This window comes from Flavobacterium akiainvivens (genome assembly GCF_001278115.1).
Lineage (GTDB): Bacteria > Bacteroidota > Bacteroidia > Flavobacteriales > Flavobacteriaceae > Flavobacterium > Flavobacterium akiainvivens.
Genome location: NZ_LIYD01000005.1, coordinates 1,521,922 through 1,579,592, shown reverse-complemented (window position 1 = coordinate 1,579,592; position 57,671 = coordinate 1,521,922). Strand labels below are relative to the sequence as shown.

Here is a 57,671-nt window from a genome sequence, read left to right as displayed (position 1 = left end):
ACCCATAAGCCTTAACTATGCCGATTTACAGTTTTTACCTGAAGGGGGGCAGTACATTGTGGGCCAGCCCGCCAATGTGTTTTTTATTGCGAAGAACGAGTTTGGCAAACCGCTCGATGTTTCGGGCTACATACAGGATGCCCAGGGCAATAAGGTAGCTGATTTTATGAGCTTTTACGATGGTATGGGCAAGGTGGCCTTTACCCCGCAGGCCGGCAAAAGTTATGAGGCGGTGCTCACGGCCCCCTTCGCCGGAAGGCAAAAATATGCACTGCCTGCACCATTAAAAAGCGGCTATAGCCTCATGGTAGAAAACAAGGACAAGGCTGTTGAAATTAGCTTTACCGCACCGGGCAAAAGCAGTTGCGGGCTGCTCATCCGCAACCAGGATAAGGTGCACGGTTCTTTTACCGTAGACCTTAATCGTACACCAAAATATATTCTCCCCACCACAAAATATCCTATAGGCGCATATGCCGTATCTATGGTGGTAGACGGACAGATAGTGGCCGAGCGCCTGGTATTCCTCAATTATCAGGACGGGCTCAACATTACCCTCCAAACCGATAAGCCCGAATACAAACCGCGCGAAAAAGTACAGGCCACGATTATAACAAAAGATATTGACGGCAACCCTGTGCCATCGGCTCTAAGCATATCTGTAGTAGATGAAAAGCTGTTGAGCTATATTGACGACAAGCAGCACAACCTGCTTACCTGGATGTATTTTGGGCAGGAGCTAAAAGGTACCGTGCACGAGCCCCGCTTTTATTTTGATGCCAAAGAACCGCTTGAAAAACGCATGCAGGCGCTCGACCTGCTGCTCAATACCCATGGGTGGAGGCGCTACACACAACAGGATGTTAACGGTTTTACAGGCTCAGCACCGGTAGTAAGCCCCGAAAGATCGGGCGATGTGGAAGGCTTTGTACAAACCCTTACGGGCAAACCGGCATCGTTAAAAGTATACCTGCTTACTGAAGACGGTAAGGTGTATGAAACAAAGGCCAACAACAAGGGGTATTTTAAATTTCCGCGTATGAATTTTGGCAACATTGCCTGGCTTGTTGCCGAAAGCCGCCGCAACCGCCAACACAAGATAATTAACTCCATATCAAATTATAACAATGTGGTGGCCCTGAAAGATTCCCTTAAGGTAACGGGTATAGAATACAACACCCCGGCCATGCCTGCCAAACAGGGCATTGTTACTACTACCGAAGCCAAACAGGAAGTGCAGGGCGAAAAGATATCGCTGGGCGAAGACAGCAACCGGCTTGAAGAGGTTGTGGTGGTAGGCTATGGCACGGTTAGCCGTAACCTTTCTAATGCTACGGTAACCACGGTGCGCGTAGAGGGCGTACCGTTGCAAAACCTGGCAGGGAGGGTAGCGGGTGTAGATGTGCAAACCGGCACCGGCCAACCGGGCGCCAATGCTGCAATAAGTATAAGGGGTGCAAGGTCTGTTTACAGCGGCGACCCGCTGTTTGTTGTAGATGGTATCCCTATGGTTAATAACGAAAACAGGTCGGTGCTTAATACAGTTTCACCCCACATGATACAAAGCATCACCGTACTTAAAGATGCCAATGCCACTGCGGTTTATGGTTCGCGCGGGGCTAACGGGGTTATACTTATTACCACTAAAAACGGCACCGATGCACACGGCATTTACCTGGGCAAAACCAACCATTATACCTACGAGCAGGTGCACCAAAACGGCGGCCGCAAATTAAACACCGCCGCCGCATTTTACACCCCGGTGTATACAACCACCCTGACTGATGAAAAAACCGACTTCAGGAACTGCCTCTACTGGAACGGTACGGTGCAAACCAATGCACAGGGCACGGCACACTTTGAGTTTTATAATTCAGATGATACGGGCACGTTCAGCATCCTTGCAGAAGGCACTTCATACAAAGGCGATTTGGGCATGGGCAAGCTGAGCTACACGGTTAAAGCCCCCCTGCAAACCGATGTAAAGCTGCCGTTATACTCCACCCAGAAAGACGTTATCAACCTGCCGCTGTGGGTTAAAAACAACACCGGTGAAACCATTACCGTTACGGCAGAACTACAGCCCACACCGTATTTTACCGTAAACACCCCAACCCATGATGTAAAGCTTGCCGCCAACGAGGCCAAAACGGTATACTTCGCCGTAAAGGCCATAAAAACAGGCAGTAAAGTGCCGGTACACATAACTGTTAAGGCAAACGGCTTTACCACATCCATTAAAAAGCAGATGGACATAAACGCCAAGGGCTTCCCGGTAAGCGTAAGTTTTTCAGGCATGAGGTCGGCAACGGGCAGCTTTAACCTGGCTAATGTAGTACCCAACACCATTGAATCTGAACTGCGCTGCATTGTTAACCCCTTTACCGAGCTTACCAAAAACCTTGAGGCCATGCTGCGCGAACCTTATGGCTGTTTTGAGCAGGTGTCGTCCAGCAATTATCCTAACATTATGGCACTGCAATTACTGGCTGCAAAAGGCGGCATGGATGATGCCTTTAAGCAAAAAGCGCTCGGCTTTCTGCAAAACGGCTATAACAAGCTTAAAAACTACGAGAGCAAAGGCGGCGGTTTTGAGTGGTATGGTGGCAACCCCGGCCACGAGGCACTCACGGCTTATGGTTTGCTTCAGTTTCATGAAATGAAAGATTTTGTAAACGTTGATGCCGAAATGGTTAAGCGTGCCACCAAATGGCTGTACAGCCGTAAAAACGGCAATGGCGGTTTCAGGCAGCACTCGGGCAGGTATGGTTTCAGCGGCATCCCGGCAGCGGTAAACAACGCTTATATTGTATATGTGCTTTCTGAAATTGGTGCGAAAGACTTCCGGAAAGAATATGACGCCACACTTAATGAGGCACTTAAAAGCCGCGATGTATACCGCATGGCGCTAATGGCAAACGCTGCCTTTAACCTGGGCGATATACCGTCATACAAAAAACTGCTGCAATATATTAAGGAAGGCACAGAGGGTAAAAAACCTGATGAAATTAAAATTGAGGAAACAGTGGTGCACAGCTATGGCACTTCTAAAACGGTAGAATGGCAGGCGCTTTATGCACTGGCGCTTATGAAAGAGCAAACCACCAGCCGCGAATTAATGGGCGCTATTGACCACATACAGTCGGCTAAAAACGCTTATGGGTTTGGTTCAACACAGGCTACGGCGCTTGCGCTAAAGGTTATAACTACATACTCTAAAATGGCACAGTACGGCCCCGGTAAGGCAGATCTGACAGCATCAGTAAATGGCGTTACCCTTACTAATACGTATGATAACGGCGGTAATATAGCCATAAACACGGCACCCGCCCTAAAAGAGGGTAGTAACGAATTTGCCATACACTTTACCAATACAGCGGCGCCTTACCTGCTGTACATTAACTACCAGAGCATAAAGCCCGAAAATTCGCCACATTGCCAGATGGAGCTTAAAACAAGCCTTACGCAAACTAAAATTAAGGTTAGCGAAACCACACGCATACAGGCACAGGTAACCAACCGTACTAACGAGGTGGTATTTAACCCCATAGTGCGCATAGGCCTGCCGGGCGGTACATCGCCCGAGCCGTGGCAGCTAAAGGAGCTGGTAGAGAAAGAAGTGGTAGATTATTATGAAATTTTCGGCAGTGAACTGGTATTATATTTCAGGGCTATAGATGCTAAAGAAACCCGCAAAATAAACATCGACCTCAAGGCGCAGATACCCGGGCAGTATACCGGTGTAGCCTCATCGGCCTACCTGTATTATAACAACGAACACAAAAACTGGAACAACGGGCTTACCGTGGAGATTGTTGATTGATGATTTAAGATTGATGATTGTTTTTAGGATTTTGTGATTTGTGATTTGTTTTTTGGAATTTTTTTAAAAAAATATTAGAAGAAAGCAAAAGTAAGCAAAACGGTTAAGACCGTTCATATACAGTGGTTTATAAAACGTGGGGAAGAATTTGGAAGTAGGTGTCCGACAGGTTTTGGGCTTAAAATGACAAGGTTAGGTTACTAAATCGTTACTGAATAGAACCAACCGAATGATAATATAACAGTTTACATTTCAGTTATTTGCGCCACTTTTCATATTCCCTTGTAACTCAATAAAAGTTAATTTTAAACGTTAAACAATTGAGTTATGGAACAAGAGAAAAGATCCACGTTCAAGCTGCTTTTCTACCTGAAGAAAAATGAACCTAAGAAGAACGGGAATGTCCCTGTTATGGGGCGTATCACTATTGACGGAACACCAAAATCCTTTAGTACCAAACTGGACATCAACCCCAACAATTGGGACTTAAAGCATGGAAGGGTTTTGGGTAAAAGTGCCCAGGCGCTGAATACCAATCTTAAATTGGACAATATACGGGTGCGTATCAATAAGATTTACGATGATATGCTCAAAGACGAAGGCTTTGCAACCGCACAAAAAGTAAAGCTATCCTTTTTGGGAGTTGGTGTTATGGATGATGCCATCCTTAAAGTGTTTAAAGACCAGAATGAGGATTTTGAAAGAATGGTCAGTAAAGGCAAACGTTCTCAAAACACCTACTATAAATACAAGACCGTTTACAATCATCTATCCGAATTTATCAGGGAACGCTATCATAGGGAGGATATGGCGTTTCGGGAACTTACCTCAGACTTTATCCGGGAGTTCGATTTCTTTCTGCGCATAGATAAGGAATGTACACATAACACGGTTTGGGTTTATACCATGCCGGTTATTGCTTTGGCGGAACTGGCAATTAAAAAAGGCTTGATTCGACAAAACCCTTTTGAAGATTATGAAATCAGCATGGAGGAAACTGATCGCAGCTATCTTTTAAAAGAGGATGCAGAAAAGTTAATGCTTCTCAAACCGTGCAAATCCAAATACGAACTTGTAAAAGACCTCTTTATTTTCAGTTGCTTTACAGGGCTTTCCTATATTGATATTCAAAAGCTGAAATGGAGCAATATACAGTCCTTCTTTGATGGCCACCAATGGATCATTAGCAGAAGGAAAAAATCAGATGTTGCTTCAAACGTCCGCCTATTGGAAATTCCAAAACGTATTATTGAGAAATACAGGGGCGTTACCCGTAATGAGTATGTTTTTCCGGTTCCTTCCAATGCTACTTGCAATAGCCACGTAAAGAAACTAATAGAGGAAGCGGAAATTATTACAGAACAGAAAGTAACTTTCCATACTGCACGTCACACATTTGCTACCATGTTCCTCACTGAAGGTGTGCCACTTGAAAGCCTTAGCAAAATGATGGGGCATAAAAATATTTCCACCACACAGATTTATGCCAAGATCACAAGTCAGAAAATTAGTAAGGACATGGATTTAGTATCACATAAATTCGCCGGAATGGAAGCTGCATTTATTGAAATGGAAGAAGAGGTTATTGTGTAAAATTATTATTTACTTACAAATCGAAGCAGGATTAAGTCCTGCTTTTTTTATGCCCATACCTAATCCTTAAAGCACATTTATTTCTCCTGCACACACCCTCTACCATAAAAGAGCTTTAACAGGATGTACTGATAAACCATACAAAAAATCTTCCCTTCTGCTGCTCAACTAAATTTTCAGTATCGTTTACGTGGCTTCCCAGGCCACGATACTTTGAAACAATATAAGGTCTTTAAAAAATTCTGTTACAACTGAATGCAGATTTTGTAATCACACGGGGCCGTTTCCTAATGCCTTTTCCACCTGCTTCCACATAGTTTTTATTCAAGAGCCAGTATGCCGCTTTTGTTCCATTTCAAGAGCAAAGGTATGATCGTGTTCTTAACCCAGGAACAAGGTCATGCCCCTTGGGTTTGCCAAAAAATCTCCACCCATGCGGGTCGTATTTGTTTGGCAAAACCTTGTTCCTGCTAAACACTAACCTTTTATGCTCGTGAAACGAAACAAAGCATACTCCGGCTCTTTAGACGAATAAAAAAAATGTCAGTAATGGAAAAATACAGCATTGGAAACGGTAACAGAGTGAAACGAAACTTCAGCACCTCCTCTCATTACCGAATAAATCTAAAAAAAATCAAATCAGAACAAATTTCATAACGCAAAAAAATAGAAAACATGAACATCACAGGAAGACTGACAAGGGATGCGGAAGTACGCACAACGTCACAGGACAAACAAGTAGTAAACTTTTCGATAGCGACCAACGACAGCTACCGTAAAAAACAGGGCGAACGCATAGAGCAAACAACCTACTTCGACTGCTCATACTGGATGAGCCCCAAAGTAGCGAAGATACTCACCAAAGGCACATTGGTAGAGCTGACAGGCAGGGTAAGTGCAAGGGCGTGGACTGGCAATGACGGAGAAGCACACGCAGGGCTGAATTTCCATACCTCAAACATCAAACTGCACGGAGGTGGCAAAAGAGCAGAAACCGTACAAGCTACTGCAAAGGTAGAAAGTAACAAGGTAGTGCCACAGCCAATAGAAGATGACCTACCATTTTGACAACAACTATTCATTCAAATTTCAAACATTTTAAATATCAATATCATGGCACATAATATCAATTTCAACGAGAGAACAGGATGTTATTCATTCTTTAGCGTACAACAAAAAGCATGGCACGCGGTTTGGGGCAAATCGTAGAGCAATACCCCACAAGCGAGGGAGCTATCAAATACGCAGGGTTAGATTATGAAGTCGTAAAATCCCCACTTTTTACCAAAGGTTCGGGCATAATCGAAACTGCAAACGGCATAGAGATAGGCAGTAGTGAACTTGAAGTACCCAACTATTTCGCCAACGTACGCACCGACAACAATGCTGTATTGGGTGTTGTGGGCAAAGACTATCACATTGTACAAAACCGTGAAGCCTTCAATTTCTTCGATGCTATTGTAGGCGGTGGCGAGGGTATTCTGTACGAAACCGCAGGAGCATTAGGCAACGGAGAACGCATATTCATAACCGCAAAACTTCCTGACTATATCCGTGTAGGCAATGGCGATGACGTAACTGAGAAATATATCTTCCTCACGACTTCGCACGATGGTAGCGGAAGCATTACCGCAGCATTTACACCTATCAGGATTGTATGCCAAAATACACTTAACGCTTCGCTTCGCAACATGAGCAATGTTGTACGCATCAAGCACACTTCGGGAGCAAAACAACGTTTGGAAAACGCTCACAAGGTTATGGGCTTGGCGAACACACTAAGCAACCAGTTAGAAAGCATTTTCAATAAGTGGGCGAAGGTAAAAGTAACAGACAGGGAAGTAAGAAAACTAATCCAATTGGCACTTTGCCCGAATAAGGAAACATTTGATTTGCTGAAAAAAGGTGCGGAAGATGAAGTTTCCACCCTGTTCAAAAATACCGTAGAGGATGCCTTTGCATACGCAATGATAAGTGATACACAGCAAATGGACACCACTAAAGGCACATTGTTCGGGGCTTACAACGCTGTTACAGGCTACTATCAGAATGTACGCAATTATAAGAATGATGAGGCCAAGTTGCAAAGTATTGTAATGGGTGGTACTGCACAGTTAAAAACCCAAAAGGCTTTTGAACTATGCACCTCATTTGCAACAGACGGAGCAGAAATTCTAAACCTTAATTAAATAACTAAAGGCTACCGCCTTAAACGGTGGTAGCCTACTAAAAAATATGGTGATGAAATCAAAATCAATAGACGAAGCGAAAAGTATGGCTAAAGATAAAAGCCTTGAAACTGGGCATAAGAATGAAGCCACATACATCATTTATTGCAGTAGAAGCGAGTATTTCTATGTAGATACGGACAGCTTAATACGGCTTTGGGAACGGCTGATAGGCTACTATAAAAATGGAGTTTATACCGCTGAAAAATAACCTCATAATATGATGCCAGTAACAGATTTGAACGGTTGCCCTATTGAGGTAACAAACCTAAGAGAAGCCATAAAAATGGCAAGGCAATATAAAGAATACCGACACGAGGATAAGAGTTTCTCAGAGTTTGACAAACGGCAAAAAGCCTACTGGACGGATATGTACGAGAAACTGACAGCAATCAAAAAAAGATTAGACGACAATTAAAATTTAAGAACGATGAACGCAAATTTTTTCAATCAGATAGCACAGTTGGATTTTACAGGTAATCTGCAACTGACCATAGCAAAAGGCAATGACAGTAACCTTATTGTATCGGTTTTGCTCAATAACGAAGGGTGCAGAGATAACGCCAAAAACCTTATCCCCCCTTTGACCTTTAACGCCACTCCGCAGGAGTTTGACGAGGGATTTTTTGAGCAGATAATCACGCCTGTACAAAAGGCTTCGGGCTTAATGGTGGATATGGAAGCATTTATGAAACAATTGGAGGAAGCCAAAAAAAATTCCGCAATGGAGAAAGAGAAAGCTGATAAGCATAAGAAAGAGCAGGAAGCCAAAGACAAAAAAATCAAAGATGGAATGGCAAAGGCTGACGAACTGGAGAAAGATGGCAAATTCCGTGATGCGTGGATGAAAGTACCCGATATAACGGAGTTCCCCGAAAAAGCGGACGAAATCCGTAAACGCAAATCGGAATTATCGGAGAAGTTTTCAACACCGAGCCTTTTCGGAGCAGAGTAAACCAATTGTTTAACACTTAAAACGAGCATCATGTTATTAGCAACGCAATTAGAAAGGGTATTTATACTCAACGATAAAGGACAACAAATTAAACTGACCGACCCCGAACCAAAATGGAGTGTGGAAGCTGTGATGAATTTCTATGCAAATTCTTATCCGATACTGACCACTGCCAAAGTATCTGCCCCTGTTATCCGTGACGATACAGTACAGTACCGATTTGAGAGTGTAATGGGAACGAAAGGTTAAACCGAAAAGAAAAAACGATGAACTATGCAACGCAACATCATATCGGGTACTATCAAGACCCCACAGCAACCCAAACAGCGGACTTTGCACAAACAGTTGGGCGAGTTCGCAGACTGGATGCAAAGACCAAAGGACGCAAACGAGATACGGAAAGACAAATTGAAAGCCGTACCGATAGCCATGCTACCAATGGTTTTCTAAGATGTTCATTCCTCCCGAAACTGCAAGAAGCGGAAACGGCACAGGCTTGTAAGAAATCTGAAAAAACGGAGAGGGATTTTTACCAGTCCCTTTCCAAACTTGCAGGACATTACGGCATACAACCTATGCAGTCCAGGCAATATGGCTATCCCTATAATATCGCTTTGGCTTTGGATGATGCAGAAGAACAGTTAAGGAAGAAGTTTCGTGATTGGGAAGAAATACGTTTGATACAGGATAGTAAGAAAACTTATTTCGTGAGCGAGGAACGGTACAGTACAGGTGCGACCCTGTATTACATTCCTGTAGTGCCGTTGTACCGACTATCCAAGAATCCCAACCGTAAGCAAGCCGTACAGCTATTGCAGTCCGTGTGTGCCTACCTGTACCATATTGCAGATGTTCCCTATTATCGGCAGGAAAGCAGTTATCTGTATTGGATGTATGAAATGGTAACAGAGTGGATTGTATGCGATGATGAGAACGAGGACACACCAACCTATTTAAACGAGATTAGGCAAGCAGAACAGATAGGCGAACGTATGGAGCAGAAGATTTACAACGGGCAGAATTTGAGCCGATTTAAAAAATGTTTAAATGCCTTTAAAATCAAAGACAGCTTTGACCAAGATTGTTACAAACTGGCAAGCGAAGCCTTTGACCTGTATGGAAAATTCCCGACTGCCACCATAAACCGCAATGCCCTGCCAAACGGAGAAGATATGGAAAATGGTATAGGGATGGACAAATACGTTTCCTTTTGTGCCGATGCAAAGGGCACCTTGTTTCAAACACTATTCGACAGCGTTAACACTGAGTTGCAGGAATACGGACAGATGGAAGAACCGGCCATTGTGAAACGGTTTGATGGTAGTGATATTACCGCCAATACCCTTGAATTTGAAAACCGTGTTTTTGCCTTAATTGAGGAATTGATATACATACTGAATAACTATTAGATACGCCAAGCAATGAAAGATATAACACAAGACTTTGGAACACTTTACCACCCCTTATCGGCCTTGGTTTTCTACCAAAGCAAAGGAAGTAGTAAAACCACCTATGTAGAGCACTTTGATATGGATAAGAACGGTAATCCTATCAATGCCCATCCTTTGACAGAACGAGAAGCCAAAGTATTGGCAAAAGCACTTAATACGGAAAAGGAAAAGAGCAAGGCATTTTTAAAATCTAACGGCATTCTGCCTACCAACGTCCTGCACATTAATCCGAGTGAAAACGGTACGGTACTTTGGTACACCAAAGCACGAAAAGCCAAAATGTACTTTACGGAAAGCCTTGAAATACCAAACGGCACTGCACAAGTACCCGCAATGCTTTGGTATGCAAGCAAGCAGAGTGTAGTTGTTTTTGCCCTTGATAAAGACCGCAGACCTACCGAGAAAACCGCATTGTTTCACGCTCCGTTTTTCAATGTGTATGAGGATGGACACGTATGTATGGGAAATGTAGATGTGAACATCAAAAATTCGGCTTCGGTGGAAGAATTTATACAGGCGTGGCAAAGCTATTTTTTTAACAGCTATTTCAGCCACTTGGTAAACGAACACAACCCCATAAAAGGAAATTGTGTAAGCCTTTGGAAAGACCTTATCAGCACAGGTAAAGCCTTTCCTACAGAAGTACTGAAAAAGACAAACAAGACCATAAAAACGATATTGTAATGAACACAGAAATTTTAAAAGTCCATTTTACTGACAACTATTTGATAAATCCAACCAACCCGATAACGGTAAACGTAATCGGGGCAGGTGGCACAGGCTCAAAAGTAATGACCGCTTTGCTTGAAATGAACCATAGCCTAATCGAGTTAGGACACGCAGGATTATTTGTACGTCTTTGGGATGACGATGTTATTACCCAAGCCAATTTAGGCAGACAGCGTTTCGCTGAATGCGAGGTCGGGTTGTACAAGTCCGTTGCCATTGTTAACCGGATCAATCGTTGGGCAGGTACGAACTGGAAAGCCGAAGCAAGGAAATTTGAAAAAGACAGTAAGGAAAGGTTACCCGAAAACGCATTCGCCAATATTTATATTTCTTGTGTGGACAGCGTAAAAGCAAGGTTTGAGATTGCGGACATATTAAAAGGATTGACGGGCGGCAAAGCCTATTCCAACCGCCCACGCTATTGGCTGGATTTTGGCAACAGCAGGCATACAGGCCAAGCTATACTATCAACAATAGGAACTATACTGCAACCCAAGTCCGAGAAATACGAAACGGTGGCAAGCCTGCCAATGGTTACGGATGAATTTGGCGAGTTGCTCAAACAGTCGGAACTGGAAGATGATACGCCAAGCTGTTCGCTTGCAGAAGCGTTGGAAAAGCAGGATTTGTTTATTAATTCATCTTTGGTGCAGATGGGTTGCTCCCTGTTATGGGGTTTGTTCCGTAACGGACTGACACCATACCGGGGATTTTTTCACAACCTGAAGGATTTTCGTACTCACCCTTTAAAAGTCGCCTGATTAGAAAATCGGGCGGCAAAAAAGACACTCCCGCCCGATGTTCGGGGCAGTCTTTTTTGCATCGAAGCGGTGCAACCCCTTTGTCAAAATGGGATAACAACGCCCCATTCCTTCCGACACATTTTACCAAATAGGTTGCGACATTATTTGTGGGATATTCATTATCCCTTTCGTTGTTTTAGGAAACTTCTTTTCTTATCACATTGGCGACTAAGAAAAGAAGGAAAAGAACGTCATCTTTTATTAATACAGAGTTTTTAATTCTATTAGATTATCTTCTTGTGAAATTACACTAACAAACGGCTGGTATATTGATTTCTCAAACGAATTAACAATCAAATAAATAATGTATATTTGACATTATATGTCAAGTCGAATATTTCAAATACAAAAAATGGATTATAAAAAAACAGTTGGAGAAATATTACGTGCTAAACGAGAGGAGAAAGGACTTCTCTTAAGGCAAGTTGCTGCTTTGCTAGAAATGGATATAGCAATTCTGAGTAAAATTGAACGGGGGCAAAGAAATGTCAATAAGGAACAGGTTTTTAAACTCGCAGATATTTTGGGCATAGAACGTGAAGAATTACTTATTCAATATCTCAGTGAAAAAATTGCAGTTGAATTAAAAGACGAATTGTTAGCGGATAAAACTCTTAGAGTTGCCGAAAAGAAGATAAAGTATATGTCAAAAACTAAATAATAAACCTCGAAATATTTCAAAAATTGAATAGGATTGAATACATCAACAAGATAAATACTTGTGCAGCGAGATTTGTCTACGAAGTGGAAGGGTTTAATGCAATAGGAAATTATCATATTAATATCCATGCGGAGAATTTTTTGGTGCCGTTATTAAATGAGGTTTTCGGGTTAGAGCTTGAAAATCTTAACTCTACAAAAAAGAAAAATTTTCCAGCAATTGATCTGGCCGACTTTAAGAATAGGGTGGCTTTTCAAATTACGTCAACATCTTCTCTTGATAAAATTAGGACTACCCTCGAAACATTCTCAAAATATGACCTACAAAATGAGTTTGATGTCCTCTACTTATATCTTCTTACAGAAAAGAAGCCGCAATACAATGATGCAAAACTGCAAGATGCGATACCAGAGGGTTTTGGATTTGACTCAAGTGACCATATTATAGACAAGGACGTTATTCTTCAGAAAATAAATGCTATAAGCTCAACCCCCAAAATCCAAGCGATTTCTAAATTATACGAGCATGAGTTTTCGGATATACAGATTGAACAGCGCAAGCTTAAGTTTGAAAATGGATACTTGAATAACGAGCCAGAAGATATCTCGCCTAACATGGTCAAAATATCATTTTCGAAGGTCTTGTATAAAGCAGAGTTGTTTATTGATGAAGAAGCTATCCTCGAAAATCTAAACGATTATTTGGAGAGTATTGGAAAAAGGAAAGTGAAAAAATTGAAGCCAAACACACTGGTCAAAAAGGCTTTAAAACAGAATAAAGTATATTTTGAAGACTGGATTTTATATGAAAAATGCATTTATAGTTTTCGGGATTTATCTAAAAACAACGAACCGCTGAGAAAAATTATAGATGCCGGTACAATAACTACTTTGGATTGTAAAGACTTCTACGAACAAGATGAAGCAAGCAACAGGGTATTCAAAAACCTTTTAAGAAAATCTCTTATTCAACTTTGCTATTATAAAGGAATAGAATTCTTTCCCCCAAGAGGAATTTTCAGATTTGCCAATTCAAGACCTCCTAAAGCAAAGCAAATTAGATGGAAGGGAAAAAAAGAGTCTACCAAGACAGTAATATTCGAAATGACAAATAAGAAGGAGGGGCACATAATCTGTTATAGACACTTAGCTTTCAAAGCATCTTTTTTGAATTTTGAAATAGATTGGTATTTGGTCATAAATCCGACATGGAGCTTCACCAATCCGGGCGGATATAGGGAAAGTCGATTTGAATCAGCATATATGGCAGGGATAAAAAGACTTGAGAACAATAATTCTGTTTACAATTACTTTAGATTCTTCGCATACTATTTATCTTATACAGACCTTTTTGTTACTGAATATCCATACCTGCAGTCGTCAAAAAATGAACCACTAAGTTTATCTCCCAGCTTAGATGAGCAAAAATGGATACCAGTTAAAATCGTTGAAGAAACATCTGAGTTTACTCCAACGGAAATAAGCCTTGATAACGAATTAACCAACTCAATTTTTTCTGATCAATGAAATTAAGATATATAGAAGAACCATCATTACAATTTGGCTTAGGACATCATATTTGCCCTAAAAGCGGTATTTACAATTTTAATCCATTTGATATTGATCAAGTTAGACCTGAAAAAATCACCATCGGTGTAGTTGGAAAATCTGATAGTGTTGATGCTGTTTTAGAATGGATAGAATCATGCAAAACTCATATTGATGGTAAACAAAGTAAAACCCCACATCCCGACCTCTTTTTAAACTTTTGTGGTTTCAATAAAAATATAGGCTTTAAGTGTGAGATCAATTACGATGATACATACCTAAGAAAGTTAAATAACTCTGATTTAGAGAAAATCGTCAAGAAAGGCAATTCCCTGGAAATGATAATTGCGGAAATTACAGAACTTTATTTAGCTGAAATCAAATTCTTATCTAAGAATAAAAAACCGGATGTAATTCTTTGCGCTTTGCCTGAAAATTTAATGAAACATATTACCGAAGCAAAGGCAAAAGCTTCTGGTGAAGATGAAGAAGATACTGAAGTTCCTGAACGTGATTTTGATGAAGATGAGGTTTCTTCAAAAGAACAGAATTTCAGGAGAAATCTTAAAGCAAAGGCAATGCAATATAATGTGCCTATTCAAATCATCAGGGATAGAGTTGCGAAACCAACTAAAGAAATGCAAGACCCTGCAACGGTTGCTTGGAATTTTTTTACAGCATTGTACTATAAAGCTTCAGGAACGCCTTGGGCATTGATTAGAAAAGACTCTGCTGAAACTACTTGTTATGCAGGTATTAGCTTCTTCAAAAGTAGAGATAGAAGTTCAACGCAAACAAGTATTGCCCAAATATTTAATGAATTGGGGAAAGGAGTGATTTTAAGAGGTGAGGAAATTTCTTTGAAAAAAAACGATAGGACACCGCACCTTAGTGAAGAACAAGCATACAATCTTCTAAAGCAGTCCCTAACTGAATATTATGAAGCTGTAAAAATATTTCCGAAAAGACTGGTAATCCATAAGACCTCTAACTTCAGTGAAGATGAAGTTTACGGGTTTACCCAAGCAGCTCGCGATTTGCATATAAATCAAGTTGACTTAGTTTCTATACAAACATCTGATTTAAGATTATACAGGAATGGAAATTATCCGCCGATGAGGGGAACACATTTCGCTATGAGTGATAAACAGCACTTATTATATACAAGAGGATCTGTACCGTACTACGAAACGTATCCAGGCAGATATATCCCACGAGCCATCGAAATAAAATTAGCACAACACGATGAATCTCCAAATATCATTTGTAATGAAATCCTTGCATTAACCAAAATGAACTGGAACAATACTCAATTTGATAGGCAGATGCCTATTACAATTGAATGTGCGAGAAATGTCGGAGAAATATTAAAATATTTGAACCAAGAAGATAGTATGCAGCTTAAATACAGCTTTTATATGTAGAGATTATGGAAAAAGCCGAAAAAATAAAACAATTACTATCCAACCAATTTGAGTTGGATTTATTTGAAGCTTCACTTGCTAGCTTAAATGATCGAACAAACAAACTTCGCTTTAATAATTTTGCATATTCTATAAGGGAATTGTCAAGGCATTTTTTACATAACCTTGCTCCGGAAGAACGTGTGAGAAATTGTGTTTGGTTTAGCCCCGAAACTACAGACGAAAAACCTACAAGAAACCAAAGAATTAAATACGCAGTCCAAGGTGGAATAGATGACACTCTTTTAGATGGTTGGGGATTTGATGTTGACGAACTCAAAGACATGATAAGAGAGCTAAAGGAAACAATCAATACCTTAAGCAAGTACACCCATATTAATCCTGAGGTGTTCAATATTAGCGATGCTGAAGTTGAACGTATGAGCCAAGATGTACTTAACGCTTTTATTAGTTTAGTAGAAACAATTGAAAACTATCGTGAGGATCTTAAACAGTTCCTCGATGGGCATATTGAAGAGCATATGATATCATCCGTTGTAACTAATTTTTTTGAGAATGTTGATCAGCTTGCACCGCATCATTCATTGGAATATACTGAGGTATCAAAATATCATATTTCTGAAATCAATGAATATGAAATAGTAGTGGACGTCTTTGGAGATTTACATGTGATTCTTGAATATGGCTCTAATAAAGAAAGACGTGAAGGTGATGGATTAGACTTGCCAGAAACATTTCCTTTTGAAACGAAGATACGCTATCAAATTGAAGAGGATTTTCCGTCCACTAAGTTTGAGGTTGATGACTACGATGTGGATACTTCAAGTTGGTATGGAGATGATGAGGATGAAATATAGTATTAAGCACTGAAGATAGCTTTCTTAAAATCCTCCACATCGCTACCAAGCAGCAGATAACTTGAAAAACCAATATCCAAAAGAGATTTCCCAACTTTCTCGTCATCAATATCACTATGGGCAATCAGTTTTATTGAAGGATATTCTGTTTTTAATATGTGAAGCTGCGCCAGCACATTCCGGTCGTAAAAATCCAAATCAATAATACAGATTTTGGGAAGTTTATTCAATGAAGACAATTGAGATAGTCCATCCTCAATACTTTCTGACCGAGATAGGATTTCCATTCCAGATGCAGCGAGATCTTTACAGATGCTATCGGTTATCGGGCTTTTATCGTTAATAAAAGACAGAGAGATTGTTTTTTGTGCAGTACCAGTTTCCATATCATACCTTTTTTGTGTTGATGTAGCCCTGCACAAAAAGAAGGCGCAGGCCACTACACTTACCGATACTGAGGCACTGGTATACCCGACAACGAATAAGCGAGCGCCCACGCCTATAGCGTGAGCGTTCCTACTTATCGTCTTGTTGTCTTAAAAATTACCAGTTTTCAGTACCAAGACTTAAAGCAAAAACACTTTAAGATTTTTAATATTTTACATTGCAAATGTACAAATGTTGTCTGTTATATCCAATTGTGGGTAAAAGGCAAAATCGGTTTTGTAAATTTGTATAAAAAGAAAATGAAATGTTCAGACACAAGGGAAAAGGGCGAACATATTCCCACAATCTTAAATTAGCATCTATTTTATCAGGCGTAGCAGGGATAGTAAATATAACAGGGGTTTTGAAGTTGAATGTGCTTACCACTAATGTAACAGGACACTTTGCTTATTTCTCTGAGGAACTTGTTTTAAAAAAATACGGGATGGCTCTAGCTTATCTCTTTTATATACTGTTCTTTCTATTTGGTGCTTTTGTTTCAAGCCTGCTGATGGAATGGGCTGCAAAGCGTAAATCTCAAACCTCCTACATCGTGCCTATCTGTATTGAGATTTCGATATTGCTTGCGGTCGGCCTGTCATCCCTTTTTGTGAGTAAAGAATATACGCTGCCCTCAATTCTTTCATCATCTGCCCTACTTTTTTCAATGGGATTACAAAATGCACTGGTAAGCCGTGTATCGCAATCCGTTGTCAGAACAACGCATCTTACGGGCCTATTTACTGATCTTGGCATCGAATTATCCCAGCTTTTCTTCTATAAAGGCCAGTCCGAAACTGAACAGCTTGGAAAAAGTATCCGCTTAAAACTGGCTATAATTGGCTGTTTCTTTGCGGGCTGTATCATCGGAGGGTTTGTTTATCCGTATTTTGAATTAAAAACACTTTTGCTTTCCGTAGGGTTATTGCTTTTTGCGTTGTGGTATGACCGTTTATTGTTCAGGTATTATTCCTTGCGGAGAAAATTCAGGCACCACCACTGATAGAGCTTATTTTAACGTAATTCTGTTCCAGAACTTTTAGAATATCACTTTCCCTGTAAATTATTTTACCCCCTATCTGTATGTACGGTAGGATATTATCATCACGATATTGCTGTAAAGTGCGTTTGCTGATATGGAGCATCTTGCACACATCTTCACCCGAAAGGTAAATTTCGCCGTTCATTACAGGGCGGTAGTTTTTCAGTATGCTTTCGATACGGCTTCTTAGCTGTTCTATCATTTCCTGATGGGCAATGATTTCGTCATTGTCATTCGTGAATAAATCCATTTTCGGCAGTATTGTACGGCTGTCCGGCTTCGAGCAAAGCCTGCACATCCGAGCGTTTATAATAATTCTTACGGTTCAGTCGGGAATAGGGCAATAACCCTTTGTCCTTATACGTCTGCAAAGTCCGCTTGGTAATGTTCATCATCAAACACACTTCCTGGTTATCGAGCCATTGCTCTTGTGCAAAAATGGGTGTGTATTTCTGTGTGGCATTTTCGGTCAGTTCCAAAAGCGCTTTTAGCTCACTTTTCATTCCCTCCAGTATGGACTTTTGTATTGCGATTACTTCCATTGTTTGCTCAATTTTGCTGTGGAAGTCGAATTTATAAAGGCTTAGTGCTGCGTTGGGGAATGTTGCAGGGTTTGGCTTTGGGAGGTAGTATTTGGCCGTTTAGTGACATATGTAAATACATTACTATAGTACGTTAAACTACCATATCTGCTTTTCTTAGAAAAAAAAGGGAAAAATGTTTTTATTTTGTTGTCACATATATTATATTTGCGACTACAAAATTTAAATAAAATGAAACAATTAACATTCGCCTCATTACAAGTGAGTAATCTTGAGGCTTCAAAAGAATTTTACACCCAAAAATTAAGCTTTGAAATAGACAATGCTAATCCACAAGCTTGCATTTTTACCTATAACAAAGGACAGGCTAGCTTTGCGATCCGCACACCACTTGAACCGATTGAAGGCCGTGAATTAGGAATTGGTGTTGCCCTTTGGTTTGCTGTAGATGAAAATGTAGACGAGCTAAGAGAAAAACTTATTGCGAACGGTTTAACGGATGTGCTTCCTATCATTGAAACTCCTTTTGGTAGAGCATTTCACGTAAAAGACATTGATGGCTATAAACTTACTTTTTTAAACGAAAAATAATATCACAACAATGAAATTATTAGTAACAGGAGCTAGAGGTAGCTTAGGAAGCAAAGTTATCAACCAGTTGAAAGAAAAAACAGCAAGAGAAAATATCGTTGCGTTTGTAAGAGACGAGAATGCCGAACTAGCAAAGCAATATGCAAAAGAAGGCATCGAATTAAAAGTTGGCGATTATGCTGATGTAGCAAGTTTAGAAAACGCCTTTAAAGGAATTGATATTATCTATTTTATTTCTGGTGGAGACGATAATCTAAGAGCCCAACTTCATAAAAATGTAGTGGATGCCGCAACAAAAGTTGGCGTAAAACACATTGTATATACAAGTTCTATGTGGAAAGACGAAGGCGCTGCTTCTCAATTGGCTGCACTAGTGGAATCTCATTTGAAGACTGAAATAGCACTTAAAAATTCGGGAGTTAATTACACTATTTTGAAACATAATTTATATGCTGAAGTAATAGAAATGATGATTGGCGATAAATATCAATTGCTAAGATCCAAAATGATTTATCTGCCTGCAGCAAACGGATTAGCATCTTTTGTACCCAAAAATGATTTAGCAGAAGCAGCAGCAAATATACTTTTGAATCCCATAAATTACATCAGTAAAGTACTGACGTTTAACGGTAGTGAACAAATTACTTTTGCAGAAGTAGCTGAGCAATTATCAGGAATTTTGAACGAACCAATTAAATACATTTCTCCGGAGGTAGACGAATTCAAGGTTCAACTGAGTAAATTTGGTGTGCCGCAACATGCAATTGAAATCCTAACGACCTTTAGCGTAGCTATTGCAAATGGAGAGTTTGATCAAAAATCAAATGATTTGCAGACTGTCCTAAGAAGAAATACTACTCCATTATCAGATTTCTTACAAGAAACATATCAATAATGTCAATTAGAGAGCCAAAATATTGGATAATTGTGGCTTCAAAAGACCACGTAAAATCGGCTATGGAACAGGGGATTGCACAGTCCTGTCACGGAAAATTTGCTCCATTAAAGCGAATGCGAAAAGATGATTTTTTGCTATTTTATTCGGGCAAAATGACACTTGGAAAACCAGAAAGCTGTCAAGAGTTTACAGCAATTGGAAAAGTGATAGACAATGAAATATATCTGTATCAGGTTTCAGAAGATTTTTGTCCATCTAGACGCAATATTGATTTTTTTGAAAGTAAAGACACCTCAATTATTCCTTTAATCAATGATTTAGATTTTATACAAAACAAAGAAAGTTGGGGATACCCATTCCGCTTTGGAATTCTTGAAATCAACCAACATGATTTTGATTTAATTTCATCAAAAATGCTTCAAAATTAATATGATAAAAAAAATAGAATTTCAGTTTAAAAGCCCGGAAGAAAGCCCAGGATATCTATTAGGACAGTTAACTTTACTATGGCAACGGAAACAGAAAAAGGTCTTAGACCCATTAAACCTGACACAGACACAATTTGTTCTTTTGGCTGCATTAGGATGGCTTTACAGAGAAAACGATAACGTAACACAGGTAGATATTGCTAATCAGGGAAATGCAGACAGGATGATGGTTTCCAAAGTACTGAGAACACTGGAGGAAAAGAAATTTATTAGCCGGCACGAACATAAAACCGATACAAGGGCCAAGGTAATAAAATTGACCGATGAAGGTGCGAAAGTTCTGCAAGAAGCATTAGTAGCTATTGAGAATGCAGATGTCGAATTTTTCTCGATCCTTGGTACGGATAAACTTTCTGTCTTCAATATGAATATGGTTAATGTAATTAGACAAAATAAAGAGGTTGAATAATTACAACCTCTTTTTACTATAGTTAATCACGACTGTTAAACTGAAAGCTTAACTGTTTTTCATTTCCAAAACTGTCCGAAACCCAAACTTCAAAAGATTGAGATACAGCCGAAGTTGATGTGTAATACAGCCGGAACTGTTCTGTTGGTAATTGGTACAGGTCATTGGGCTGATACGGCGGTTCATTGTAGTATTGCAATGTTCCCTGTCCATCAAACTGGAAGTAACGGAGAAAATATTGCGTGTTGCTGTAATTGCCTGTACGCTGTATGGTAATACGTATTTCTACCGTCTGTCCGTTGGCAACATCTTTGGGTACTGGCATCACGTTAACCTCGAAAGGAAAATCGTTCTGTATTTCGAGTTCATCATATTTGCTACAAGATACCAAAGAAACCGAAGCTGTGAGGATTGCCAGCAATACATAAATCGGCAGTAATCCTATTCTGAATTTATTGAATAATGCTATCATTTTTTTCTGTTTTAAAAGTTAAACCTTAATCCCACACCTGCGGACGGCCGGAACTGTTCTAAGTCTGTCCCCCATAAAACCTTTGTCCGCCCTTGCACGACTAACACAAATCGGTCGGACAGGTAGGTTTCAAATGTGAGCCGTCCGCCAGCTCCATAGATGAAGTTGTCCTTACTCAATATTCTCGCTCCATCGTACAACATCGCTTGGCCCCGGTTAATGGTTTCGTAACCGACCACACCCGTTACGGCGAAATTCAGCGTGATGTTCTTACGGGCATCGCCCAACAAGAAGAAGCTGTAACCGCCCTCTGCGGAATAGGTTTCCTGCGGTATGCGCAGGTCTTTATAATCGTGGTATTGATGGGAATATTCCAACGCCCAAAGCTGGTAGTTTCCGTTTTTGCCATTCACGGTCATACCGATATTGATGTAATAATCATTCCCGATTTTATCATCGGATAATACACCAACATTTACTTCCAATCCTTTTTGTTTAGGCAACATCCGTTGTGCCTGGCTGGTAGTGATGCCCAAGATTATGAGCATCACGGTGTAGATATACTTTTGCATATTATTGCTTTAAAGGGTTATTAAAATTTCAGGTGCATATCGTTAATCAAACGGGCTTTGATTAAATCGGAATTTTCAACCTGTAATGTTTGATGCCTGCCGCCGTTTTTCTCAAAAATCTCAATCAGCAACACCTTGTCATCGGCAATGGTAAACTGGTCTAACAGGAACACGTTTTGTTCGGTCGATTTTCCGGCAATGCCGTCCAATGGCTTGTAAGTTCTTAAAGGCGTTAAAGGGCGTTCCTGGACTACGGTGCGTTTGGCGACTTTCTTATCCACCACTTTGAAATTAATAAAATCAATCTCGAAAGGCACATTGGTACGGTTTCTCAATTCCGTATGGAAATAGTATTTGCCGTTGTGTATGTAAATCCCTTTCAGGATAAACTGAATGCCGAAACTCTTAGCCCCGATATGCTTTACAATGCGCTTATCTTTCTTGTAAATGGTTTCCAGTAGCAAGCCTGCCAGTGATGGCGAATTGTTGCCCAGTTCTTCAAAAAGCACATCGTTACCGTTGGTTCTGTCAACCGCTTTTTGCATAGTGAGCAGGTCATAACTCAATGCTTCCGGGTAGGAACTGTAATACACATTAAAGCTGTAAAAACGCCCGTCATTCGTTATAACGGAAAAATTCGTTTCAGGCTCAAAGTCCCTTACAGATGCTTTTACACGCAATACGTTTTCAGCATCTTCAGCTTTCCCAGCAATCAGGTATTCGCTGCCCAAATCCACGTAACGAATGGCGGTCGGGAAAATCAGGTGCGACGTTTTATCGTAGGTAACTTCCATACGGTACGGTTCTATCTTGCCCAATGCAAGCGGTGTTTTTGCAGTTGCACTGTCCTGTGCATAAGATTGTGCGACAAAGCCGAATATCAGGGCAATAGCCCAAAAGGTTTTTAAATGATTTTTCATTGTCGTTAATATTTATTTTAAATGGTAATGAATCGTCTTCCGCTGGACGGGACAGGTTTCATTGTTTTATTTATTTGAGTTGAACATTATTTTTTAGATACAAGGAAGACCTGATAGCCCGCTTTCAGCGTAACCTTTGGCGTTCGTACTTTTTTGGCGAAATAGCCAGAAATTCCCTGTACCACGCCACGGCTTAGGTCTGCGGCTACCTGCTGCCCGGCATTCTGCGTGAGCATTACACTGGTTCCACCTGTCTGGCTCATATTGCCCACCATTTCGGTAAGGGCGTTCATTTCCGGCGAATACGGAACGTACAAGCCTTGCTGTCCGTCCAAATCGTAAATGGTAATATCTACCGGAATGATGTTACCCTCCAGTTCTATGGAGGTAACTTTTAGCTGTAATCGACCTCCCTGAAATTTAGCGTTGGCTGTTACAATCGTTCCCTTTGGAATGGTACGCTGAGGCGTTTGGGCAGGCTCTAACAATCGCAGTCTTACTCCCATTTCGCCAATGACCGTTTGGGCATCGTGTACACAGGCTTTGATACTGTTTTTAGGTTGTACCACTTCTTCAGTAGAACCTGCGGTATAGAACCCACGGTTTTTTGTCTGGCTCCAATCGGCTGCAAAGGCACTGTCCGACGGTTCACGGTACAAGGCTGATACAATGTTATTTCTTGTTGGTGTGAACGATACAAATTGCTCTTTTTGGTTTGCGCCCGCAGCCCCCGTAGTTGCACCATTGGCAGGTGCAGCGTTTCCGGTATTGTTGTTTTGCGGAAGATACTTTGCTGCCATTTCATAGGATTTCTCCATTAATTTGAGTTGGTCGTCAACGGTGGCCACAGGTGGCACATCTTTTTCCGACAACTTTGCTTTCAGTTCGTTCACCTGCTTGCGCAGTTCCATTGTTTCGGCATTGTCATTATTATAAAATGAACCCAATGTGCTTTGTGCATTACGGTAGCTGTTTAGCGCAGAATTGCGGTTTCTTCCCGAATTTCTGCCACCACCGCCAAAGCCGTTGCTTTCCTCATCTTCTTCAGGTAAACCTTCTTCACTTACAACAGATGCACTGTCTTCCGTATTCCAATAATCAGAAAGCGTAGTCAGTGCATTGCGCTTTTCCTGGTCTTTGCGTTCGAGCATTTCCTGCTCATACGCCTTGCTTTTATCATCGGGCATTCCTGCTCCGGTAGCCTGTGGCACGGCATCGTTCAGCCCGATATTTTCGACCGCCTTTTTATCTTTCGACGGTTTAAATATGAGGTACATACAGCCGAGAAATACCACGCCCATCAAAAGGAATATGATTGGCTTTTTGAGCTTATCCTTATTGCTCTTTTTATTATCGGGCAGATTTGATGCTGTGTTATGGTCTTCTCCCTCAACCAGAAAGCTGACCCTTTTTTCATTTTCTTTCATAAATCTGATTTTTTAAAATTGTTGATACACTATCCTGCAACCTTGCAGGGTTTTTACTTTTGAGGACAGGGTTTTCGATATGCTCAATGACCATATCGTTACCGGACTTTGAGGTATCGTACATTACTTTGCCAACCACCGCTACGGTAAGCAGCAGGTAACCCACAAAGAAGTACAGCGTATATTGGTGCTGCTTGCGCAAGGGCAATGCCCGCCAACGTTCGTCCAACTTGTCAAAGTACCTGTCCATATTTGCTCTTAATTTTTTCATAGCCTTACTGTTTCTGTGTTATAGCTTGAAACGTTTGGGGCTTTTACCCGCCTTTTGCTTCGGCGCATCGTTGACCAGTGCGACCGCTTCCGTTAATTTTGGTGCGGACATTACGGACAGGTTTGCCAGTTCCGATTTTTTGAGCAGTTGCCCGAAGCCGTCTTTCTTGGCTACCTCCATACGGCTCAATGAAAATTTGCCATTCAGGTATTTTACCCACATACTGCATTCTACACGGGGCTTGTCATCGCCCGACCATTGCAGGTAGCCTGTCAGCAGCAAGTCTTGTTTGGGCAAATTATCCGTACCCTTTTGGCAGCTTTCAAGGTATTCGCTGATGCTGTCTTTCAGCTTTCCTGCATACGCACCCTGCGTATGGAAATACCCGTTATATCCTTTGTCGGTAAGGATTTTTGCGAACGTGCTTAAATCTGATAATGCTTCCATAAGATTGTTTTTTAGCGTTCGATGACCTCTATATCCTTATTTTCCACAACTGCAAATTTTTCAATATTGAAGCCCTGCGGATTGTTGTCGGAACGAACGGAGTTGACGAGATAGCAGGAAGTAATCAGGTTACGCCTGGTTACATTGCTTGACCGGATAATGAACTGTTTGGCATAGGTACGTACCGCATAAGGGTAGTTGTCGAAATTGCACACGACACTATCTACTTCTATACGTTGCTGTACGTTCCCCGAAATGATACGGCTGTAATAGCCCTTTTCCGACAAGTCTTTGTAGTAATCAAAGGCACTTTTATCGGCGAGGTTAAATGCCCTGCTCATATTGCTTTCAATAGCGTTCTTGTCGGGGGCAAGCGTAAAGAACAGTTCGTGAAATCTCCTGACGTGTTCCCTTGCCTCAACCGGGCGGTTGATGCTTGCATCCTGCGACAAGGCAAGCATCAGGGATTTGCCATTATCCAGTACATAGATTTTTTGGCGTTGGTCTTCTGCAAAGCGGTAGGAACGCCATACGGCGTAACCTACCACGCCAATGCAGAGAACCGCAAACACAATGGCATATAATCTTATCTGCCTAAAGCTGTTTTCGATATTTCTTAGCGTTTTAAATTCCATTTTTTAGAATGATTAATGTTTATTTATTCATCAGTTTACCGCCGATGTTTCCAACTGTTGAGCCTGCGCCTGCTCCGGCGATGTTTCCGGCTTTCATTGCTGTGGAGTTTACATTGCGGGTAAAGTTTCCTGCGCCTCCGGCTTGGATTACCCAACCTGTTACCGTAGGGATAGTGAAGTACCCGATGATGCCGATAATCATAAAGATGATGTACACGGTATTGCTCGTATCAGGTATATAGGTGGGGTCGGCAAGCATTGCTATATCCCGTTCTAAAATGAGGGATTGTATTCTTGCCAACATTGAGCTGAACAAATCCGAAACGGGAAGCCACAGGTAAACGCTGACGTACCTCGTGAGCCATTGCGTGAGCGTGGACTGAAAGCCATCCCATACGGAAATTGCAAAGGCAATTGGTCCGAGTATGGAGAGGACTATCAGGAAAAACGTTCGTATGGTATCAATGACCAAAGCCGCCGCCTGAAAGAGTATTTCCAGTAGATTGCGAAACCAATCCTTTATGGCATTCTCTATCTTGTAGGCTTGCCTGTCCATATACATACCCGCCATTGTGCCAATGTCGGAGGGCGACCAACCTAGTTCGTCCAGTTTCTTATCAAACTCTTCGTCTGATACCATATAGGCGGTTTCGGGGTTCCTGACCATTGCCTCGTATTCCAACTGGTCTTTCTGTTGTTGCAGCTTGTTCAGGTCAAGCACCTGGTCTTCGAGTATTTGGTGGGTTCCTACCACCACCGGGCTTAATACCGCATTGATGGTTCCCAAAACGATGGTCGGGAAGAACATTATGCAAAGCCCTAGAGCGAACGGGCGCAGTAAAGGGAACATATCAATAGGTTCGGCACGGCTTAAAGCCTGCCAAACCTTTAATGCCACATAGAACAATGCTCCCAATCCCGCCAAACCCTTAGCTACTGCCGCCATATCGCCTGCAAGCGGCATCATATCATCATAAAGCGACCGCAGGAGTTCGTGAAGATTATCCCATTCCATAGTTTACCAGTATTTTTGGTTAGCAGTTCCGTAGAGTTCAAGCACTCTTTGGGCATCGTTTTTCTTTTTCGCTCTTAGATAGCTTACAGAAATGTTCTTATTGGTATAGTAGCGTACAAGGCTGTGGTAATCCTTAACTTCTTTGTACACACGGTCGATAATATCCATACGCTCTTTGTCATTCAGCGAAAGGTCTGTGGCGGTTATAATCTGCTTCAATTCTTTCAGCAGTTCGGTACTTTCATTGAGTAGTGCCGAATAACCGTTACCGATAGCGACCAATTCCTGTGGGGTAAAATTTGGGTCGTTCATCATCTTACCAAAATTCTGCACGTACATTTCGGACACGTCGCCTACCAACAATACCGTTTGTTGCACCTTACGGGCATCTTTCACAAGGTTGTTGATAGCTTTCAGCTTGTCATAATATTCCTTGCCCTGGTCGTACACTTTCTTTACTTCGTTGAAGTTCTTTATCACATTGCTCACGGTCGAAGAAGTCTGTATGATTTCGTTCGCAGAGTTGATAATCCCTGAAGCCAAATTTGCGGGGTCGGTTACAACCCACTGGGCTTTTGCTGACGGTGCTACGGCGAGCATCAGTGCCGTACACACCAGATACAATACTTTTTTCATTGTTCTGAATTTTAAAATGTTAATGACTATTGATTTGCTTTGTCCCGCCTTTGCATTGCGATATGTTTAATGGCGAGTTCTACATTACCGTCCAATTCGGAAGCAAGCTGCATTACTTCCATTTTTTCGGTTTCTTCGGTCGTGTAAGCGAGGTATTCCTCCAAACTAACTTCGGTGGCATAGACTGCCGAGTGCGTACCACCTAAGCCAATCCAAACCTCTTTGTAAAGTCGGCTTGCATCGTTGTTCATATTGATGGAAAGTACCTGCCCTTTTTCTTTATCCGTAAGCCCCAACATCGCCTGTATGTCATCAAACTTGTTCATATACTTGCGTTGGTCAAGCAGGATTTTACAGTCGGAGTTATTGATGATACTTTCTTTCACAATGGGCGACTGGATAATATCATCGACCTCTTGCGTTACGACAATCGCTTCTCCGAAGAATTTGCGGACGGTCTTAAACAGGTACTTGATGTATTCCGCCATTCCCTCTTTGGCTATTGCTTTGTCGGGTAGGTCAGCGGGATTTCTCCCGCTTTCCCCCCTAAGAACCGTACGTGAGAGTTTCCCCTCATACGGCTCAAGCAGTTTAAAACTTCTATTTAGAAGCCAGCTCATGATAACCTCAACTTTAGTTGTATGTCCCTTCTGTGACAAGAATCGTGAACAAGCGTTCGTTGGACTTGACCATTAATCCTAAGATTGGTAGTGTTCCATGCACTATCGCTATCGATTTTCTCGCCACATAGTGGACACACACGGTTTTGCCTAAACCACATAAACAGTACGGTTCGTTTACTGTCAAGTTTCAGGAACATCTTATATGTTTCCCTTTTTTTGAAGTAATCGTTCCATTCGGGATCGAAAGGATTCGCTTCCTTTTTGATTTTGACATGTCTGACGATTTTGGTTGCGTACGCACGTTTCAGCGACATGACTTCCGCCTTGCCCTTGTCGTTAGTATCCACTGCAAAACACCAGTTTCTCTTGCCAATCGTACGGAAATACTTGGTGGAAATAAACCACCTTCCTTTCTTTGGGTGTCGCCTAAGCGCCCAAGCCCATAGTTTACGATAAATCAGGTAATCTACATACCTGAAAGTTTCCGACGCTGAAGTGTACTTGAAGTGGTTTGCCCAACCTGATATTACAGGATTCAATAATCTGATGAGACTTTTCTGTGTACTCGTTTTGTTGGCTTCAATGATGCCTTTAACTTTCTCATAAAGCTTTTTCACATTATCCTTCGATGGTTTTGTCAGGAATTTGCCCTTGTACTTTCTGATATTGCAACCTAGGAAGTCGAAACCTTCTTCTATATGCGTAATCTTGGTTTTCTCTGCCGAAAGGTTTAAGCCCCTTTCTGCTAAAAACTCCTTGATTAGCGGAAGAACTTCGTTTTCCAGCTGCTCTTTAGTCTTGCCGGTGATAATAAAGTCATCGGCGTAACGAATCAGATGTACCTTAGAAAAGGTAGTCACGCTTTTCCCGAGCTTAGTCGTGTGGCGTGTCCTGAACATTTTAGCAAGCATGGCCTGCATACCATCCAAAGCCATATTAGCAAGTGTTGGCGAAATGATTCCTCCCTGCGGTGTGCCTTCGTCCGTCATAAAAAGTTCTTTGTTGAAAACAAACCCACATTTCAACCATTTCCTTAACATGGACTTGTCCATCGGGATATGATTTAGCAGCCAATCGTGGCTAATGTGGTCAAAGCAACCTTTAATATCAGCTTCCAGCACCCATTCAGGCGACATTCCTTTCGCAAGGGTGATGTAGCATTGCTGGACTGCATCCGCCGTATTCCTTGTCTTACGGAAACCGTAAGAATCGTTATCGGCTATGGTTTCGGAGACTGGTTCCAAAGCCATCAGATATAATGCCTGCATTGCCCTGTCCTTCATGGTCGGTATGCCCAATGGGCGTAGCTTTCCATTCTTCTTGGTAATATGTACCCGTTTTAGCGGTTGAGGTTTATAACCTCTTCTTTTCAATTCAGTTATCGCCCGAATTTTGGCTTCTGGAGAACTCCACAATACGTGGTCAACTCCAGCCGTGTTTTTACCTTTGTTAGAGGTTACCCGCTTTACAGCCATAGCTTTGGCGTAAAACGAATGAGTAAGCATCCACTGCAAGGCTTTCACCTTGTTGTGTCTGCACTCTTTCTGAGCTTTTACAATACGCACTTGCAGCTTTCTGACCTCTGTTTCGCACCTGTTCCAGTCGAGACTGTTCCAATTGCCAACTTGGTCGGAAGATGCACACGCTTCATTTCTTAATACGTTCATTTGCCTTTCCTCCTTTGAAAGTTCTTTAGTTAATTGTAATAAACCACCTTGCGGAAGTCTGCCCGCTTTCGCGTAGGGTAACGTTTAAACCCCTATCCATCCCATTACAGGATGGCGTTCGCTTTCTCCGCATTCCTATACCCGCATGTTATCGTCGCACCTTGCGGTTTGATTCCCTGACCTAACAGGAACGATACGGGCTTACCGAGTTCTACATAAGTGACGAAATGAATGGGTTAGGCTCTGTCTATCCACCGGTAGTGCTTTGTTCGTGTACGCCCATGCTTGGAGAGGGGTAACCGACTACATCCCATTTTGGGCCGAGCCTATCAGTATCTTTGGCTACCTGGAAGTTACGATGGTTCAATCGACAGTTCACATATATTAGCCATACCATTCAAACCTAGCGCCCCAATCCCATGATACTAGGGATTGTCGCCGAACCTCACGGCTCATGCTCCTTCATCCGAAAGGGCTTCATTGTCCCGACAGCTTCACACAAAACCATTACTGCTAATGCATGTGTCGGTAGGTTACTGCTGACGAAACAGCAGGTCTAGTCTTCGCTAGACAATCACTTATGCAACTTCTCGTCGCACCCAAGCCTCTTCAATCAGGATGAGCTTGCGAATACCTTTGAGCCTCCGCATCTTGTTGATAAAGACCTCCATAATGATGAGGGTCACTATGGGAAAGAGGATTTTATGGTCTTTAATGGCATCAATTTCAAACACGATAAAGCGTTTGGATAGCAGGTCTAACTGCTTGTTTGAGTTCAGCAAGTAATCGTATTCCCCGCCCTTGTAATAGGGTTCGAGTACGTTCAGGAAATTGGCAATGTCAAAGTCTTTTTCCCTTACCTGCTTTTCCTCCAATACCTTGCGGTAGTCGCCTTTTACATACTCATAAAAACCATTGAATGACGGATAAACATCTTCCTGTTTGATACGTTCGATATAACCGCTTACAGCATTGGAAAGGGCAACTTCTTCAGAACGGGTTGGCGGTTCATCATCCCGCTTCCATAAGGTCAGTATCAAAGTCTTGATACTTTCCCGCTTTTCAATGTCGAACACGCCGTCATCGGTATAGAAAGGATTAAAGGCAATGGGATTGTCTTCTGTATAAGTGAAGTAAACACCGTCTTCGCCTTTGGTCTTTCCTTTTATGAGTTCGCATAAGCCCTGATAAGAGTTACCCGTATCTACCAACAGTACGTGTGCGCCTTGTTCGTAATACTGCCGTACCATATGGTTTGTGAAAAATGATTTACCTGAACCCGATGGACCAAGTATGAACTTGTTCCGGTTCGTGATGATACCCCGTTTCATAGGCAGGTCGGAAATATCCAAATGGATAGGTTTTCCTGTAAGCCTGTCAGCCATCTTGATACCGAACGGCGAGGGCGAATTGTGGTAGTTGGTTTCTTCTGTAAAGAAGCACAATGCTGGCTCAATGAACGTGTAAAAACTTTCCTCACTGGGGAAGTCGCCCGCATTGCCCGGCATTCCTGCCCAATACAACGTGGCTACGTCCGTCGTGTTGTGGCGTGGCTTACATTCCATCAGTGCCAACGCACTACCGCAATCGTTCTTTAACTGTTTCAGTTCTGTAGGGTCTTCCGACCACGCTATAATGTTGAAGTGCGCACGGATTGAGGACAACCCGAAGCTGTGGGCTTCGTTCAGGTACTTTTCTATCCACTCTTTGTTGATTTGATTGGCACGGCTGTACCTTGCGAGTGAGTGCATATTCCTTGCGGACTTCTCAAACTTTTGCAGGTTGTCTTCGCTGTTATCCAAGAAAATGTACTGATTGTAGATGTGGTTGCAGCTTAACAGCAAACCCACAGGTGCGGCGAATGACAGGCGGCAGTCGCTACGGTCGGTAGATAGCTTTTCAAAACGGGTATCTGCCGATACCGTTCCGGGCAGGTCATCGGTATCGGAAAGCGTATGCAGGCTTAACCTTTTGTTGCCGATGCGTACCTCTTCGGTTCCGAGTGCGATGTCCTGCATTGGTGTTCCTGCTCCCCTCGATAATGTGAGGTACTGTTCCAGTAATCCCTGTGTATCTTCTGTTCCGATAATTTCATCTTCGGTCAGTCGTTTCAGGGTTACAAAGCCGCTATCGTTCAAGATACGCTCAAACTGGGCGACCGCCTCCATAAAGCGGTGTATCGTTTCCTTGTTCCTGATTTCCTTTGGTATCAGTGTACCTTTGCAAAGCGAACTGAAGTTGCTTTGCATTCGCATTCTTTCTTTAGTGGTTTTGGTCAGGAACAGGTAACAATAATGGTTCAGGAACGGTCGCTCATTAAAATGACGTTGGTAAGATTTCGCCAAAAAGCTCTGGTCTTCTTTTGCCAAATCGGGAGCATAGCTTTCTTTGATGTACCAATCCTGTTTGTGGATTACGGTAAAATCCGGCAAAGTCTTGATAGCTTTGTGCCAAGCGGAATGTATGGCTTCATATTCCGCAGAAGCTACCGTAAACAGTTCCGGCAAACGCACTTCAAAACAGGCGGTAATATCTGCATCTTTAGAAAGGATACAATTGTTTTCTACTGCCAACAAAGGAAATTTATTTTCCAGTGTGGTGGTCTTTGCGACATTTTTCATTAGTGTATATTTGTTTTTTAATGGTATGAAGCTATCTGGAGCATATTAATCCTTAATTTTAGGGGTATGCTCCAAATGGTCTCATAGGGCATTCGGTTTAGAAGTGAATTTTAAATAGCGGTGTACAGGCTTGCGGCAGATGATGTAGCGGGGATGCCGTTTATTGGCTGCAATTTTCATCAGCCCGTGTTCGCCGTACTTCCTGTTCAGCGAAAAGGTTTGCCACACAATGAGCGAAGCCCCGCCTGCGCCCAGTAACAGGCAGACGTAAGAGTTTACGCCAGCCATATACATTATCATTACGAGGATAAGCGTACCGAGCAGTCCGCCAGCGAAAATGAACAGGTATTGTGCTTTCAGCCCTTTAAATTCTACCGTCCGTCCAATGCCTTTGTTGATGTTGTAATTATTCATAAGGCAAAAGATTAAAGGAAGAATGAGCGCAGGATGGTAGCCGCAACGATTAAGAAGATACACGCACCAAACCAGCTTGCCGCAGTCTTGCTCGTGTCGGGGTCGCCCGAACTGAACTTGTTATACACCTTAACGCCTCCGATTAGTCCAACGACCGCACCGATGGCGTAAATTAATTGGGTAGCGGGGTCGAAATAAGAAGTTACCATTTGGGTAGCTTCGTTTATACCTGCCGAGCCGTTTCCCTGTGCGAACGCACCAATTCCTGACAGCATAGCCACGGCTGCCAGCAAAACTTTTTTTCTCTGTTTTTCCATAATTGAAACACATTAATTTGTTACTATAATCCCGCACCATGCGAGCTTTCGGGACAAAGGTGTTTCAGAAATCAGGGCGTTATAACAAAGTGGCAGTCAGAGGAATTGTTTGGCTGTGGGTGGCAGTATTAGGAGGCGTTTTTATAACTTAGCCACATATTTATTTTTAATAAGCTAACACTATGATTGATTTTGAAATAGCCGAAATTGAGGCTGCTAATCAATTTGCCCGATTGCTAAATCCAAGGGTAGATTTTACAACACCATATACATTCTATTATGATGAAACCAATAATATCAAAACCTTCTATGTAAGAGAAAATGATTTCAATTATACTTTTACGGCAAACTTCGTTTTGGGAGGACTTCTACATCAAGGAGCAGTACCCGATGTACAGCCATTGATAGATAGTTTTAGATTGCAGAAAACAGCCAAGGAAGTGAAATTCAAACATATCGCATTTGGAGATTTTCTTGATTGTCTAAAATCCCAGAAATTGAACCTCTTCTTTCGCTTTCTAAAGGATAGCGATCTTTATGTCCACTATTCTAGCTTAAATATTCTTTACTGGTCAGTAGTTGATATCGTAGACTCTGCTATAATGAATTCTGACGCGGCTATGCAATTGGGGCATGGATTTGACAATCGACTAAAGAATGACCTGTACAAACTCTGTCGTCTTGAAATAGATGCCGTTATTCAGCTTTTTTATGGTTTCGAATATCCTAATGTTAAACCTGAAAATATTGGTAATTTCATAGAAGCACTGAGCAATCTTTTTGAGCCATATCTTACGATACCAGAATTTCATTTTGGGTTGGAATCGTTACGGCAGATATTGAAAGAGTCTAAAAAGAAAGGTGAATTAGCTTTTGTTATGAATGAAAAAGATTTTGTCCTGTTAGGAGATCTGACACATTTTTATCTCAGACCTATTTACACTTTCAAAAAATCAACTCATATATTCGATAATGAAGATTCAATCCGAGAAGCTTTGAAAGAGTACAGAATGCTAGATAAGGGAGTCGAGTTTAAAAACTATTCCTTTGTTGATTCTCAGGATAGCCAATTGACACAGCTATCTGATATTTTCATTGGTTTTATGGGTAAATATACCAATTACAGGAATACGCACACTATGGAAGAAATTAAAGTAGATATCGACTCTTTCTCAGCTTTACAATTAGAAAATATGAAATTATTTATTGATATTATTAATAAATCAGACCAGAAAAATCCTGCCTTTCTACACGCAACAGATAGTTATGAAGAGGTAATGAAATTTGGGGAGCTATGCGAGATTATTGCTGGAAAACAACCTTAATTAGTATTAGATAACCTAAAGACAATATATAAATAAAGCCGAAGAATTACCTTCGGCTTTATAGAGATAAAAATTAAAGTTCTACAATCGTAAGAGTTTGGAGATTTTCTGCCAAATAGTAGGTTTAGGGATTTCTTGAACAACAGATTCTTCTTTTGAAATATCTGGCACTTCAAAATATTCTATTTTATGTTTTAGATCATTTTCTCTACCTAAATTGATTTCCCTTTCTGTCCAACGACCAGCAAACTCAATTTTATTGTTCTTTATCCAGTAGTGGGACTGACATTCAAAATTCCAATTGCCGATGGAGGGATGAAGCGTAACTGCTTTACCATTAAAAGTCAGTTTCCAATCTGTTGGAGACAATGGAGTCACTACTTCATTACCACAGCCACATACACATTTATGTATTGCAGTGCAGTATTCGATTGAGACGTATAAAATACCTTCTTCAACCTTCTCGGGAATGAACTCAACGAACTTATGCTGTAACGACATCTTCATTAAAAATTTTAGATGTGCTAATAGCATATGAGCTATGATGCTCATTTTCCAAATCAACATAAATTCCAGATAGCTTCTTCCATTTCAGGATAGCAAAAATTGCATTCAATGCATTCAATTCCGCAATTTGAATATTAGTAGCATATTCATTATTATCGGAATCTTCTGAAAAAATACGAAGAGGTAAATGGTCATTTTTGTCACGGGTGGCAGAAGTAACTCTTACAGCACCCGTAAGCTTGTCATCAACGACATTCACACCCAAACCTACATCGGAAAACGGAATACCTGCGCTAGCCAAATAATCTGTTACCATCTTCCTGACAGCATTTTTATCAACACATATAAATACATAATCCATTTTATCTAACTCTAATAGATTCTCTTTCTTCACATAGTAGTCATGGACATAAATGTATTTGTGCATGTTAGAATACAACTTTTGATAATATGCAGCCTTTCTCGGATTTTCATCAAGGTCACTCATTGATGCAGCACCAGGCGAACGGAATGCATTGTGTTGGTCAAAGCTATCCCCATCAAAAAGATGGATTTCCTTTACCGGTGTTTTAGCCACCATATCCAAAATATATGCTCCAGTTCCTCCTAAACCAACAATTGCTATTTTCTGATTTTCCAATTTCGAATTAATAGCTTCTATGTTAGCACGGCTTGAATTAGTATCAATGTATTGGAATACTGTTTCATTAGAGCTGTCTGCTATCAGCTTAAAAGTCTTTTCCGTAACTGACGGATACAAATATTTGGCAGGAGCGGAAATGATATCTGCATACCTCTTGACCTTTTCGTAATAGTTAGGATATCCACCAGTAGGCTTATTAGAAAATGATCTATTTACGGTAATCTGATTGTTTAATACAGAATTACTGTTGCCATGTTGAATAGCGGTAATAACGTTGCCGTCGATTTCACAGGGATTATCTCCTATAAAAAAAATAACATGGTTTTGAATATCATGTAATGTAGTTACCAATATACCGTATTGTAGATTTTTGTTTTGATCAACAAAGGGTATATGATGGATAAGTAAATATCCACCACGTACCTCGATCTCATAACCTTCGTCTCTTAGACGTTTAAGGTCGGGACTATGATTTATCAGTTGCTGTGACATCGAAGATCATTTTATTTTTGACACGAACAACTGAACCTTTAACCATAGTGCCTTCTGGTTTAGGTTCCCAACCTCTACTGTAAGTAACTGTATAACCTTTGTTTGGATTATTATCATATGATCCAAAGGCTAAAACAACCAATTGCTCAAAAGAAATGTTTATTTCTTTCCATATGTGCGGACGTGCATTGACAATGATGGTTACTTCAGTTGGTCTTGGCTTAGAAAAGAATCTCTCTTTACCCGGACGAGCTAAATCAACTACTTCATCATCGAATATTTGATCGTCTTGCCAGCCTTCCTTGATGTCAAGGAAGATATCATCTTCCGCAGGTATGTTGCCCAGCTCTCTGATTTGAACACCTCTGATATATTGCTTATACCAAGTAAAAGGCTTGTCGTTAATGAAAAACTGGAGTTTTTTCTTTACAAAGAAATATTCAGTTTCTGGCCGAGCCAGATTTACCTGCTTTTCATTTTCAATAAGCTCATCCTGATAAGGTTTACTAATTGATAAAAACAACTCGGTATCTAAAGGTATCCCAGCAAGTTGTTTTAATTCTGCCCCTGTTCTGTATTGGTCAAAAGTCTCATATTCTTTGCCTTCTATTACAAATTTTAGGGGTATTTTTGGGCTATGGGAATGCAAATCCCCTTGATGATTATCTAACTTCATCGTAAATTAAATTTTGATATTAACTAATAAATAATTGCTTATTGCCTATCATTTCAGCAATAAATAAGGGCTTGCCCTACGATAGTTTTAATCCTGATGCAATTGAAATTTTTGTCATTAATACCAAGCCCGACAACTCAATTTGTAGTAGTTGCAGGTTTAAAATCACGAAAAGCTTGTTTATTCCAAATAAAGGAGGTAGTTTTGAAGTGCAAAACATTACTACCAAGAGCCTTGCAAGGGCTTTTGTTTCCTTTAAGGAATCAAGCCAGGTGATTTTCGCCTGGTTTTTATTTTTTTGAACGTTTCTTTTTCATTAGTATTTGGTGTCTTTAATTGACTTTGGATCGTTTCCAGGCTTTACAGTGTCGCTATCTCGAATCGGTCCGCCATTTGGTCGGTGTATCCGAACTTCTCCACCACCATTATTTGATGAAAACTGTTTTGCAAGTTGTTCCGCTTGCTTTTGAGTACTGGCAACTGCTGATGCTTTCTTGCCGCCTTCCTTTTGAACATTCCATCCGTCTTGTCCTTTTTTTTGCGTTACATGGTAATTTGCCATAATTGCATATATTAAATTATTAAATTAAACTCTTGGTACAATTCGAGCTGCAGTTTTGATATCAACTGCCTGGACTCCTAGTGACTGTAGCATTTGTCGCATATCATTAAATACTGGTTTCTCACTATCAGGATCAGAAATTGTTAGTATTGCTGTAAACGGTACACCCGCAGCTGGTAGAGTTACACCATCTCTTGATAAGTACTCTACATCTAGTTTCCATTCTGTAGATGGTCCAACACCTCGGGGGAAAGTTTTTTCATAAACTTTCACTGGACTCCATTTGAAAGAATGTTCAATCTGATCTTTCTCGTATAAACTTCCATCACCATCTTCAGGCGTGTAAATTGCATTCAACCTTCCTTTATAGTTACCATTATTTTGCAGTTGCCTTAAAGCTGCGTCGATATTTATTCTGACAAACTCAGAGCCAAATCTGTAATCAAACCTTGGCGTGCTTACAATGGTAAGTTTTGCGTGCCCAAAGCATTTACCATCCCTTACTAAACTTGAAGGCCAAGTAAATTTAAAACTCATCTTATGTCCACTTATAGCTCGGTTTGCAAATACTAATGTTATTGCAGATGAACTTCCGTTCAAAATATCTTCAGAACCATCCGGTATACCAAATCCAACCAAGTGTTTGGAGACATTTCTCAAATTTTTGTCGTTAAGGGACTCTGGTAATACAGCATGATGGATTCCAAGGGCGATTAATGTTTCCCTCGAAACCATACCTTCAATTGAATGATCAAGACTTGCTAAAGTCTTTGCGACATTAGGAGCAGCGTAGCTAGTTCCGCATCCATCTACAATGTTACTCGTAGGGTCTAAAGATAGAAGACCATGCCCTAAAGTTGGGTGACTAGTCCCAGAACCACCGATATGAGCAAAATCAGGTTTGAGGCCTACTCGTAGTCCAGGTCCTCGACAGCTGTAATTGCTTAAAGCATAAGGAACAACACCTTCAAGGTGTGGAGGATTTAAAGCTGAAACACTTATATTACGACAGCTTTCAGCAGGTTTTTTAATAGCATCATTTCTCGAAGAAGCTAATATTTTTAATGCATCAAAATGATCCGATGGCCATTCTTTTCTAATATCTCGAGGGTGGGTATTACCTGCCGAAATAATAAAAACGACATCATTTTCTTCCGCAATCTTGTCCAAAATTTGTGCAGGAACACTGTAGCCTGTAGTTGACGCGTGCTCTTCTATATTCAGGCTGAAATTAAATATTCGAACTCCAGTTCTAGCCTTTAATTCCTGAACAGCAGTTTCGAGTTCATTAAAAAATTCTAAAGGTTTTGAATAGTAGGAACTGTATCTATCAACACGAGGTAATATATCAAGATCTATAATTTTACAACCATCAACCTCCCTGCAAATAGCCTTTCCGTTTAATTGTTGACCAAATATTGCTAATCCAGCTATAAAAGTACCGTGATTTTCGTCTTTATCCGTGCTGCTAATTAGTCCCCACCGATCTTCTATCCAGTCGCCATAAACATCCGAAACACCACCGTCTACAACGCATATTTTCGGATATGAGCCTTTGAGATCAGGAGCAGAAACAGTAAAGTTTCCACCTTTGACCTGAGATTTGACAGTTGAGCTTTGTGTAATAATGGGAGGAAGAGTGACTTTTTTTACCAATGGATGATTTCCCAAATATTCTAACAATTGGTTATGTCTCTCCAAGTCGAGGTCTATAGATTTTTTCTCTCCTGATTTACCTGCTGTTGACGAGGAGTAAAGCTGTATTACTGGAGTTGAATCGGTTTTCTCTAATTTTATACCAAACACAACAGATGAACCCTGACCAGTGGTAATTCTTGATACAAATAAGCCTGTGCCCAAAATGGTTAACCCGCCAAAAAAGCTATCAAACAAATCGAATTTGTATTTGCTTAGTAGATCCCAATCTTGTCTCGCTGGGGGAGCTTCAAATAATTCTACCATATACGAACCGCCTGTTTGAGGATTAGATAGCCATTTTACGGCTTCTTTGACAGAAAAATTCCTTTTGTCACTTGCGGTGTATGGGCTAATTTCTTCAATTGCACCAACTTCACTTCTTAATCTTGAAGGATTAGGTTCATTTTTTCCATTTTTTTCTTTATATCTTGTTTCAGGCTCAGCCTGTCCAACTTTAGTATTTATTTTATCAATACTTTCTGGAGTCAGTTCGACAAATAATTCTCCCAAATCCCCGGCTCCAATTATAGGAGCAACATCTCTTTTGAAAACTTGGGAAGTTGGACGATGGCTTTTTGCTAATGCAGTTTGCTTTAATGTAACTTTCGCATAAGAAACCTTGGCGAAACTATTTACCAACTGCATACTCTTTATCTCACTAAGCTGATTTTGAATGTTATCTCTATGCTCGATGAATTCATTATCATTTCCAGCAAAAAAGTCTTTAGAACCACCGCCACCATTATTTTCTAATGCTTCAATAAAAGCATCGCTATTTAATACTATTTGAACAGGACTATTTGCCATAACTTATATTTTTTCAGAATCTTTAAATTTCGATAGCTGCTTACTCAGAGTTGACGGAGTCATTCCGAACAATGATGCTAGATCTTTCTGTTTAAAAGAGTAAACCTTATCGTTTAATAACATATTGATAAAATCTTCATCACTGTGAACCATAACATTTCTCTTTTTTGTGTCCACCCTTCCAGAGTTAAGTACAGCAAATTGCTTCATTACTTCTACTATATTGCTCTCCCTTTCTAAAACAAAAGCTCTTTTTAGCCATTTTGAAAGCATTTCTGCATCAGCACCTGATGAACCATCTAGGCACCATGCTAAAAACTTAATTTCACTTTCGTTAAATTCTAAAGGCGTAATAAAATTCTTAAGTAATTGAATCATTACCTCAGGGGAAGGTTTGGGAATTTCAACCTGTATATCAAACCTTCTCCAAATAGCAGGATCAAGAAGACTTTCATGGTTAGTTACACCAATGGTAAAACCTTTTTCATGACGTGAATCCAAACTTTGCAACAAGGTATTCACCACTCTTTTTACTTCACCAACCTCCTGCGGATCGTTACGGAGTTTAGCAATTGCATCAAACTCATCGAGAAGTAAGATGCATTTATACCTATTAGCAAAAGTGAATAGGTTGCCAATATTTCGAGATGTAGTTCCTAGATACGAAGACATAAGCCCTTCCAGCCTTGCCAGTACTACAGGTAATCCAATTTGTTTTGCAATCCATTTTGCTAAATGTGTTTTACCAGTTCCTGGCGCACCGTAAATTAAGCAGGAGCTAGCTGGAGTAGCATTAATTTCTAAAAGTTGATCGAATTTGCTCCATTCATTTACGATTGAGTGAATAGCAAGCTGGATGTTACCATCAAACATTGGAGCTTTCTCTGGTAGATCATCAGGAAAAAAAATCTCTGCTAATGGTGTTGATGTCTCCTTATCTACAGGAATTGACGTCTTAGGAGTTATTTCCTCACCTTTTAAAACCACGAAAGATCTTTGGATTTTACTTGGAGACATCTCAAGCGATGATTCAGAGGCAGTCAGTAAAGCCTCCAATGACTTAGCCTCTTTAGTAAAGCCATCTTTTTCTAAGCTCTCTTTTAATCTTCTAATTTGATGAGTGACAGCTTCATTCGGCATCGCCAATGCGGACCTGCTTAAAGCTTGTACTATACTGAAATATTTGAGCATTTGCTTATTGTTTCTTAAGTTATAAATGCAAATATAGTAATAAATTTCCAAAATAAGATTTTAATTTCCATTTTTTGATATAAGTTTCCAAAAAAAGGAATTGAGTTTCTTTTTTTATTTGCGTTAAATTTAATGGTGTGAAAATGAGGATGTTTAAGGAGACATTAAAATGGAAATCATTTACAAATAGAAAAAGGGAGTTTGCTTACACAAAATCCCCAATGTCAAAATCACTCAAATCACTTTTCCGCAAGGTGGAAGAACCGTCGTCGATTTCAGATGAAAGTGTGCTATCCAAAAGCTCGGCAATTTTTCGGGATGCACCCTCAATGGAATTTTCCAGTAAGCTGAATAATTCGGTTCCCTGTAATTTCTGAACTATGGCTACCGCTGTTTCCTTTTGAGCCTGTTCCAAATTCTTTTTTTGGAGCAATGCCCCTACGGAGCTTAGTTCGTCGTAGGTAACCCCTTGGACAAAACCGTTATCGCCACCGGATATTCCGTACCTGTTCCATTCTTCTTCCTCTTCTTCCAAATCAGGCATATTGCTGAAAACTTCATCCAGTTCTTCCTGCGGAATTTGCATACCGACGTTTTCGTTCTCGTCGTATTCGATGTCTAAATTATCATGGTTTATCTCCGGTTCCGTTATTTGGCTTTCATTGGCAGTGTTTGGCACTGAATAGCTTTTTACGGGCTTGGGCTGACCCATAATATCGGGCAGGTTCGGGTTCACTTTCTCCTGCTGCATCGGCTTTTGTTGCGACCTTTTATGAATTACAATCTTATCCTGCACAAGCAGGACAATGACTATCAGCAGGCAAATCACAATTACTATTTCCATAATCAAATACTTTAAAAAATGGGTTTAAACTTTTCGTTGAAATCATCTGTGATTGCTTTTTCAAACATTTCAAAATGATGCTCCAGTATATTGTCGAGGTAGGCATACAGCGGTATCGCATCTTTACCAATGACCTGAACAATACGGGATAACCGTTCGTGATACTCCTGACGGATATAAATGCTTTTATCCCCCCGTTTTGTCATAGAGTGGGTTCTCAAAAAATGTTCGCCGTAACTGCCGTTAATATTTTTCTTACTACGGTTCCGTTCTCTTTGTACTGGTTTACCCGGCAATAAATCTTCCTGCTTTGCTTCTTCTTTTGCAGCTTCCGTTTCCGGCTCTTCAGGCGGTTCGGGAGGAAGCTGTATGCCGTCTTTTTTAATGCCGTCAACCATCAGGTTCATCATCAATTCTTCGTTAATGTCCGGCGTGACTTTTCTTTTATTATCTTTCTCCATAAGGCTATAATTGAATGATTTTTAAAAACTCATTGATGAACAAATCCAACTGGTAGGCTTTCATCAAACGCTCATCGGGTGGCATTACGGTAGAACGGAAAACCGTTTTGCTGTCTGCTTCGCTTTCCTTGCGAAAGCGGGTGCTGTTCTTCACTTGGCTTTGCATCAGGCTTAACCCCAATTGGGCTATAAGCTGATTATACAAGTCATATAATGGTGTGCTTTCCCTGCCATCCACCTGGTTCCAAAACAGGTTAATGGTTTGTATAGACGTTTCACCTTTTTTCATAATCACATCCTGCAAAAGCTGCGTGAAAATGAGGGTGCTTTCCATTACTACACGGTCTGCGGTAATGGGCGTAAAAATGTGGTGCATTCCTGCCAATGCTTTCAGAATGCCGGGTGTGTTCACGGTTCCGGGCAGGTCAAAAAATACTACATCAACCGGAACGGCTGAAGTTGCTACAAACTCGCGTGCCGCATCCAGTACGCTATCTGCTCTATGCTGTGTAATGGGGTAGGCTTTTTTGTTGATGGTGGTAAATTGCTTGTAAGCCAGTTTTTTCAAAGCCTCATTTTCCATTACCATTGCCAAATCACGAGTTTTCATTTTCATCAGACTGTGCTGCGGAAAATCAGCATCAAAAACGGCTACGTTGTAGCCCAACCGATAGTGCATCGTACTGGCGACAAGCGTAGTAAATGTGCTTTTGCCAACACCGCCTTTTTGAGAAGAAAAGGCGACAAACAGAGGTTTCTTTTTTGTGTCCATATTTTTAAAATTTAAAGTTTACATCTTTCTGTTTTCAGTCTGGCAGGCTTTCAGCGGTGCAGTCCTGATTTCGTGCTGTCTTTCTTGCAGGGCAGCTATCAGGCTTGCCTGCGGTACAGCAGCTCTGCTTTTATTCAGGCAGGATTGCGTTCTTGCATTCGCTCAGTCTGTCATTTAATCCATCCGGCAGGATATTCTGATAGCAGGTTGTCACGCTTTCCATCATTCCTGCAATCTTGCAGGCAGGATAGCCTGCCGTCCTGAATGTGTGCTATCTGTTCGTCCTGAAGTACGGGCTGACGGTCTGCCTGCCAACATTCAAGGGCAAAGAACTCATGAAATTCACTCGATTGTATGAGGGTGGCAGTGTTTGGCTTTCAGAGGCAGTATTTGGCACTGTGGCACAATGCAATGCGATCGTAAACAGGGCTTTACTTTGTATTGTGATTTTTATTAACGGATTTATGCAAAAGTCTTTTGACATATCAGGGGGTAACGGGAACGGCATCGAGCCGTTTTTCCCTGTTACATTCAATCCGTCCCGCAGGGCGGATTTTTGTGTTCACCGGAACACGGCAAGTTGTGTTTTGAGCATCTCGGAATGATTTCCGATGCTCAAAACAACTTGCCCTTTGCAGGGGGCAGAAAACACCTTCCGAAGTCAGGGTTTTGTATGGATTATCTAACGATGAGCTCGCTGAAGCTCGGTTTTAAAATGGATTAGTGATGAACGATAACAATAAAAAGCAATTGAAAAAGACCGGACGCCGCCCCAAAGAAGACCCGGCGACAATCCGCTATACGATTTCCTTTAACGAGCAGGAACACGCCCGTTTCCTTGCCCTTTTTGATAAATCAGGTATGCAGATAAAGGCGCATTTTATAACGTCCTGCATCTTTGACAAGACCATAAAGACTATTCAGATTGATAAAGGAACGGTTGATTTTTATATGCGGCTAACCTCTTTTCACAGCCAGTTCCGTTCCATCGGAGTGAACTATAACCAAATTGTAAAGCTGTTGTACAAGAATTTTTCGGAGAAAAAAGCAGCAGCGTTTCTGTATAAACTGGAAAAACAGACGGCTGAAATGGCAATGCTGTGTCAGAAAATTATCCAAATAAGCGAGGAATTTGAAGCCAAACACCTGAAAAAATAGCGGTAGACCTGGATGAGCTATCCATCGAAAGATAAAAATCAATAGCTCATTCACGCTTCATTACCATTAAGAAAATAAAACAAATCAATGAAAAATGATAGCAAAAATTGGAAGGAGCGTTAATTTATATGGTGCATTAGCGTACAATCAGCTTAAAGTGGAGAATGAAAACGGACAAATTTTGTTTGCCCATAAGATGATTGAGACCGCCAGCGGTCATTATTCCGTAGCACAATTAGCCCAGTCTTTTGCCCCTTACCTGATAGCCAACCGCAATACCGAGAAACATACGCTGCATATTTCGCTCAATCCTGACCCGAATGATAAGGTAAGCGACGATAAGTTTAGGGAAATGGCAGAACAGTATATGCGGGAAATGGGGTACGGCGAACAGCCATTTGTTGTATTCAAACACACGGATATTTACCGCAGCCATATACACATTGTATCGGTTTGCGTGGACGAGCAGGGCAAAAAGATTTCGGACAAATTCGAGAAAATGCGGTCTATGAACCTGTGCCGGGAGTTGGAAAGAAAACACGGGCTGATACCCGCAACCGATAAAGAGCGCAATCAGAATGACAAGGTTTTTCGTCCGGTAGATTATCGGGCAGGCGATGTAAAAAGCCAAATAGCTTCGGTCGTTCGCCATTTGCCGAACTATTACCAGTATCAGACTTTAGGCGAGTATAATGCCTTGCTTTCCCTTTTCAATGTTACCGCCGAGAAAATTGAGGGCGAACTGCAGGGAAAAATGCAGCAAGGGTTATTATACATTCCCTTGAATGAAAAAGGCGAAAGAGCCGGGCATCCATTCAAGGCTTCGTTGTTTGGTAAAGATGCAGGGCTTCCGGCTTTGGAATTGCATTTTGCGAAATCCAAAGCGGCTTTGAAAGATAGCCCTACCAAACAGACCCTAAAATCTTCCGTTACCACTGCCCTGAAAACTACGAGCGATGAACAGGCTTTTAAAAAACAGTTAGCCGAACAGGGCATTAACGTAGTGGTGCGGAGGAATGATACAGGTCGTATTTATGGAATGACGTTTATTGACCATAATTCTAAAAGTGTTTGGAACGGTTCACGTTTAAGCAAAGAACTTTCCGCCAATACCTTTAATGATTATTGGAACAATAACATCAGACCGGATATTAAAGAATCTGCCGTTTTACAACCCAAGCTATCCACATCAAATGATGCGGATCTTCCTGCGGAAGAACCACACCATTTGTTCGACTTCGTACATACTTCTGATAAACACGAAGACGGTTTAATTGAAGCATTGGGCGGTTTATTCCCCGAAGCCCAGGGCGACGATTACGAAGAACAGGACTTTGCTAATAAGATGAAGCAAAGAAGAAAACGAAGAACAAATAGATAGTCTTCTGGTTTAATCGATAAAAAAATTGATAATCAGTGGATTGCTTCAAGATCAATTGGACAATAATAAAGGATATATTGTTAGCTTAAATCCCGTTTATCAGTTAAACGAATGCCGATATACCAGTGGTGACACCTTTGTCTTTGCCTTGAACAATTTACTGAATGATTGCGAATACTCAAACCCTAATTGGTAAGCTATTTCGCTGACGCTAAAATTTGTTGTTGTTAATAATTCTTTTGCTTTTTCTATCAAATATTTTTGAATGTATTGCTGCGCATTCTGCCCTGTCGTGTTTCGCAGCAGGTCGCTTAAATAACTGGGTGAAAGATTCACTTCGTTGGCAATATATTGAACCGTTAGCAAACCTTTATTCGATACCGTTTCAGCGTTGAAATAATCATTCAGAATCTGTTCCAGTTTTGTAAGCAAATCATTATTTATGGCTTTACGGGTAAGGAATTGACGGTTGTAGAACCGGTTGGAATAATTGAGCAGTAAATCGATGTGTGATACAATAACATCCTGGCTATATTTGTCGATATTACTTTTTAATTCGTTTTGTATTTGCACTAATAAAGAAGATATGATGACATCTTCTTTGTCTGAAAGATGTAATGCTTCGGCGATGGAATAAGCAAAAAATCCATAGTTGTTTATATTTTTCCCTAATGGATAAGGACGGATAAGCTCCGCTTTAAAAACCAACATATGACCGGATACAGTATCATCTGAGACACTTGTAACTGAAAATAGCTGCCCCGGCTTCGTAAAACCCATTATACCTTCGTCAAAATCATAATCACGTTGACCATATTTAAATTTCCCGGAAGATTTTTTTTTACAGGCAACGCAATAGAAATCATAATAAAAGCTTTTCCAGATTTCGTTATCACCAAATTTGAGCGATTCAAAATCGATCACACTTATCAATGGATGGTCTGGCTTTTTCAAACCAAACAAACGATGCAGCTCAGAAATAGAACTGATCTTATATGGAGTAGCTTTTTTCATCATTCATATTATTTAAAATCAGTGGATAAAGATAACTCTTTCCATTTTTCCAGCTCTTTCTGCTCATTTTTACGTAGCTCTAAAATAGCATTGTAGCTATCAGAGCCTAAAGGAAGATGCAAAGGGGGATTTGACATTTTAGTAATCTGAAATAAAACCTCAGCCAATTTTGCGGGGTTACCGGGTTGCTTACCGTCATAACTTTTGAAAAGTTCTACCTGTTGTTCCAGATTATAATCATCGATTTTATTCTTCGCCACTGCCAGACTGCTGTCGCTCATAAAGCTGGTACGGAACGTTCCGGGTGCAAGAATTGTCACTTTTATTCCAAAAGAAGCAACTTCTTGGGAAAGAGCTTCGGAGAGTCCAATGACGGCAAACTTTGTTGCACTATAACTGCCATTAGCGGGATAGCTCATATAGCCCATCATCGAAGAAGTATTGATGATGTGTCCGGATTTATTTTTACGAAGGTGGGGTAAAACGTTTCTTATCACATTGGCCATCCCAAACACGTTTACGTTCATAGTTTGACGGAATTCGGCATCGCTCAGTTCCTCCATATTGCCCAGCAGGTTATAACCTGCATTATTTACCACCACATCGATTTGCCCAAATGTTTCAATGCCCTTTTCTATGGCTGATTTTACTTCAACTTCATTAGTGATATCTACTTTTAATGGAAGAAGGGTCTCTGACGCTTCCCCAATACTTACTATCTGCTCCTTCAGGTTTCTGGAAGTTGCGATTACTTTACCGCCATTTGCTAAAACGGTTTTTGCTACTTCAAGACCCATTCCTTTGGATGCTCCCGTAATAAACCATACTTTTTGGTTGCTCATAATTATTTGTTTTTAATGATGATGCAAAATTCAGACAATAGTCAATTTTAAATGTGTCCAAATCGGGGATTGTTGTGTTCAGGTTCGGGATGATTTTTCTTTTAGAGTAGAATTTTCGAATGAAATTCTTTTATTAAAGACAGCTTACTGCCCAAGGAGAAGATTATGAAGAACAGGATTTTGCCAATAAGATGAAGAAGAAGCGCAAACGCCAAAGAGGTCAGAAATAATATTCAGACAAATACTGCCACACAACGCCAAAGCCTGCCACATTTTTATAGCCACTCCACATAGCCTTTAAATTCACGCCCGAACATTAAAACTTAAAATAATGCAGGGAGAAGACGATTTAAGAGGCTTAGCCAAGATTATGGCTTTTATGCGGGCAGTCAGTATTCTATTGGTGCTGATGCACCTTTATTGGTTCTGCTACGGTTTCTTTTTAGAACGTGGCTGGACGTTGGAAGTAATCAACAAGATACTGGGCAATTTCGACAGAACGGCAGGTTTGTTTTCACATACCTTATATACCAAAGTCTTTGCTTTGGTTTTGTTGGCTTTGAGTTGCTTAGGAACGAAAGGCGTAAAGAATGAAAAGATAACCTGGTCTAAAATTTACGTGGCTTTGGGCGTTGGCTTTGTGCTGTTCTTCCTGAACACACCATTGTTAAAGCTATCTCCGGCAACAGGCACTTTCTTGTATATCTTGACTATCTCATTAGGTTATATCGCCTTGCTGATGGCGGGCGTATGGATGAGCCGATTGCTGCGTACCAACCTGATGGACGATGTTTTCAATAACGAAAACGAGAGCTTCCAACAGGAAACCAAACTGATGGAAAATGAATACTCCGTTAACTTACCCACGAAATTTTATTATAAAGGCAAATGGAACAACGGTTGGATAAATATTGTAAATCCTTTCAGGGCATCAATCGTGTTGGGTACTCCGGGTTCAGGAAAATCGTATGCCATTGTAAATAATTACATCAAGCAGCAGATAGAAAAAGGCTTTAGTATGTACATCTACGATTTCAAGTTTGACGACCTTTCCACTATTGCCTACAATCATTTGCTGAAGCACAGGGATAAGTACAAAGTTCAGCCAAAATTTTACGTGATAAATTTCGACGACCCACGCAAGAGCCACCGTTGCAATCCACTCAATCCCGATTTTATGACGGACATTTCAGACGCCTACGAAGCCGCATATACGATAATGCTGAACCTCAATAGGTCGTGGATACAGAAGCAAGGGGATTTTTTTGTGGAAAGCCCAATTATCCTATTAGCTGCTATTATTTGGTATCTGAAAATCTATGAGAACGGTAAGTATTGTACATTCCCGCACGCTATTGAATTGCTGAATAAAAAGTATTCGGACGTGTTCACTATTTTAACCTCATACCCTGATTTGGAAAATTATTTGTCGCCCTTTATGGATGCGTGGCAGGGTGGCGCACAAGACCAGTTGCAGGGACAAATTGCCTCGGCAAAAATTCCTTTGTCGAGAATGATAAGCCCGCAACTTTACTGGGTAATGACAGGGGATGATTTTACGCTCGACATCAATAACCCGAAAGAGCCAAAGATCTTATGCGTCGGCAACAATCCCGACCGTCAAAATATCTATTCCGCAGCTTTAGGCTTATACAATTCGAGGATTGTAAAACTGATTAATAAAAAGGGACAGTTAAAGAGTTCTGTTATAATAGATGAGTTGCCCACCATTTATTTCAGGGGACTGGATAACTTGATTGCAACGGCGAGAAGTAACAAGGTAGCGGTATGTTTGGGCTTTCAGGATTTTTCGCAATTAACGAGGGATTACGGCGACAAAGAAAGTAAGGTAATACAGAATACGGTCGGTAATATATTCAGTGGTCAGGTAGTTGGCGAAACGGCAAAAAGCCTATCGGAACGCTTCGGGAAAGTATTGCAGAAACGCCAGAGTATGACGATTAACCGCAACGATAAATCAACCTCTATCTCCACACAGTTAGACAGCCTTATTCCGGCTTCCAAAATTTCAACGCTCACACAGGGTATGTTTGTCGGCTCTGTATCGGATAACTTTGATGAACGTATCGAGCAAAAAATATTTCACGCCGAAATTGTGGTAGATAATGAAAAGGTAGCCGCCGAAAGCAAAGCCTATCAGCAAATACCGCAAATCCTTTCTTTTGTAAATGAGCAGGGCGACGATAAGATGAATCAGGAAATTGAAAGTAATTACAAACGTATAAAGTCCGACATCCTGAATATTGTTGTGAGTGAAATGGAACGTATCAAGAATGACCCGGATTTGCAGCATTTGATACAAAAGGAGTAATAGCGGATATGTTTAAATATTAAAAACGATCAATAACCCTCTGCGACTTACCGGAGGCGACTGTATTTATTTCTAAGTTGGTATTTAATATCTAAGTATCAGCGTGGCAAAGAAAACAATATGTTCACTTATATATGATAAGACGGCATATACGTAAAAACAAGCAAGTAGAAAGCATTTTATACAGCCAGCATATAAATGAACTTTATGCAGATATTGACGGAACAACTCCTTTTAACTTTTATGAATTCCATCAAAATCCGACAAAAGAAATTATAAATAAAGCAAATGTAATTACCCTCAAAATGACAGGAAAGAAAATTATTTATGTTGGTGACGACAGAAGAGTTTGTGTTGCACCACCTGCAACCCTTTTTCCGCAGGGATTAAAGAATGTTTATCCCTGCGGAAGTAATTACGGGTAGACGGGGTCTCTATAATGGAGGCTCTTGTTGCAGGCTTACCGATACCGATATTTTTGAGGGCTTTACGCTCTTCCTCATTTTCGATTTCTTTCCCTGCGGTTTCCATAGCGGATAAAATCCAGGCTTCGGTATAAAGAACTAGCGGTTTGGTCTGCTTTTCTAAAACGGCGGCGTCCTTTATGGCAAGTTCGTCTTCAGGTAAATTTATGAAGCTACCCAACCTAGCAATGCTTCTGGATAGCGGGTGCCCTTAATGGCATCGTGAGAAAATACAGCCTCCAATTCAGCTAGTTCTTCTGATGTGAAAACTATATTCATTGCTTCTATATTTTGACTTACTCTTTCTGGCCGGTTCATTCCAACTACAGGAACAATATCATTTCCTTTAGAAAGTAGCCAAGCTAAGGCAATTTGACTGGCGCTTTTTCCTTTTTGTGCAGCAAATAGTTCCAACCATTCCACTAGTTTTCGATTGCTTTCAAAATTTTCTCCTTGGAAACGTGGCAACATATTTTTAAAATCTCCTTGAGGAAATGGAGGCTTTACGTTTCCCGTTAATAAACCGTAATAATTAATAGAATAAGGCACTATTCCAACACCTAATTTTCTCGCTGTGGGCAAAATTTCATTTTCAATAAAACGAGTGGCAAGTGAATATTCTATTTCTAAAGCAGTTACAGTATGAATAGCGTGTGCACGTCTCAATTGTTCTGCATTCGCTTCCGAAAGTCCCAAATATTTTACCTTTCCTTCGTTGATAAGATCTTTTATGGCTCCAACGGTTTCTTCGATTGGTACATTAGGATCTATCCGAGCGGGTTGATATAGGTCGATTTCATCTACTCCTAAACGAGTAAGCGAATGACTACAAAAGTTTTTGATTGCCTGCGGACGACAGTCCAAACCTAAAATATGCCCATTAGGAGCTCTTAACGTTCCTGTTTTTACGCTCAAAAAAACTTTATCTCTCCGTCCTTTAATCGTTTGTCCGATATTCATTTCCTGCAACCCCATTCCATAGAAATCTCCAGTATCGATGTAATTTAACCCTGATTCGATCGCATGGTCCAAAGTTTCTTTGGTCTGATTGGAAATACTTTCTCGTTCTGAAGAGCTCTTACCTGATTCTCTGTTAAGTCCTATCCCTATGGCCGAAACTACAGGACCATTTTTTCCTAATTGTCGTGTCTGCATCTTATTCTTGTTTAAAAATAATAATACAAAGATCGCCTGTAATAGTATGGGTTTAAAGACCTGAATTACTTTAGAAATGTCCTAAATATCGTTTTTATATTCGTTTCGGTATTTAGCAGGACTTTTACCCGTTAATCGTTTGAAAAACTTACCAAAAAAGGATGGATTAGGAAAATTCAGTGCCTCGGATATTTGAGATATGCTAAGATTGGTGCTATTTATCATCGCTTTTGATTCCAAACCCACTATTTCATCTATCCACGCGTTGGCATTTTTACCTGTGTTGTTTTTAACGGTTTGTGAAAGGTGTTTTGGGGTAATAAATAGTCGGTCAGCATAAAACTTCACTGATCGTTCTGTTCTAAAATGCTCCATAACGAGGATTTTAAAATTCTCGGTCATCTGATGCCCTAATGTTGAATTAAAAAAGGGAACCTTCATTTCGTTCAATTGTAGATTGTTCAATTCTATAATGATAAATCGTATCAATGCTTGTAAGCTTTCCGATTTTGAGGGATCGGTAGAAGTATATTTTTCATTTACAAGTTTAAATAGTGATTGAAATGCTAAAAATTGCGTACCAGTGATGGGGATAAAATGTTGTGCATTTCCTTGAAATGTCGGTGATCTCTTAACAAACAAAATATCTGTAAGTCCAGAAATCAAAAATGATTCCGAAAAAAAAAGACCTTCCATTTTGATAGGTTCACTGATGGAAGACCAATAACGAATATCGTCTGGGCTCAGCATGACCAATCCGGGTGAGTTAACTTTGTAGGAATATAATCCAACTTGTAATTCAGCAAAACCATTAGTTATTAATGCGATATTATACATTTCCAAACGATGCGGCCCCATCTTTATAGAGAGGTCTTGTGTGGTTTTTTTCAGATAAAATGAATTACTGATTTTACTAATCCCTAATTTTTCAGAAAGATATGCAGAATCAAGTCGTTTGATGTTAGTCATTATAGCAAATTTAAATTAAATCCATCATTACATCCAAAATTTGGGCAAGAGACTTGGCTATAAAAAGTTAATTTTCAGAACTGGTCACAAATCCTGGCTCATGCAGATTTAGACCTGTCATTCTCTTACTCCCCTGCAAATACTTAAAGAGATTGCGTTAAGAACAATGTAACCGCAAAGCCTGCTATTGAACTCTTAGATTTATAGCATTGAAAAACTGCGTAGTAAAAATTGGCGAATTAAGCGAACATTATGTCGAAAAAAAAACACACATTACATTAAACCCATTGTCTATTGATTATTTCGTTACAGCATTTGCTTGGTTGGCCCGGTTGCTCCGGATACTAAAATTTTATATTTCATTTTCGTTTGTCTATAACGGCCATCACTGTAACGGCAGGCCCAATGACTGCCGTATTAGAAATCGCTTAAACTTTTCTGCAAAACTATCAGATAGTTGTTATATATTTACTATTCATTACCTTTAGGAATAGTAGGTTTATGGAAATGGATAAATCATTGTCTTAATGATATGGAGCTGTACAAAAAGCGGCTCTTGCTCTGAAAGATACTTTGGATTGCTGAGCGGGAAGTGGAAACTGAACATTCCCTTGACCATTCAGCAGTAATCAATATAGATACAAATAAGTAAATTTTGAACCCCATCATACAAACGTATTGCCACACCATAAAGCAACGCAGTTCTAAGCTTACGGATGAAGCATTAGCTTATTGGATAAAAGGGCTTACAGTTACCGAGTTGAAATCAAAACAAGTTTACATTGAGGCTGATGCGTTTCAAAAAGAAATCGGTTATGTGCATTCGGGTTTGCTACGGGCATTCTATACAGATGAACAGGGCAATGAGATTACCGTAAATTTTATCCCCGAAAATAATTATGCAACCTATTGCACTTCGCTCGATACGCCGAAACCGAGCAAATATAATTTTCAATGCATAGAAACTTCTGTCATTATTAACGTTTCTTACAATCATATCCACGATTGCAGTGAAAAATTTCCCGAGTTGGAACGCTACTTTCGTCTTATTGTGGAAGATGTTCACCGGAATATTCTCAGCCGGATGGAAGGTTTTTTATTCGATAATGCCGAGAACCGATACCTGAATTTTATGAAGCAGTTTCCGGATTTGTACCAACGTATATCGTTATCCGACCTGAGTACCTATTTGGGTATCGAAAGACAATCGCTGACCAGAATACGAAAGAAAATAGCCAAAAATTCACTTTGACACATTTGTGTCAGGCAGGGTTTGTAAAGAATTAGGAATTTTGTGCTTTAATTTCAGTTGATAGAAATGAACACAATCAAAATCCACGTTCTGCACTGCGGAAGTATAGACCTCGATGAGGCAGCATCGTTTTATGAAAAGACGATTCATCCGATGCCATATAGCGGCATTTTCAGAAGCAAAAAACACCAGATAAACGTTCCGGTATCGGCCTATCTTATAGAACATCCAAAAGGTTTGATACTGATAGATACCGGTTGGAATACCGAAGTGAGAACCAACCCGAAAAAATACCTAGGCTGGCTTTATAATATTTCCAGCACAGCACATTTGCCACCGCAACAGGCCATTCACGAACAGCTTCATAAACTCGGTTATCAGGCAAGCGATATCGATTATTTGTTTTTGAGCCACCTCCATCCCGACCATGTTAGCGGACTTAAATTATTAACAAACGCAAAAAGAATTTTGACCAGTAGCCTGGAACTAAGTGATACCAAAAAGCATCCGTTGCTGTACCTGCCTTTTATGTGGAAAGATGTCAACGTTGAAACATTTGATTTTCAAAACTCGGAATTTGATTTATTTGGAGATGGTTCTGTGGTTTTTGTAAACACGCCCGGTCATACCAACGGAATGTCGTCCACCATTGTACAAAATGACGGCAAATTTGTGCTGCTGTGCGCAGATACGGGCTATGCAGAAAAATCGTGGTTACATATGATTTTGCCGGGAATGATGACCAACAAGAAGAAAGCGGTACAATCGCTGAAATGGGTAAAGGAAATGAGCGAAAATCCAAATTGCATCGAGGTTCTCGCCAATCACGATGCCAATGTAAAACCCCATATTATTGAGTTTTAAATACCTTGTTTACATAAAATCCCAGTTGTCGACCTTGGTGTTTAGGACTTCGATAAATAAATTTTTAGGCTACAACAAAATACTTTTTGGCTACAAGACTACAAATCTTAAATCTGAACTTTGCTTCATTAAATGATATCAAAATGAAAGTATTTATTACAGGCGCTACAGGTTTCATAGGAACTGCCGTAGTACAAGAATTATTAGCTAACGGACACCATGTTTTGGGATTGTCTCGTTCACAAGAATCGACAAACAAATTAATTGCAGCCGGAGCCGAGGTACACAGAGGAGATTTAAACGATTTTGAAAGTCTGAAGGCTGGAGCCGCCGATTCGGATGCAGTTATTCACTTAGGATTTGTCCACGATTTCTCCCGGTTCGAAGAAATGTGTAAACTTGATGCGAAAGTCATTGAAGCCATTGGTGAAACTTTAGAGGGAACCGACAAACCTTTCCTCATAACGTCCGGAACTGCACTTTTTTCCAAAGAAGGGCTTACGATAGAAACAGACCGATCGATAAATTCGAACCCTAGAATTGCAACAGAGAATGCGGCGGATGCGGTAGCTATAAAAGGTGTAAAAGTGGCCGTCATCAGATTATCACCATCCGTACACGGTAACGGTGATATGATCGGTTTTGTGCCGACATCCATAAACATTGCAAAAGAAAGAGGCAAATCTGGCGTGATTAATGAGGGTAATAATTTTTGGCCTGCCGTTCACAGACTTGATGCCGCAAAACTGTACAGATTGGCTTTAGAAAAACCTTTTGAGAGCGGAACCAGATATCACGCAGTAGCAGAACAGGGAATCCCATTTAAAGACATTGCAACAATTATTGCAGAAAGATTGAACATTCCGGTAGTTTCCCTTACCGATGAGGAAGCAGCAGAACATTTCGGCTGGTTCGCCCATTTTGCAAAGCTTAATAATCTCACGTCAAGTGAAGAAACCAAAACAGCTTTAGATTGGAAAACTCAGTATCCAACCTTACTGGAAGATTTGCAAAGTGATGTTTATTTCTCTGAGCAAGAATAAGAAGCCTACTTATTCGTTAAATTTGATTAAATACTAAACCGATGTCCGACACACCAATACGACTGAAAACCATTTCTCAACTCCACGCATTTCGAGGGTTGCCAAAGCCAAAGCATCCACTCATCAGTGTGATTGATTTTAAAGATATGGCTCAACCTGAGGAAGGTTCAAAACAGAGTTTGATATTCGATTTTTATATGATTTCCGTAAAAAGAGATATGGAACATAAGTATAAATATGGGCAGCAGGATTATGATTTTGATGAAGGAGTGATGTTTGGAATGGCGCCACATCAGGTTTTGAGCGTAACAAGAGAAGAAAATGGCAAAAACGCTTCCGGATGGATGTTGATCATACATCCGGATTTTCTTTGGAACACACCATTGGCAACTTCAATTAAGAAATACGATTTTTTTAATTATTCTGTGAACGAAGCCTTATTTTTATCCGAAGATGAAGAAATTAAGCTTCAGCAAATCATCGAAAACATCAAGGAGGAATACCAGAAAAACATCGATAAATTTAGCCAGAGTATTATCATTTCCCAAATCGAAACGCTGTTGAACTATTCCGAAAGATTTTATCAGCGGCAGTTTTTTACACGTCAGAAAGTGCATCATCAATTTTTGGAAAAATTAGGAATTTTGCTTGATGAATATTTTAACGGAAATAACCTGAAAGAACAAGGTTTGCCTAGTGTTCAGTTTCTTTCTGATGAACTCAATATGTCGCCACAATATATGCGCAACCTCTTAAAAAATCTGACCGGCCAGACCACACAGCAGCACATCCACGAAAAACTGATTGAGAAGGCCAAGGAAAAACTTTCCATCACAGATTTATCCGTCAGTGAAATTGCGTATCAATTAGGCTTTGAACATTCGCAATCTTTCAGCAAGCTTTTTAAGACAAAGACCAACCAATCACCATTGGAATTCAGGGCAAAGTTTAATTGAAGACATTTTATTGGATGAGATGCAAAATGGAGTTTTAATTGTACTATTTCTTAATCAGTAAATTAATCAAAAGATAATTCTGATAATTTTTTATGTCAAATCCCGTCACCTTTCAAAAAATAAATGCTCACAAATCCATCAACAATTTTGTGTCTTCTTTTTGGTTGGTGGAAAATAACTCAGACCAAGATTATGCAGTAGTGGTAATGCCTGATGCCAGCTTCGATTTTGTGATTACCAAAAAAAAGAACGAGCCGTTGCATTGCATATTAATGGGCATCAATACCACTTTCAGCAATGCCTTTATTGAAGCGGATACTCGTATGATGGTAATAAACTTTAAGCTATTAGCAGCAGAATATATACTGAAATCATCAGTTGCAGATTTACTGAATGGCGGTCAATCGTTGCCAGATGATTTTTGGAATACAGAAGAAAGTGATTTTAATGATTTCAATCTATTTGCTGAAAAAATAACTGAGCATATTCAACTGCTTTCGGGCAAAGCAATTGATCCCAGAAAACAGAAATTATCTCAATTGATATATGCTTCTAGTGGTGAAATGACAGTAAAAGAATTGTCTGAAAATGCGTATTGGAACAGTCGGCAAATCAATCGCTATTTTACCCAATATTTTGGGTTACCGCTTAAAAAGTTTTGCAACATTCTGCGTTTTCGCTCATCATTCAAACAGATTAATGAAGGCAATCTTTTCCCAGAACTAAACTATTCTGACCAGCCACATTTTGAACGGGAAGTCAAAAAGTTAACCGGCGCCAATCTTCGCACGCTTTTCAAAAACAAAAATGACCGATTTATTCAAGTTTCGCTGTTAGGCAATTTATAATTTTGCTTCCTAAATATTTTATTTATGGACAATACAGGAAAAAGGAAATCTTTATACAAAGGTCAGCCCGGTGTAGTTTTGAAAATGCAGGCCAAAGAAGGCAAAGGTGATGAATTGTTTGAAGTAGCAACAGATTTGCACTACAATGGCGATGTGGATGGTCCGGTTGATTGGGTTTTGTGCAGAACAAAAAATAACCCGGATGTGTTGTGGGCATTTGAATTTTATAAAGATGATGCGTCGTTTGAAAGACATTATTCCAATCCGGCAATGGATGAAGGGCATCAAAGAATTTTAGATTTATTAGGAGAAATGCCAATGCGTGCTGATGTGGAAATTGTAAGTAGCGATAAAACAGACAGGTAAAATTGTATATTAAATTGCAGTAGACGGATAAAGATATATTCAGTGGTTAGTGAAAGCGTTTAATCTACGGTACTTTTTCGAGAGTTCATAAATGAGATTGTAGTTTTCACTACTTCGTCAATGGCTTGTTGATTAATATTTTTGAAACCGTGTGTTGCATTTTCATATATAATAAGTTGATGCTCCACACTGTTTTGTTTAAGTATTTTACTCAAAAGCTCAGATTGTGCCAAGGGTACAGTTTCATCCGCATTCCCGTGAAGAATTAATGTAGGAACACTCTCGGAAGAAATGTAATTAATGGGCGAAAATTGTTTACAAATGGCTGCTATTTTTGATTTGTCATCACGAACTCCAGTAATTGCTATTAACTTTTCTTGTCTCTTCAGGTATTTTTCTTTAGAATATACTTTAAAGATTTTTAATGAAAGATTACTTGTTTCAGGTTTTAATAACAGGTTTAAATCAACAGGACCGAAATTGTCTACGACGTAATTTACCTTTGAAGAATAAGGTTGTAAATCAGCATTTCCAATAAAATCATT

At 40.3% G+C, this 57,671-nt stretch carries 58 protein-coding genes and 4 pseudogenes (2 of these 62 only partly in view); 30 read left to right on the top strand and 32 right to left on the bottom strand.

Going from position 1 to position 57,671, the window contains the following annotated elements:
- From AM279_RS07040 to AM279_RS06970, 15 genes and pseudogenes are all read left to right on the top strand, one after another.
- Positions 1–3,823, top strand: the 3' portion of a protein-coding gene (locus tag AM279_RS07040; protein WP_054407058.1) for a TonB-dependent receptor plug domain-containing protein. Its footprint begins 692 nt before the window's first position; only the last 3,823 of its 4,515 coding nucleotides appear in the window; the start codon falls outside the window, past its left edge; it ends in the stop codon at positions 3,821–3,823.
- A gap of 327 nt (positions 3,824–4,150) precedes the next feature.
- Positions 4,151–5,416 carry a site-specific integrase gene (locus AM279_RS07035; RefSeq protein ID WP_054407056.1) on the top strand — a complete coding sequence of 422 codons (1,266 nt, stop codon included), beginning with the start codon at positions 4,151–4,153 and terminating at the stop codon, positions 5,414–5,416.
- A 675-nt stretch (positions 5,417–6,091) separates the two neighbouring features.
- On the top strand, positions 6,092–6,484 hold the full coding sequence (locus tag AM279_RS07030; protein ID WP_054407054.1) for a single-stranded DNA-binding protein: 393 nt from the start codon (positions 6,092–6,094) through the stop codon (positions 6,482–6,484).
- A gap of 45 nt (positions 6,485–6,529) precedes the next feature.
- A pseudogene (locus AM279_RS07025) lies at positions 6,530–7,605 on the top strand (DUF932 domain-containing protein).
- Positions 7,606–7,657: 52 nt separating this feature from the next.
- Complete coding sequence (locus tag AM279_RS07020) at positions 7,658–7,855, top strand: hypothetical protein (protein ID WP_054410183.1); 198 nt, start codon at positions 7,658–7,660, stop codon at positions 7,853–7,855.
- 9 nt (positions 7,856–7,864) lie between these two features.
- Positions 7,865–8,062: a hypothetical protein gene (locus tag AM279_RS07015; protein ID WP_236688504.1), complete on the top strand. Its 198-nt coding sequence runs from the start codon at positions 7,865–7,867 to the stop codon at positions 8,060–8,062.
- Between the two features lie 12 nt (positions 8,063–8,074).
- Positions 8,075–8,599 carry a PRTRC system protein E gene (locus AM279_RS07010; protein ID WP_054407052.1) on the top strand — a complete coding sequence of 175 codons (525 nt, stop codon included), beginning with the start codon at positions 8,075–8,077 and terminating at the stop codon, positions 8,597–8,599.
- Positions 8,600–8,629: 30 nt separating this feature from the next.
- Positions 8,630–8,848, top strand: coding sequence for a PRTRC system protein C (locus AM279_RS07005; protein WP_013406998.1), 219 nt, complete (start codon positions 8,630–8,632; stop codon positions 8,846–8,848).
- A gap of 17 nt (positions 8,849–8,865) precedes the next feature.
- Complete coding sequence (locus tag AM279_RS07000) at positions 8,866–10,008, top strand: hypothetical protein (protein ID WP_054407050.1); 1,143 nt, start codon at positions 8,866–8,868, stop codon at positions 10,006–10,008.
- Positions 10,009–10,020: 12 nt separating this feature from the next.
- On the top strand, positions 10,021–10,734 hold the full coding sequence (locus AM279_RS06995) for a PRTRC system protein B (protein ID WP_054407048.1): 714 nt from the start codon (positions 10,021–10,023) through the stop codon (positions 10,732–10,734).
- On the top strand, positions 10,734–11,540 hold the full coding sequence (locus tag AM279_RS06990; RefSeq protein WP_054407046.1) for a PRTRC system ThiF family protein: 807 nt from the start codon (positions 10,734–10,736) through the stop codon (positions 11,538–11,540). Before AM279_RS06995 ends, AM279_RS06990 begins: the two co-directional genes overlap by 1 nt.
- 394 nt (positions 11,541–11,934) lie before the next feature.
- Complete coding sequence (locus tag AM279_RS06985) at positions 11,935–12,243, top strand: helix-turn-helix domain-containing protein (RefSeq protein WP_054410180.1); 309 nt, start codon at positions 11,935–11,937, stop codon at positions 12,241–12,243.
- Positions 12,244–12,266: 23 nt separating this feature from the next.
- The gene (locus AM279_RS06980) at positions 12,267–13,769 is read left to right on the top strand and encodes an SMEK domain-containing protein (protein WP_054407044.1); all 1,503 of its coding nucleotides are present in this window, start codon (positions 12,267–12,269) and stop codon (positions 13,767–13,769) included.
- Complete coding sequence (locus AM279_RS06975; protein ID WP_054407042.1) at positions 13,766–15,214, top strand: argonaute/piwi family protein; 1,449 nt, start codon at positions 13,766–13,768, stop codon at positions 15,212–15,214. The genes AM279_RS06980 and AM279_RS06975 overlap by 4 nt, the downstream gene beginning before the upstream one ends.
- Before the next feature lie 5 nt (positions 15,215–15,219).
- Positions 15,220–16,071, top strand: coding sequence for a pPIWI-associating nuclease domain-containing protein (locus AM279_RS06970; RefSeq protein WP_054407040.1), 852 nt, complete (start codon positions 15,220–15,222; stop codon positions 16,069–16,071).
- A gap of 2 nt (positions 16,072–16,073) precedes the next feature.
- Here AM279_RS06970 and AM279_RS06965 read toward each other — a convergent pair whose 3' ends face one another.
- Positions 16,074–16,457 (bottom strand): response regulator, encoded by a 384-nt coding sequence (locus AM279_RS06965; protein WP_054407038.1) that lies wholly within the window; start codon positions 16,455–16,457, stop codon positions 16,074–16,076.
- Positions 16,458–16,762: 305 nt separating this feature from the next.
- Between AM279_RS06965 and AM279_RS06960 the strand changes: the two genes are divergently transcribed.
- Complete coding sequence (locus AM279_RS06960; protein WP_054407036.1) at positions 16,763–17,500, top strand: YoaK family protein; 738 nt, start codon at positions 16,763–16,765, stop codon at positions 17,498–17,500.
- Here the strand turns inward: AM279_RS06960 and AM279_RS06955 are convergent.
- Positions 17,484–17,741 (bottom strand): helix-turn-helix domain-containing protein, encoded by a 258-nt coding sequence (locus AM279_RS06955; RefSeq protein WP_449403935.1) that lies wholly within the window; start codon positions 17,739–17,741, stop codon positions 17,484–17,486. The genes AM279_RS06960 and AM279_RS06955 overlap by 17 nt on opposite strands.
- 28 nt (positions 17,742–17,769) lie before the next feature.
- Positions 17,770–18,081 carry a helix-turn-helix domain-containing protein gene (locus AM279_RS06950; protein ID WP_054407032.1) on the bottom strand — a complete coding sequence of 104 codons (312 nt, stop codon included), beginning with the start codon at positions 18,079–18,081 and terminating at the stop codon, positions 17,770–17,772.
- A 231-nt stretch (positions 18,082–18,312) separates the two neighbouring features.
- Between AM279_RS06950 and AM279_RS06945 the strand changes: the two genes are divergently transcribed.
- From AM279_RS06945 to AM279_RS06930, 4 genes are read left to right on the top strand one after another with little or no spacing between them, the layout of a single operon-like run.
- A complete protein-coding gene (locus AM279_RS06945; RefSeq protein ID WP_054407030.1) occupies positions 18,313–18,672 on the top strand; it encodes a VOC family protein in 360 nt (119 codons plus the stop codon).
- Between the two features lie 10 nt (positions 18,673–18,682).
- Positions 18,683–19,567, top strand: a complete 885-nt coding sequence (locus AM279_RS06940; RefSeq protein ID WP_054407028.1) for an SDR family oxidoreductase — start codon at positions 18,683–18,685, stop codon at positions 19,565–19,567.
- Positions 19,567–19,998, top strand: a complete 432-nt coding sequence (locus tag AM279_RS06935; RefSeq protein ID WP_054407027.1) for an EVE domain-containing protein — start codon at positions 19,567–19,569, stop codon at positions 19,996–19,998. Before AM279_RS06940 ends, AM279_RS06935 begins: the two co-directional genes overlap by 1 nt.
- 1 nt (position 19,999) lies before the next feature.
- On the top strand, positions 20,000–20,467 hold the full coding sequence (locus tag AM279_RS06930; protein WP_054407025.1) for a MarR family winged helix-turn-helix transcriptional regulator: 468 nt from the start codon (positions 20,000–20,002) through the stop codon (positions 20,465–20,467).
- A gap of 22 nt (positions 20,468–20,489) precedes the next feature.
- Here AM279_RS06930 and AM279_RS06925 read toward each other — a convergent pair whose 3' ends face one another.
- From AM279_RS06925 to AM279_RS06860, 14 genes and pseudogenes are all read right to left on the bottom strand, one after another.
- Positions 20,490–20,939 (bottom strand): DUF3872 domain-containing protein, encoded by a 450-nt coding sequence (locus AM279_RS06925; RefSeq protein WP_054407023.1) that lies wholly within the window; start codon positions 20,937–20,939, stop codon positions 20,490–20,492.
- An 11-nt stretch (positions 20,940–20,950) separates the two neighbouring features.
- The gene (locus tag AM279_RS06920) at positions 20,951–21,511 is read right to left on the bottom strand and encodes a conjugal transfer protein TraO (protein ID WP_054407021.1); all 561 of its coding nucleotides are present in this window, start codon (positions 21,509–21,511) and stop codon (positions 20,951–20,953) included.
- A 20-nt stretch (positions 21,512–21,531) separates the two neighbouring features.
- Positions 21,532–22,431, bottom strand: a complete 900-nt coding sequence (gene traN / locus AM279_RS06915; protein WP_054407019.1) for a conjugative transposon protein TraN — start codon at positions 22,429–22,431, stop codon at positions 21,532–21,534.
- Between the two features lie 86 nt (positions 22,432–22,517).
- Positions 22,518–23,858: a conjugative transposon protein TraM gene (gene traM / locus AM279_RS06910; protein ID WP_054407018.1), complete on the bottom strand. Its 1,341-nt coding sequence runs from the start codon at positions 23,856–23,858 to the stop codon at positions 22,518–22,520.
- On the bottom strand, positions 23,845–24,129 hold the full coding sequence (locus AM279_RS06905; RefSeq protein WP_054407016.1) for a hypothetical protein: 285 nt from the start codon (positions 24,127–24,129) through the stop codon (positions 23,845–23,847). Before AM279_RS06905 ends, traM begins: the two co-directional genes overlap by 14 nt.
- Positions 24,130–24,147: 18 nt before the next feature.
- The gene (locus AM279_RS06900) at positions 24,148–24,576 is read right to left on the bottom strand and encodes a hypothetical protein (protein WP_054407014.1); all 429 of its coding nucleotides are present in this window, start codon (positions 24,574–24,576) and stop codon (positions 24,148–24,150) included.
- 11 nt (positions 24,577–24,587) lie between these two features.
- The gene (gene traK, locus AM279_RS06895) at positions 24,588–25,211 is read right to left on the bottom strand and encodes a conjugative transposon protein TraK (RefSeq protein ID WP_054407012.1); all 624 of its coding nucleotides are present in this window, start codon (positions 25,209–25,211) and stop codon (positions 24,588–24,590) included.
- 19 nt (positions 25,212–25,230) lie between these two features.
- Positions 25,231–26,226: a conjugative transposon protein TraJ gene (gene traJ / locus AM279_RS06890; protein WP_054407010.1), complete on the bottom strand. Its 996-nt coding sequence runs from the start codon at positions 26,224–26,226 to the stop codon at positions 25,231–25,233.
- A gap of 3 nt (positions 26,227–26,229) precedes the next feature.
- Entirely contained in the window at positions 26,230–26,862 is a 633-nt protein-coding gene (locus AM279_RS06885; protein WP_024566596.1) for a DUF4141 domain-containing protein, read from the bottom strand.
- 26 nt (positions 26,863–26,888) lie between these two features.
- Positions 26,889–27,371, bottom strand: a pseudogene (locus tag AM279_RS06880) (TraG family conjugative transposon ATPase); the annotation flags it as partial.
- A gap of 107 nt (positions 27,372–27,478) precedes the next feature.
- Positions 27,479–29,152 (bottom strand): group II intron reverse transcriptase/maturase, encoded by a 1,674-nt coding sequence (ltrA, locus tag AM279_RS06875; protein WP_054407007.1) that lies wholly within the window; start codon positions 29,150–29,152, stop codon positions 27,479–27,481.
- Between the two features lie 599 nt (positions 29,153–29,751).
- Positions 29,752–31,773: pseudogene (locus AM279_RS06870) on the bottom strand (TraG family conjugative transposon ATPase); the annotation flags it as partial.
- Positions 31,774–31,854: 81 nt separating this feature from the next.
- Complete coding sequence (locus AM279_RS06865; protein ID WP_054407005.1) at positions 31,855–32,187, bottom strand: DUF4133 domain-containing protein; 333 nt, start codon at positions 32,185–32,187, stop codon at positions 31,855–31,857.
- Between the two features lie 11 nt (positions 32,188–32,198).
- Positions 32,199–32,504 carry a DUF4134 domain-containing protein gene (locus tag AM279_RS06860; RefSeq protein ID WP_002979435.1) on the bottom strand — a complete coding sequence of 102 codons (306 nt, stop codon included), beginning with the start codon at positions 32,502–32,504 and terminating at the stop codon, positions 32,199–32,201.
- A gap of 182 nt (positions 32,505–32,686) precedes the next feature.
- Between AM279_RS06860 and AM279_RS06855 the strand changes: the two genes are divergently transcribed.
- Positions 32,687–33,829, top strand: a complete 1,143-nt coding sequence (locus tag AM279_RS06855; RefSeq protein WP_054407003.1) for a DUF3800 domain-containing protein — start codon at positions 32,687–32,689, stop codon at positions 33,827–33,829.
- Between the two features lie 81 nt (positions 33,830–33,910).
- Here the strand turns inward: AM279_RS06855 and AM279_RS06850 are convergent, their stop codons facing one another.
- The 9 genes from AM279_RS06850 to AM279_RS06810 form a co-directional block, all read right to left on the bottom strand.
- Positions 33,911–34,330, bottom strand: a complete 420-nt coding sequence (locus AM279_RS06850) for a DUF6527 family protein (RefSeq protein WP_201782539.1) — start codon at positions 34,328–34,330, stop codon at positions 33,911–33,913.
- The gene (locus AM279_RS06845; RefSeq protein WP_054406999.1) at positions 34,314–35,471 is read right to left on the bottom strand and encodes a ThiF family adenylyltransferase; all 1,158 of its coding nucleotides are present in this window, start codon (positions 35,469–35,471) and stop codon (positions 34,314–34,316) included. Before AM279_RS06845 ends, AM279_RS06850 begins: the two co-directional genes overlap by 17 nt.
- Positions 35,446–36,147, bottom strand: a complete 702-nt coding sequence (locus AM279_RS06840) for a multiubiquitin domain-containing protein (RefSeq protein WP_054406998.1) — start codon at positions 36,145–36,147, stop codon at positions 35,446–35,448. Before AM279_RS06840 ends, AM279_RS06845 begins: the two co-directional genes overlap by 26 nt.
- 316 nt (positions 36,148–36,463) lie before the next feature.
- Complete coding sequence (locus tag AM279_RS06835) at positions 36,464–36,709, bottom strand: DUF2188 domain-containing protein (protein ID WP_054406996.1); 246 nt, start codon at positions 36,707–36,709, stop codon at positions 36,464–36,466.
- Positions 36,710–36,733: 24 nt separating this feature from the next.
- Complete coding sequence (locus AM279_RS06830; protein WP_074961584.1) at positions 36,734–39,214, bottom strand: S8 family peptidase; 2,481 nt, start codon at positions 39,212–39,214, stop codon at positions 36,734–36,736.
- Between the two features lie 3 nt (positions 39,215–39,217).
- Positions 39,218–40,456, bottom strand: a complete 1,239-nt coding sequence (locus tag AM279_RS06825; RefSeq protein ID WP_201782538.1) for an AAA family ATPase — start codon at positions 40,454–40,456, stop codon at positions 39,218–39,220.
- Between the two features lie 154 nt (positions 40,457–40,610).
- A complete protein-coding gene (locus tag AM279_RS06820) occupies positions 40,611–41,249 on the bottom strand; it encodes a hypothetical protein (protein WP_054406993.1) in 639 nt (212 codons plus the stop codon).
- A gap of 11 nt (positions 41,250–41,260) precedes the next feature.
- Positions 41,261–41,710: a DUF3408 domain-containing protein gene (locus AM279_RS06815; protein WP_054406992.1), complete on the bottom strand. Its 450-nt coding sequence runs from the start codon at positions 41,708–41,710 to the stop codon at positions 41,261–41,263.
- Between the two features lie 4 nt (positions 41,711–41,714).
- Positions 41,715–42,482 (bottom strand): ParA family protein, encoded by a 768-nt coding sequence (locus AM279_RS06810; RefSeq protein ID WP_054406991.1) that lies wholly within the window; start codon positions 42,480–42,482, stop codon positions 41,715–41,717.
- Between the two features lie 726 nt (positions 42,483–43,208).
- On the opposite strand from AM279_RS06810, the gene mobA reads away from it, so the two are divergent.
- Both mobA and mobB read left to right on the top strand, forming a co-directional pair.
- Complete coding sequence (gene mobA / locus AM279_RS06805; RefSeq protein WP_054406990.1) at positions 43,209–43,640, top strand: conjugal transfer protein MobA; 432 nt, start codon at positions 43,209–43,211, stop codon at positions 43,638–43,640.
- Positions 43,641–43,734: 94 nt separating this feature from the next.
- The gene (gene mobB, locus AM279_RS06800; protein ID WP_054406989.1) at positions 43,735–45,021 is read left to right on the top strand and encodes a conjugal transfer protein MobB; all 1,287 of its coding nucleotides are present in this window, start codon (positions 43,735–43,737) and stop codon (positions 45,019–45,021) included.
- Positions 45,022–45,120: 99 nt separating this feature from the next.
- Here mobB and AM279_RS06795 read toward each other — a convergent pair whose 3' ends face one another.
- Both AM279_RS06795 and AM279_RS06790 read right to left on the bottom strand, forming a co-directional pair.
- Entirely contained in the window at positions 45,121–46,035 is a 915-nt protein-coding gene (locus tag AM279_RS06795; protein ID WP_054410176.1) for a helix-turn-helix domain-containing protein, read from the bottom strand.
- Between the two features lie 8 nt (positions 46,036–46,043).
- Positions 46,044–46,877 (bottom strand): SDR family NAD(P)-dependent oxidoreductase, encoded by an 834-nt coding sequence (locus AM279_RS06790; protein ID WP_054406988.1) that lies wholly within the window; start codon positions 46,875–46,877, stop codon positions 46,044–46,046.
- A gap of 331 nt (positions 46,878–47,208) precedes the next feature.
- On the opposite strand from AM279_RS06790, the gene mobC reads away from it, so the two are divergent.
- Positions 47,209–49,209, top strand: a complete 2,001-nt coding sequence (gene mobC / locus AM279_RS06785) for a conjugal transfer protein MobC (RefSeq protein WP_054406987.1) — start codon at positions 47,209–47,211, stop codon at positions 49,207–49,209.
- A 360-nt stretch (positions 49,210–49,569) separates the two neighbouring features.
- On the opposite strand, the pseudogene AM279_RS06780 reads toward mobC, so the two are convergent.
- The 3 genes and pseudogenes from AM279_RS06780 to AM279_RS06770 all read right to left on the bottom strand — a co-directional run.
- Positions 49,570–49,836: pseudogene (locus AM279_RS06780) on the bottom strand (DNA topoisomerase); the annotation flags it as partial.
- Between the two features lie 2 nt (positions 49,837–49,838).
- Entirely contained in the window at positions 49,839–50,828 is a 990-nt protein-coding gene (locus AM279_RS06775) for an aldo/keto reductase (protein ID WP_054406985.1), read from the bottom strand.
- A gap of 81 nt (positions 50,829–50,909) precedes the next feature.
- Complete coding sequence (locus AM279_RS06770; protein ID WP_054406984.1) at positions 50,910–51,797, bottom strand: helix-turn-helix domain-containing protein; 888 nt, start codon at positions 51,795–51,797, stop codon at positions 50,910–50,912.
- A 655-nt stretch (positions 51,798–52,452) separates the two neighbouring features.
- On the opposite strand from AM279_RS06770, the gene AM279_RS06765 reads away from it, so the two are divergent.
- The 6 genes from AM279_RS06765 (at position 52,453) to AM279_RS06740 (ending at position 57,126) form a co-directional block, all read left to right on the top strand.
- Positions 52,453–53,049, top strand: coding sequence for a Crp/Fnr family transcriptional regulator (locus tag AM279_RS06765; protein WP_074961725.1), 597 nt, complete (start codon positions 52,453–52,455; stop codon positions 53,047–53,049).
- Between the two features lie 66 nt (positions 53,050–53,115).
- Positions 53,116–53,913 (top strand): N-acyl homoserine lactonase family protein, encoded by a 798-nt coding sequence (locus AM279_RS06760; RefSeq protein WP_054406982.1) that lies wholly within the window; start codon positions 53,116–53,118, stop codon positions 53,911–53,913.
- 86 nt (positions 53,914–53,999) lie between these two features.
- Complete coding sequence (locus AM279_RS06755; RefSeq protein WP_236688503.1) at positions 54,000–54,956, top strand: SDR family oxidoreductase; 957 nt, start codon at positions 54,000–54,002, stop codon at positions 54,954–54,956.
- A gap of 41 nt (positions 54,957–54,997) precedes the next feature.
- On the top strand, positions 54,998–55,912 hold the full coding sequence (locus AM279_RS06750; RefSeq protein WP_054406980.1) for a helix-turn-helix domain-containing protein: 915 nt from the start codon (positions 54,998–55,000) through the stop codon (positions 55,910–55,912).
- 92 nt (positions 55,913–56,004) lie between these two features.
- Positions 56,005–56,760 carry a DUF6597 domain-containing transcriptional factor gene (locus AM279_RS06745; protein WP_054406979.1) on the top strand — a complete coding sequence of 252 codons (756 nt, stop codon included), beginning with the start codon at positions 56,005–56,007 and terminating at the stop codon, positions 56,758–56,760.
- A 24-nt stretch (positions 56,761–56,784) separates the two neighbouring features.
- The gene (locus AM279_RS06740; protein WP_054406978.1) at positions 56,785–57,126 is read left to right on the top strand and encodes a putative quinol monooxygenase; all 342 of its coding nucleotides are present in this window, start codon (positions 56,785–56,787) and stop codon (positions 57,124–57,126) included.
- Positions 57,127–57,185: 59 nt separating this feature from the next.
- Here the strand turns inward: AM279_RS06740 and AM279_RS06735 are convergent, their stop codons facing one another.
- Positions 57,186–57,671 carry the final stretch of an alpha/beta hydrolase gene (locus AM279_RS06735; RefSeq protein WP_054406977.1) on the bottom strand. The gene runs 522 nt beyond the window's last position, so only the last 486 of its 1,008 coding nucleotides appear in the window; its start codon lies off the right edge, out of view; it ends in the stop codon at positions 57,186–57,188.

Coding starts and splice junctions, on each gene's coding strand:
- AM279_RS07035 (WP_054407056.1), top strand. CDS start 4,151: ATGGAACAAGAGAAAAGATCCACGTTCAAGCTGCTTTTCTACCTGAAG.
- AM279_RS07030 (WP_054407054.1), top strand. CDS start 6,092: ATGAACATCACAGGAAGACTGACAAGGGATGCGGAAGTACGCACAACG.
- AM279_RS07020 (WP_054410183.1), top strand. CDS start 7,658: ATGAAATCAAAATCAATAGACGAAGCGAAAAGTATGGCTAAAGATAAA.
- AM279_RS07015 (WP_236688504.1), top strand. CDS start 7,865: ATGATGCCAGTAACAGATTTGAACGGTTGCCCTATTGAGGTAACAAAC.
- AM279_RS07010 (WP_054407052.1), top strand. CDS start 8,075: ATGAACGCAAATTTTTTCAATCAGATAGCACAGTTGGATTTTACAGGT.
- AM279_RS07005 (WP_013406998.1), top strand. CDS start 8,630: ATGTTATTAGCAACGCAATTAGAAAGGGTATTTATACTCAACGATAAA.
- AM279_RS07000 (WP_054407050.1), top strand. CDS start 8,866: ATGAACTATGCAACGCAACATCATATCGGGTACTATCAAGACCCCACA.
- AM279_RS06995 (WP_054407048.1), top strand. CDS start 10,021: ATGAAAGATATAACACAAGACTTTGGAACACTTTACCACCCCTTATCG.
- AM279_RS06990 (WP_054407046.1), top strand. CDS start 10,734: ATGAACACAGAAATTTTAAAAGTCCATTTTACTGACAACTATTTGATA.
- AM279_RS06985 (WP_054410180.1), top strand. CDS start 11,935: ATGGATTATAAAAAAACAGTTGGAGAAATATTACGTGCTAAACGAGAG.
- AM279_RS06975 (WP_054407042.1), top strand. CDS start 13,766: ATGAAATTAAGATATATAGAAGAACCATCATTACAATTTGGCTTAGGA.
- AM279_RS06970 (WP_054407040.1), top strand. CDS start 15,220: ATGGAAAAAGCCGAAAAAATAAAACAATTACTATCCAACCAATTTGAG.
- AM279_RS06965 (WP_054407038.1), bottom strand. CDS start 16,457: ATGGAAACTGGTACTGCACAAAAAACAATCTCTCTGTCTTTTATTAAC.
- AM279_RS06960 (WP_054407036.1), top strand. CDS start 16,763: ATGTTCAGACACAAGGGAAAAGGGCGAACATATTCCCACAATCTTAAA.
- AM279_RS06955 (WP_449403935.1), bottom strand. CDS start 17,741: ATGATAGAACAGCTAAGAAGCCGTATCGAAAGCATACTGAAAAACTAC.
- AM279_RS06950 (WP_054407032.1), bottom strand. CDS start 18,081: ATGGAAGTAATCGCAATACAAAAGTCCATACTGGAGGGAATGAAAAGT.
- AM279_RS06945 (WP_054407030.1), top strand. CDS start 18,313: ATGAAACAATTAACATTCGCCTCATTACAAGTGAGTAATCTTGAGGCT.
- AM279_RS06940 (WP_054407028.1), top strand. CDS start 18,683: ATGAAATTATTAGTAACAGGAGCTAGAGGTAGCTTAGGAAGCAAAGTT.
- AM279_RS06935 (WP_054407027.1), top strand. CDS start 19,567: ATGTCAATTAGAGAGCCAAAATATTGGATAATTGTGGCTTCAAAAGAC.
- AM279_RS06930 (WP_054407025.1), top strand. CDS start 20,000: ATGATAAAAAAAATAGAATTTCAGTTTAAAAGCCCGGAAGAAAGCCCA.
- AM279_RS06925 (WP_054407023.1), bottom strand. CDS start 20,939: ATGATAGCATTATTCAATAAATTCAGAATAGGATTACTGCCGATTTAT.
- AM279_RS06920 (WP_054407021.1), bottom strand. CDS start 21,511: ATGCAAAAGTATATCTACACCGTGATGCTCATAATCTTGGGCATCACT.
- traN (WP_054407019.1), bottom strand. CDS start 22,431: ATGAAAAATCATTTAAAAACCTTTTGGGCTATTGCCCTGATATTCGGC.
- traM (WP_054407018.1), bottom strand. CDS start 23,858: ATGAAAGAAAATGAAAAAAGGGTCAGCTTTCTGGTTGAGGGAGAAGAC.
- AM279_RS06905 (WP_054407016.1), bottom strand. CDS start 24,129: ATGAAAAAATTAAGAGCAAATATGGACAGGTACTTTGACAAGTTGGAC.
- AM279_RS06900 (WP_054407014.1), bottom strand. CDS start 24,576: ATGGAAGCATTATCAGATTTAAGCACGTTCGCAAAAATCCTTACCGAC.
- traK (WP_054407012.1), bottom strand. CDS start 25,211: ATGGAATTTAAAACGCTAAGAAATATCGAAAACAGCTTTAGGCAGATA.
- traJ (WP_054407010.1), bottom strand. CDS start 26,226: ATGGAATGGGATAATCTTCACGAACTCCTGCGGTCGCTTTATGATGAT.
- AM279_RS06885 (WP_024566596.1), bottom strand. CDS start 26,862: ATGAAAAAAGTATTGTATCTGGTGTGTACGGCACTGATGCTCGCCGTA.
- ltrA (WP_054407007.1), bottom strand. CDS start 29,152: ATGAACGTATTAAGAAATGAAGCGTGTGCATCTTCCGACCAAGTTGGC.
- AM279_RS06865 (WP_054407005.1), bottom strand. CDS start 32,187: ATGAATAATTACAACATCAACAAAGGCATTGGACGGACGGTAGAATTT.
- AM279_RS06860 (WP_002979435.1), bottom strand. CDS start 32,504: ATGGAAAAACAGAGAAAAAAAGTTTTGCTGGCAGCCGTGGCTATGCTG.
- AM279_RS06855 (WP_054407003.1), top strand. CDS start 32,687: ATGATTGATTTTGAAATAGCCGAAATTGAGGCTGCTAATCAATTTGCC.
- AM279_RS06850 (WP_201782539.1), bottom strand. CDS start 34,330: ATGTCGTTACAGCATAAGTTCGTTGAGTTCATTCCCGAGAAGGTTGAA.
- AM279_RS06845 (WP_054406999.1), bottom strand. CDS start 35,471: ATGTCACAGCAACTGATAAATCATAGTCCCGACCTTAAACGTCTAAGA.
- AM279_RS06840 (WP_054406998.1), bottom strand. CDS start 36,147: ATGAAGTTAGATAATCATCAAGGGGATTTGCATTCCCATAGCCCAAAA.
- AM279_RS06835 (WP_054406996.1), bottom strand. CDS start 36,709: ATGGCAAATTACCATGTAACGCAAAAAAAAGGACAAGACGGATGGAAT.
- AM279_RS06830 (WP_074961584.1), bottom strand. CDS start 39,214: ATGGCAAATAGTCCTGTTCAAATAGTATTAAATAGCGATGCTTTTATT.
- AM279_RS06820 (WP_054406993.1), bottom strand. CDS start 41,249: ATGGAAATAGTAATTGTGATTTGCCTGCTGATAGTCATTGTCCTGCTT.
- AM279_RS06815 (WP_054406992.1), bottom strand. CDS start 41,710: ATGGAGAAAGATAATAAAAGAAAAGTCACGCCGGACATTAACGAAGAA.
- AM279_RS06810 (WP_054406991.1), bottom strand. CDS start 42,482: ATGGACACAAAAAAGAAACCTCTGTTTGTCGCCTTTTCTTCTCAAAAA.
- mobA (WP_054406990.1), top strand. CDS start 43,209: ATGAACGATAACAATAAAAAGCAATTGAAAAAGACCGGACGCCGCCCC.
- mobB (WP_054406989.1), top strand. CDS start 43,735: ATGATAGCAAAAATTGGAAGGAGCGTTAATTTATATGGTGCATTAGCG.
- AM279_RS06795 (WP_054410176.1), bottom strand. CDS start 46,035: ATGAAAAAAGCTACTCCATATAAGATCAGTTCTATTTCTGAGCTGCAT.
- AM279_RS06790 (WP_054406988.1), bottom strand. CDS start 46,877: ATGAGCAACCAAAAAGTATGGTTTATTACGGGAGCATCCAAAGGAATG.
- mobC (WP_054406987.1), top strand. CDS start 47,209: ATGCAGGGAGAAGACGATTTAAGAGGCTTAGCCAAGATTATGGCTTTT.
- AM279_RS06775 (WP_054406985.1), bottom strand. CDS start 50,828: ATGCAGACACGACAATTAGGAAAAAATGGTCCTGTAGTTTCGGCCATA.
- AM279_RS06770 (WP_054406984.1), bottom strand. CDS start 51,797: ATGACTAACATCAAACGACTTGATTCTGCATATCTTTCTGAAAAATTA.
- AM279_RS06760 (WP_054406982.1), top strand. CDS start 53,116: ATGAACACAATCAAAATCCACGTTCTGCACTGCGGAAGTATAGACCTC.
- AM279_RS06750 (WP_054406980.1), top strand. CDS start 54,998: ATGTCCGACACACCAATACGACTGAAAACCATTTCTCAACTCCACGCA.
- AM279_RS06745 (WP_054406979.1), top strand. CDS start 56,005: ATGTCAAATCCCGTCACCTTTCAAAAAATAAATGCTCACAAATCCATC.
- AM279_RS06740 (WP_054406978.1), top strand. CDS start 56,785: ATGGACAATACAGGAAAAAGGAAATCTTTATACAAAGGTCAGCCCGGT.